Raw genomic sequence first — 56,155 nt, forward strand, 5'->3', positions numbered from 1 at the left:
TGATCGGCGAATCCGGTGCGGAGCCGGGTCGCCACGAACTCCCACGATTCCATGATCCCGGTGCGGATCTGCACCTCGACGCGCACCGCACGCACACCGTCCGACCGTGCCACCGGGACCTCCACGACGAGGCACAAACCCCGGTACCCGTCGGGACCCGCGCGTCTGATGTAGTCCCGGGCCTCCACCACCCGCACGTCCCGCCGGACGGCGAGCAGATCCCGCAGCCGGTACACGTCGGCGTTCACTCCACACGTGATGCGGATTCCGGCGAGCTCGGACGACGCGGCGCCGGCCGTCCACGACTCGACGTGTTCGACCGGGTCGTAGCCGTGACGATCGACGAACTCGTCCCGTACGATTCCGATCTTGGTCCGCAGGTCCTCCAGGGCGAATCCGCCGGCTCTGCCGCCACCGGCCGGGTCTCGCCGGGGGCTGTCAGTCCGCTCGGGTCCGATCCCCGTCATCGCCAGCCTCCTCGACGCGCGTCGGCGACTCCGCCGGCCCTGCGCGACGACCGTCGCGCAGCACCTGCCGCAACGTCCGCGGCGATACCCCCGCCTCGCGGCGAGCCTTGCCGCGGGTGACGAGCACCCCGACGATCGCCACGACCCACACGGGATACTGCGCCAGCCAAGCGACCCGGAACGCCTCGAAGGTGTAGCCGCCGAGACGCTGCAGGATCACCCCCATCGCCTGGATCACCAGCAGGGACGCCAGGAATCCGCCGATGTTGACCATGCCCTGGGCGGTGCCGAGCGCGGTGCTCGGGTTGAACGTCCGCGCATAGTCGAATCCGATCATAGACCCGGGCCCGCCCACCGAGATGGTCACGATCAGGAGGACGAGCAGCCACATCGGGGCCGGCGCCGGCAGCAGCAGCACGACCGTCCACATCACCGCGTTGCTCACCATGATCGACAGCACCAGCCACGAGCGGTGCAGCGGGAACCGGCCGCTGAGGATCCCGAGCACCGGGCCGGCCGCGATCGCCGAGACCACGGAGAGGGTGAGCAGCGACCCGGCCGCCGCCGCGGACAGTCCCTGCGCCGACTGGAGATACGGCACGCCCCACAGCAACGCGAACGTGGTGATCGAGAATTGGGTCCCCATGTGGGTGAAGAACCCCAGCCGCGTCCCCGGCCGGCGCCACACCGCCCCGATCTGCGCGAGCACCTGCCGCATCCCGGCAGCCTCGGTCCGCACCACCACGCCGGGCGGTGCATCGCGCACCACGGCCACGGCGAGCACGCACGCGAGCACACCGAGAGCCGCAGCACTCGCGAAGGCCGCGCTCCACCCCGCTCCGTTCAGAATCAGCACGAAGGGCAGCGCCGAGAGCACCTGCCCCAGCTGCCCGAGAATTCCCGTGAGCTGGGAGACCAGCGGCACCCGGCGCACGTCGAACCACACCGGAACCAGGCGCAGCACCGAGATGAACGTGAGTGCGTCGCCCGCGCCGACGAAGACCCGGGCCGCGTAGGCGGCGGGCAGGGATTCGGTGAACGCCAGCACCAGCTGCGCCGACGCCATGATCGCCGCACCCGAGGCGATCATCACCCGGGACCCGAACCGGTCGAGCAACACCCCGGCCGGGATCTGCATGCTCGCGTACACCACGATCTGCAGGACCACGAATCCGGAGAGCACGGCCGGAGTGATGTCGAAACGTTCGGTGGCCGCGAGACCGGACACGCCGAACGACGTGCGATGCATGACGGCCACGACATAGGCGAGGACACCGACACCCCAGACCCACCACACCCGTTTCATGATGAAACGACTTTACGCGGCGACGGGTCTACCGGCCGGTAGTCATTCGCGGCCCCACGACACCCAGGTCGGGTCCGCGGCCCGTCCACCGACGACGGTGTCGGCGAGGGCGTCGAGCCGGACGAGCTGCTCGTCGGTGAGCCGCACGTCGAGTGCGCCGGCGTTCTCGGTGACGCGTGCGGCGTAGCGGCTGCCCGGGATCGCGACCGACGGCAATCCGAACTGCCGTGCCTTGGCGTCGAGCCACGCCAGCGCCACCTGGGCGACGGTCGCCCCCGCCTCGTCGGCGACCGCGCGCACCGCGGCCCGCACCTGCAGGTTGGCGGGCAGCGCGTCGGCGTCGAACCGGGGGAAACGCCGGCGCAGATCCCGGTCGCCGATCTGTCCGGCGTCGAAGTCGTCGGTGAGCAGGCCCCGGCTGACCGGCGAGTACGGCACGAATCCGATGCCCAGCTCGGCGGCCGTGGGCACCACGTTCTTCTCGACGTCGCGGGAAACGATGCTCCATTCGGACTGGATCGCGGAGATCGGGTGCACGGCGTGCGCGCGCCGCAGCTCGTCGCCGGTGGCCTCGGACAGGCCGATGTGCCGGACCTTGCCGGCCTGCACCAGCTCGGCGAGGGCGCCGACGGTGTCCTCGACCGGCACGTTCGGGTCCACGCGATGCAGGTAGTACAGGTCCACGCTGTCCACCCCGAGCCGGCCCAGGGACTCGTCGATCGCCCGCTTCGCGTACTCGGGGCGGCCGTCGATACCGCGGTTGCCGGTCCCCAGCGCGCCGACCAGACCGAATTTGGTGGCCACCTGCACTTCGTCGCCGCGGTCCTTCAGCAGCTTCCCGACGACCCGCTCGCTGGTGCCGTCGCCGTAGACGTCGGCGGTGTCGACGAACGTGATGCCGAGATCGACCGCGTGGTGCAGCGTGGCGAGGGCCTCGTCGAGGTCGACCGGGCCGTAGGCGGGCGAGACGGACATCGCGCCGTAGCCCTGGGCACTGACGGTCAGACCGGGGGCGAGGGCGACGGTGGGGACGGGCATGAATTCTCCAGTGCATGTCGGACGAACGGGATGCGCGCCGGGTGCGCCCGCTCGATCCTTCCGAACATCGGCATCCGGCGCACGTCCGGGAAACCCGGTGCCGTCGCCACCACCCGCCTACGCTGAGTCCATGTCGTACGACTGGCTCGAATTGCAGCGCATCGCCCGGCAGGGTTTCGAGAACCGGCTCTCGGCGGTCACCGACTGGTCCGCCCCCACCCCCGACACCGAATGGGACGTCGCCACGCTGGTCCGGCACGTGGTGGACGAGCAACGGTGGGTGCCGCCCCTCCTCGCCGGGAAGACGATCGCCGAGGCGGAGGCCGATCTCCTCCCCCTCGGCGACGACCTGCCGGCCGAGTGGGACCGGCACGCGGTCGACGCGTCCGTCGCGTGGGCGTCCACCGATCCGGACAGACAGGTGCACCTGTCGTACGGAATGGTTCCCGCGCGGGACTATCTGCGACAGCAGGTGAGCGACATCGCGATCCACACCTGGGATCTGGCACGGGCCGTGGGCGCCGACGAGACCCTCGACCCCGATCTGGTGGCGGCGGTGTGGGAGGACCTGCAACCACAGCGCGACATGCTGGGCGCGACCGGGCTGTTCGCGCCGCCCGTCCCGATGCCGGACGACGCGCCCCTGCAGGACCGGTTGCTGGCGCTGACCGGACGCGACCCGCGGGGAGCAGCGCGATGACACCCGAGGCGAGCGGTGTGACCGAGCCGGACGTCAAGCCGCGCAGCCGCGACGTCACCGACGGACTGGAGAAGACCGCCGCGCGCGGCATGCTCCGCGCCGTCGGCATGGGCGACGACGACTGGGACAAGCCGCAGATCGGGGTGGCCTCGTCGTGGAACGAGATCACCCCGTGCAACCTGTCGCTGGATCGGCTGGCGCAGGCGGTCAAGGACGGCGTGCACGCCGCCGGCGGCTACCCGCTCGAGTTCGGCACGATCTCCGTCTCTGACGGCATCTCGATGGGCCACGAGGGGATGCACTTCTCGCTCGTCTCACGCGAGGTGATCGCCGACAGCGTGGAGACCGTCATGCAGGCGGAACGGCTCGACGGGTCGGTGCTGCTCGCCGGATGCGACAAGTCCCTGCCCGGGATGCTGATGGCCGCCGCGCGTCTCGACCTCGCGGCCGTCTTCCTCTATGCGGGATCGATCCTGCCGGGCGTCGCGAAGCTGTCCGACGGCTCCGAACGCGACGTGACGATCATCGACGCCTTCGAAGCGGTCGGCGCATGCGCCCGGGGACTGATGAGCCGGGAGGACGTCGACGCGATCGAGCGGGCCATCTGCCCCGGCGAGGGCGCGTGCGGCGGCATGTACACGGCGAACACGATGGCGAGCGCAGCCGAGGCGCTCGGTATGTCGCTGCCGGGCAGCGCGGCCCCGCCGGCGACGGACCGCCGCCGCGACGGATACGCCCGCCGCAGCGGCCAGGCCGTGGTGAACCTGCTGCGCCGCGGCATCACCGCCTCCGACATTCTCACCAAGGAGGCGTTCGAGAACGCGATCGCCGTCGTGATGGCGTTCGGTGGGTCGACCAACGCGGTGTTGCATCTGCTGGCGATCGCGCACGAGGCGCGGGTCGAGCTGACCCTGGACGACTTCTCCCGCATCGGTGCCCGGGTTCCGCACCTGGCCGACGTCAAGCCGTTCGGCCGGCACGTGATGAAGGATGTCGACCACATCGGCGGAGTCCCGGTGATCATGAAGGCCCTGCTCGACGCGGGCCTGCTGCACGGCGACTGCCTCACCGTCACGGGGCGGACCGTCGCCGAGAACCTGGCCGAGATCGCCCCACCCGATCCGGACGGCAAGGTGCTGCGCGCACTGGGCGAGCCCATCCATCCCACGGGTGGCATCACGATCTTGAAGGGCAGTCTCGCCCCGGGCGGGGCGGTGGTGAAGTCCGCCGGATTCGACGAGTCGGTATTCGAGGGCACCGCCCGGGTCTTCGAGCGCGAGCGGGCGGCGATGGATGCCCTCGAGGACGGCACGATCACGGCGGGCGACGTGGTGGTGATCCGGTACGAAGGCCCGAAGGGCGGGCCGGGAATGCGGGAGATGCTCGCCATCACCGGCGCGATCAAGGGCGCCGGGCTCGGGAAGGACGTGCTGCTGCTCACCGACGGCCGGTTCTCCGGCGGCACGACGGGACTGTGCGTCGGGCACGTGGCGCCGGAAGCCGTGGACGGCGGTCCGATCGCGTTCGTCCGCGACGGCGACCCGATCCGGCTGGACGTCGCGAACGGCACCCTGGACGTGCTGGTCGACGAGGACGAACTCGCGTCCCGCCGGCAGGGGTGGGAACCGCTGCCTCCCCGGTACACCCGCGGGGTGCTGGCCAAGTACACGAAGCTCGTCGGGTCGGCGTCGGGCGGGGCGGTCTGCGGCTGAGACACGGATGCGGGCCCCGGACAGGGGCCCGCATCCGTGTGCGTGTCAGATGGGGCGGTAACCCGCGCCGACCCCGCCGCGGGCGTCGACGTCCCCGAGGACAGTGACGAAGTTGGTGCCGACCTCCGGGCCGACGCACGGGGTGAGCAGGTACGCGTTGACCATGGCGACGAGGGTCGTGCCGACGACCAACGGCGCGCCGGAGTCGCCCTCGACGACGCACACCTGCGTCCAGGTCTCCTGGGAATTGAACACGTCACCCCAGACCACACCGCACGTGTTGCCGGTGGTGCGGCCCTCCTTGCAGGCCACGTTGGGGAACCCCACGGGGGTGCCGACGCCGGTGATGGTGACGTTGCCGACCCGGTTCACCGGTGCGACCCGGCTGCGGTCGAACTCGATGACCGAGTAGTCGAGCACCTCGTTGGTGCCGACGATCCGGCCGAGGACCCCGGCCCCGCGGTCCGTCTCGGACTTCACGGTCGTCCCGGGGCCGCCGCAGTGTCCGGCGGTGAAGCCGACGAGCCGGCCGGCCCGGTCGTTGCCGATCGTGGTGAGCGTGCAGTCGAACATGTCCTCGGAACCGTTGCCGAGCGTGATGCCCGAGCCACCCCCGAGCGGAACCGGCGGTGCCGCGACCGCGACCCCCGTTCCACCTGCCAGCAGTGCGACACCCGCGACGATCGCCATCGCAACGCGCTTGAACATGAGCCCTCCCGCCCGGCCGGTTCCGGCCGCATCAGCCGATCAGCCTACCCGGTCGAACCCGACCCCAGGCTCTCCAACGCCTTTCTGGCCGCCTCGAGTTCACGGCTGAGCTGCGCGACGCGTTCCTCCGCCGCCTGACGCGCCGCATCGATCACGGACCGGACCGCCTCGACGGCCGCCTCGTCGCCGAGTTCGAGCACCGCGCGCTCGACGGCGTCGGGACTGACGGGATTGGCCTTGCTCAGACGTCGGGTGCCCTGCGCGACACCGACGGTCCACTCCTGGTCCGGATCGATCGTGATGGTGACGGTCACCCCCGGCTGCTTCTTGGCCCGGCGCGGCGCCGCCTTGGGCTTCGCGGTTGCGCCGGTCTGCGGTTCGGGTGCGGTGGGCGGCACGGCGGGGGTCTCCTTCGGGGCGGGCGTGGGTGCCGGGGACGACGAGCTCTTCGGGGCGGGACCGCGGGAGGTCCCCGATGCCGCGGGCTGCGCGGAGGTGCGCGGGGTGGAGTGCGCAGTGGTGGAGCGCGCAGTGGTGGAGCGCGCAGTGGTGGAGCGCGGGGCGGGTCGATCCGCGGTCTTACGGGCCGGCTCCTTCGTCAGGCGCAGTTCCTCGGCCTCGAAGGGCAGTTCGTCGTCGACGCCCTTGGGCCGGACGGTGACGGTGCGGCCCGCCACCGACACCGCCCGGGCCGACGCGCCCGGCGCGATGCCCAGGCTCGGGATGCCCTCGATGAGATAGACGGTGGCACGGCGACCGTTCGCGATGGCGGCGGTCAGCTCGGCGAGCTGCTCGTCGGTGAGGTGATCCGGGCCGGTTGCGCCGGCTCGTCTGCGGGGCGGCATGCGCGTCCTTTCGTGCTGGGGGTGCAGGAGGCGCGACCACTGTCGCACACAGGTGCGACACTCTCGCGAATTCGTTGCGCACCCGAACCGTGGTGAGCAATGCTGGGTCGGCCGGTCACCTTCGGCGGCCGGGAAGGAGCGACGTGAGCGCGTCGGAGCAACCGGAGCTCGGGAACGAGCTCCTGCAGGCCGTGCAGGCCGAACTCGAGCGGACCCTGCTCGGTGGCGAACGCCGCTACACCCAGAAGGAGAGCGCCGCCCTGGCCGGGGTGGACTACGAACGCGCCCAACGACTCTGGCAGGCGCTGGGGTTCACCGTGGATCCGGACCCGGATGCGCGGACGTTCACGGACGGTGACGTCGCGGCTCTGCGCAACATCGACGCCATCGTGGGCAGCGGTGCGCTGCACCCCGACCTCGAGCTCGCGGCTGCGCGGTCGCTGGGACAGTCCATGTCCCGGCTGGCCGAGTGGGAGGTGACGTTGATGAACACCCACATCCTGGACCGGCTCGAGACCGAGTACACCGGAGCCTCCCCGTCCGAGGAGGAGATCCGGTCGTTCGTCGACGGACTGCTGAAACAGGTCCTGCCGCTCACCGAGAACCTGCAGCTGTATGTGTGGCGACGGCACCTGGTCGCGACGACCGGACGCAACGTGGTGCGGGCCGGGGGCGAGTCGGCGGGCCGGGTGCTGGTCGTCGGCTTCGCCGACATGGTGGGGTACACCCGCCTGACCCGCCGGATCGACGCCGACGAACTCAACGATCTGCTCGAGGACTTCGAGTCGACCGCGACGGGCATCGTGACCCAGGGTGGGGGCTGGGTGATCAAGACCGTGGGCGACGAGGTGATGTTCGCCGCAGAAGACCCGGTGGACGCGGCACGGATCGCGCTCGCGCTGCAGGAGTCGTCGAGCTCGCGGCCCGACGCCCCGGATCTGCGGGTGGGCATGGCGCAGGGCCCGGTCCTGGCCCGGTTCGGGGACATGTTCGGCTCGGCGGTCAACATCGCGGCACGACTGACCGGCGCCGCGCGACCGGGGACGGTGCTGATCGACTCGACCCTGGCCGGCGTGCTCGAGGGCGACGAGCACTTCCGGTTGCGCCCCCTGCGCGCGCTGCGGGTCAAGGATTTCCACCGGTTGCGCCCCTCGGTGCTGCGGCCGGCTCAGGACTGAGACGCCGGCACCGGGGCGGTCGGAGAACGTCGACTGTCCTGTCGCGCGCTCCGGCGGCGCCACGGGTGACACTCGATTGCGTACCAGTGGCGCGGCTGCCGATCAGCGGCGCCGGGACTTGCGTGCAGCGGTGCTGCGCCGGCCCGAAGTCCGGGGTCACCGTCCCGACCTACCCGCAACCCCTCCCCCTCGGGGTAGCGATTTGCACCCTGGGGTTCCTACTGCAGGTAGCGGCTCCGGCCGATCGTGGTAGGCGATCAGCTGCACACCGACGACGCGTGACGACGGAGGAATGTCGGGTAGGTCCCGAGACTCGGGGCCTGCCCTCCCGCCCACCCCGGGTCGCCCCGGCACACCCGCGGTGGTGACCGAGCCGACCAGCGATATCCGCAGGGAGCGGCAAGCACCCGAGGGACCGGAGTCCCGGAAAGAGCACACGATGGTAGCGAGCGATCGAAGTCATGGACGCGAACAGCGCCGAGTCGTCGACTATCTGGTCGAGGCCGTGGCCGCGCTGGGCGTGCGGAACATCTTCGGGGTGGACGGCGCCAACATCGAGGACCTCTACGATGCGGTCTTCGATGCCGACGTGGACGTCACCGGAGTGGTGGCCAAGCACGAGTTCTCCGCGGCCACCATGGCCGACGGGTACGCCCGTTCGACGAGCGGGCTCGGCGTCGTCGCCGCAACCTCGGGTGGTGGCGCGATGAACCTGGTCGCCGGGCTGGCCGAGTCCTACACCTCGCGGGTACCGGTGCTGGCCTTGGTCGGCCAGCCACCGACCGCGTCGGAGGGCGAAGGAGCATTCCAGGATTCCAGCGGCCGAGCGGGTTCGATCGACGCGGCGCGGTTGTTCTTCGAGATCTCCCGCTACTGCGCGCGGATCGACCAGCCCGAGGACATCGCCGAGCACCTGGAGCGAGCGGTGTCCTCGGCGCTGCAGGGCGGTCCGGCGGTGTTGCTGTTGCCCAAAGACATTCAGCAAGCATCCGTGACGGTGTCCCGGTTCACCCCGCCGACACCCCAGGTGGTTCACGATCACGTCGGGCTGGCCCGGATCGCCGAGATGGTCGCCGCGGCCCGACGAACGGGCAAGATCGTGCTCGTCGTCGGTGACCAGGTTGCGCGCAACGACGCCCGTGCGCAGGTGCGAGAATTGGCCGTCGCGTTGGATGCGGCGGTCGGAGTCGCACCGGATGCGAAGGACTGCTACGCCGCCGACGAGCACGGATTCTGCGGGGTCGCGGGCACGATGGGCCACGCCGAACTCGTCGACGCCGTGGAGCATTCGGCGTTGTGCCTGTTGGTGGGCACCCGGATGCCGATGACCGCGCGGGCCGGACTCGACGGTGCGCTGGCCGGGGTGCCGGTGGCCAGCATCGGTGCCGAACCACCCTATCCGCCCACAGTGCACGCGGTGAGCAGGGACCTCCGGTCGACACTGGCCGAGCTCGCGGCGATGTTCGAGGCCGACGGCGAACCGGAACCGGTAGGCCCGCAGGCCCTGACGACGCTGGAGGTGCCGGACTCCTCGGGGCCGGGGCTGCGCTACCGCGAGGCAGTGGAGGCGATCTCGGCGATGCTGCCGGCGGGATCGGACGTGTTCGCCGATGCCGGGAACACGGGCGCATCCGTGGTGCATCATCTGTCGGTGCCGCGGGGCGGGCGGTTCGTGGTCGCCCTCGGGATGGGTGGCATGGGCTACAGTTTCGGCGCGGGGATCGGTTCGGCGTTCGCGCGGAACAGAAGGACGTTCGTCATCGCCGGTGACGGCGCGTTCTTCATGCACGGCCTGGAGATGCACACCGCGATCGAGCACGACCTGCCGGTGACTTTCATCGTGTTCAACAACAACGCGCACGCCATGTGCGTGACCCGCGAGCAACTGTTCTACCGCGACCGATACAGCTTCAACCGCTTCCGGCCGACTCTGCTCGGCGAGGGCATCGCGGCGATGTTCCCGACGCTGCCGGCATTCGCCGCCCGAAGTGTCAGCGAACTGACCGACGCGCTGGCACACAGTGCACACGCCGAAGGCCCGTCCTTCATTGCGGTGGACTGCGATCCCGACGAGATACCACCGTTCCTGCCGTTCCTGACCCGACCTTGATTCCAGGAGACAAGTCATGACCATCAGCCTTCCCGCCCTGAGCGACATCGCCGAGGATTCGATCCCCGGTGTGCTGCGGATCGAGAATTCCGACAAGGATGCCACCACACCGATCATCATGGACATGCTGCGGTCGGTGTACCCCCACGAGCAGGTGTTCGGCCAGTTCTGTCCGATCAACGCCTACATCGCGGCACCGCCGCGTGAGGTGTACGAGTACCTGGCGGACACCCGATGCCTGGAGGAGTGGACCTACAGCCTGCGCGGGTTCACCGAGACCGACGAGCCCGGGCTGTGGCTCTCTTACGACCGGCTCGGCGACCAGACGAAATGCTTTGTCCGCACCGTCGCGAACCCCGACGCGATGACGGTGGATTACCACTGCGCCTGGGACCAGGGCCGACACCTGTGGATGATCTATCTGATGCGGGTGGTCGACGCGGAAGTGGTGCTGAACACCCCCGGATCGGTGGTGCTGTGGACCAACTGCCACCACCCGTTCTACGACGAGAACCCCTACCCGGAGACGGCGCCGGCGAACCGCCCGGTGTGGGTCGGCGACTTCTGGGACATGTTCTCCGCCGGACACCAGTTGGAAATGGACAACCTCAAGGCCATCTGCGAGTACCGCGCCGCACACGGTCTACCGATCAAGCCGGAGTGGATGAAATGAGCATGACAGCGCACGCGCCGACGACAGCGTCCCTGCCTGCGGTCAGCCTGATCGACGTTGCCGGCTATCTACCGGAGAACCGAGTTCCCACCGAGTATTTCACCCAGTTCTCACGTTCGGACCGGATGGCGAAGAACGTCATGTTCCGCGCACCGAGGTATCGGCACCACGTGGCCCGTGACGAGACCGCGGTGGACATGGTGGAGCGGGCGGTCGCGCCGCTGATCGACAGGCACGGCCCGGACACAATTTCCAACGTGGATGTGCTGCTCACCCACACCCAACTGCCCGACAACCCGGTGCTCGGCTGCGGCCCGGAGGTCGCCCGACGGTTGGGGCTGCGCCCGGACTGGGTGATCGACGTGCACAACGGCGGCTGCGCGTCGTTCGTGCACATGATGGCACTCGCGCGGACCATCCTGCGCAGCACCGACGCGACCACGGCATTGATCGCCACGGTTCAGAACAGTGCGGGACAGGTCTTCACCCAGACCGAGATCCGCGGGCTGGCGCACGCTTCGGTCCCCGGCGACGGCTGCGGGGTCGGCCTGCTGACCAAATCCGACGACGCGCCGATCCTGGGCATCGACTGCCGCACCTACCCGGAGTTCGGTGGGGACATGACCTTCGAAACAGTCCCGGTCTCCGACCGCAAGTACTGGGAATCGGGACCCGGCCAGGTGTGCGTGGGATTCACCGAGTCCAAGATCACCAAGGTGTTCGCCCGCGGCAACCGGCTGGTTCCGGAGGTGTCGCTGGCGGTGTGCGATCGGATCGGGGTGCAGTCCGGCGAGATCGACACCTTCGTCACCAACCAACCCAATCGGCTGTTCCTGCGGAACTGGCGCGAGGCCATGCAGCTGCCCCCGGAAAAGCACCCGGACACCTTCGACGAGTGCGGAAACCTGTTCGGCGCCGGGATCCCGGTGACGCTGGACACCGCCAATCGGGAGGGGCGCATCGGCAACGGATCGTTGGTGCTGCTGGCCGGATTCGCCCACGCCGGCGACTTCGCCGGTGCCGCCGCCGTCCGATGGGGAGCGGGGCCGACACCATGACCGGCAAGACCACAGAGATGACGACACCAGTGGCGGGTGGCGGGAGTCGACCGACACGCCACTTCGAGCTCGGGCTGAGCGAAAACCCGTTCCCCCCATTACCGTCCGTGCTGGCGGCGCTGCACGAACAGATGGCCCAGGCCAATCGGTATCCGGAGTTCCTGCCACAGCGGCTACCGCAGATCATCGCCGAACGACTCGGCGTGGATCCGCCGCAGGTGGTGGTCGGCGCGGGCGCCACCGGGGTCGCGATGCAGATCATGCAGGCCGTGCTGGGCGACGGCGAAACCATGGCGTTCGCGACGCCCACGTTCGACGGCTACCCGATCATGGCCGACATGATGGGAATCGAGGCGGTGACGGTGCCGCTGGACCGGGCGGGGCGGCAGGATCTGGGCGCCCTGAGCGAGATCGTCGACGACCGGACCGGGCTGGTAGTGGTGTGCCGCCCGCACAACCCGACCGGCACTCTGGTCTCCGCGGTCGACCTGGAGGTGTTCCTCGCCTCGATCCCACCGCGGGTGGTGGTGATCCTCGACGAGGCCTACGTCGAGTTCGTCGACGACGCCGATGCGGTCGACGTGCTCGGCCTCGTTCGTCGCTACCCCAATGTGCTCGTGTTACGGACGTTTTCGAAGGCGTTCGGACTGGCCGGGCTGCGCATCGGGTACGCCTTCGGGGGACGCGAGTTGGCGGCACGGGTGCGACGCTGGCAGCTACCGTTCGGAATGAGCTGTGCGGCGGTGGCGGCGGTCACCGCCTCCTACGCGGCAGAGGACGAACTGCGAGCCCGGGTCACGCGGATCACCGCCGAGCGCGAGCTGCTGCGGGACGCGTTGCGGCAGAACGGGGTGCAGGTGCCCCGCAGCCACGCCAATTTCCTCTTCCTGGGCGGGCCGCACACCGCACCGGCGCTGCAGCGCGCCGGCATCGTGGCCAAGTCCTACGCCGACGGCAGTGCCCGCATCGCGGTGGGCGACCGCGCTGCCGGCCGCGCGGTGCTGCGGACACTGCGAAAGCTGTGAGGTCTGCGTATGTCCACGATGCGGCCGCGCGCTGCGCGGATCCGTGCGGCCGGACGCGGAGCCGTTCGCACCGTCACCGCCGGCGCCGATCCCGATCGATACTTCCGGTGGCGGCGGGACCGTGACGGCGACCCGTTCGAGGTCCGGTTTCCCGGCTTTGCACCGATCCTGTTCACCGGCCATCCCGAGGGTGCCCGCGACATCTTCCGTGCGCCCGTCGATCTGGTCGAACCCCCGACACCGAATCCGATCGCGCCGATGGTCGGGGATTCGTCGCTGATTCTGATATCCGGAGAGCGGCACCGCCGGGAACGGAAATTGCTGACCCCGCCGTTGCACGGGGAACGGATGCGGGCGTACGGCGAGATCATCCGCAATTCGACGCTGGACGAGATCGCCGACTGGACTCCGGGACGCACCGTCGACTCGCGGGCTGCCCTGCGGGCCATCACCCTGCGCGTGATCCTGGAGGCAGTGTTCGGGCTCTCCGACGCCGACAGGTCGGCCGCATACACGCGGGTGGTCGCCGACTTCCTCGCCGCCTATACCGGTCCGCTGATGCTGGTTCCGCTGCTGCGCCACGGCATGTTCGGACGCGCCCCCTGGGACCGGTTCGTCCGCGCCCGCGACGAGTTCGATGCGCTGCTGACCGAAGACATCGCGCGCCGGCGCGCCGGACCCGAGGACGGCCGGCCGGACATCCTGAGCATGTTGCTCACCGCCACCTACGACGACGGGTCACGGATGGACGATGCCGAACTGCGCGAGGAACTGCGCACATTGCTGGTCGCCGGCCACGAGACCACCGCGACCTCGGTGTGCTGGGCGTTGTTCCACCTGCACCGCCACCCCGACGTCCGCGCGCGGGTGATGGCCGAGGTGCGGAACCTGGGCTCGACGGCCACACCCGAGCAACTCGCGCGATTGCCATACCTCACCGCGGTGTGCAACGAGACGCTGCGGTTGCATCCGCCGGTGCCGATCGTGCTGCGTCGGCTGACCGGGCCGCTGCACGTGCGTGGCGTCCCGGTAGCCCCGGGCGCGACGGTCGGTATCGCCTTGCCGCTTCTGCATTCGCATCCGGGCGTCTGGGAGCGGCCCGACCGGTTCGATCCCGGGCGCTTCGTCGGACGGCGCTACAGCCCGTTCGAGTTCGCACCGTTCGGCGGGGCGCATCGGCGGTGCATCGGGTCCGCTCTGGCGGACTACGAGATGCCGATCGTGCTGGCGACCATCCTGTCGCGGGTCCGGCTGGCCCTGCCGGAACGGGACCGACGCCGTCGACCGCCGGTGTCGGTCCCGCACAACATCGCCACCGGACCGCGCCGGCCGATCATGCTCGACGTGTTGGGCCCGCGGCATGCGCAGGACCGTTCGGTCCGACGACCGGTTCCCCGTGGTACGGCGCCATGCTGACACGGCTCGCTACCCGCATCGTCGACCATCCGCGCCGAGTTCTCGCCATCGCGCTGACGTTCATGGTGCTCGCCGGCGTACTCGGCACCGGGGTCTCCGCCGAACTGAAGGTCGGCGGTTTCAACGACCCCGATTCGGAGTCGTCCCTGGCCGAAAGCTTCCTCGACGAGCGCTTCGGCGGCTCGACACCGAACCTGATACTTCAGGTCACCGCCCGCTCCGGCGACGTGAACAATCCTGAGGTGATGGTGGCGGCGCAGCGGCTCGAGCGGCGGATCGCGGCGGAGCCGGAAGTGACCGTGGTCGGCTCCTACTGGACCACGCAGCTGCCGGATCTGCGCAGCGCCGACAGCCGGTCGGCGCTGGTGCTGTTGCACGTCGGCGGCAGCGCGGAACAGGCTGCACGGCACACCTCGGCGATCCTCGCGGCGCTGCCCGCCGAGGACCCGGCGGTGCGGGTGGCGGCCGGGGGCAGGCTGGGGCTGACCGACGCCCTCGAGACCCAGGTGGCACAGGACCTGAAGTTGGCCGAATCGATCGCGCTGCCTGCGACGCTGCTGTTGCTGATCGTCGCGTTCGGCAGCGTGGTGGCGGCGCTGCTGCCGCTGAGCCTGGGCGTGATCTCGATTCTGGCGACGATGCTGGTGCTGTTCGTGCTGGCCAAGATGACCGACGTGTCCGTCTACGCCCTGACTGTGGCCACGGCGTTCGGACTCGGCCTGGCTATCGACTTCGGGTTGCTGCTGGTGTCCCGGTTCCGTGAGGAGCGGGCCGCTGGAAAACTGCCGCGGGAAGCGGTGATCGAGTCGGTTGCGACGGCCGGCCGCACCATCTTGTTCAGCGCGGCCACCGTGACGGTGGCGATGGGTGGAATGCTCGTGTTCCCTCTCTACTTCCTGCGGTCGGTCGGGCTCGCGGCGATGGTGGTGGTGGGGACGGCGGCGGTGAGTGCGGTGGTGGTGCTGCCGGCGATCCTGGCATTGCTCGGTGGGCGAATCGACTCGTTGACGGTGCGGCGCCGCCGCGACCGTCTGGCGACGGATTCGCCGTTCTGGCGTCGCACCGCGGCGGCAGTGATGCGCCGACCGGTACGGGCCGCACTGCCGGTGCTGGTGCTGTTGCTGTTGCTGGGCACCCCAGCCCTGCATGCGCAGTTCGCAACCCCGGACGCGCGGGCCCTGCCGGCGGATTCGCCCGCGCGTGAGGTCACTACCGCGATCCGGGACGACTACGCCGCCGACAGCTCGGACGCGGCGACCGTGGTAGCGCGCGACGACGCGGCGGCGCTCGAGCGAGTGGCCCGCGAGGTGTCCGCGCTCGACGAGGTGGCTCGGGTGGACGGCGCGTTCGGCCGCTACCGACACGGGATGCCGGTGGCCGGTCCGGGCCCGCACAGCGCGCGCTTCACCGCCGGCGACGCGGGGTACATCCTGGTCGAACCGACGGCGGAGGCACACTCGGAATCGGCCCAGGACCTGGTGCGCCGGATCCGGACGCTGCCGACGGTGACCGAGAACCACTTCGCCGTCGGTGGTCCGACGGCGACGCTGATCGACAGCAATTCCGCAATCACCGCGCGGCTGCCGTTGGCGCTGACACTGCTGGCCGCGTCGACCTTCGTGCTGTTGTTCCTGTTCACCGGCAGCGTGATCGTGCCGATCAAGGCGCTGCTGCTCAACGTGTGCGTGCTCGTCGCGGTGACCGGGGTGATGGTGTTGTTGTTCCAGGACGGGCACCTGACCGCGATCACCGGCGTGACACCCGCACCACTGACCATCGGCATGGTGGTGCTGGTGTGCTGCATCGCATTCAGTCTGTCGGTGGACTACGAGATCTTCCTGCTGAGCCGGATCAAGGAGGCGCGCGACGGTGGGGCGAGCCTCACCGAGGCGACCATCGACGGCCTGGGTCGCGTCGGGCGGATCGTGAGCAGCGCCGCCGCCCTGCTCTCCGTGACCTTGCTGTCCTTCTCGACCGGGCTGTCGTTCCTGCAGATGTTCGGGATCGGCACCGCTCTCGCCGTGTTGATCGACGCCACCCTCGTGCGCGGTGTGCTGGTGCCGGCATTCATGCAAGTGGCCGGCGAATACAACTGGTGGGCACCGGGACCGCTGCGCCGGCTGCATGCGCGGATCGGGCTGGGCGAGTCCCTGCGGGAATCGGCTCTCGCTGGGCCGCGGTCAGTGCGCTGACCGTGCGCGTCGACGGCGGGCGTGGAAGAGCCACCGGCAGGGACCGCCCAGTCGCAGTGCCGAACAGCGTCGCCCCTTACTACCGTGACCGAGAAACGCGCCTCGCGCCGTGGTGGCCGCCCCGAGCCGATCCATCCCGCCGTGCTCGACCCGCCGGTGCCCACACCCGCGCCGGTGTGCCGCGTGTCGACAACGCCTTCTCCTTCCCCGACCTGGGGTCGGCGGTGTAGCCCGGCCCGGCGAGGCCGTCATGAGCGAGGGCGCCGCGATCGCCGATGCCACGGATGCCTCACCCGCCCCACCTCGACAGGTTCCACGCGGCAGCATGCACTCGCCCGGTCCGCGACCACCGGCACGGTTCGTCCCGACCCACCCGCAAGCACCCCCCGGGGGGGGGGGGGGGGAATTGGCACCCTGGGGTGCCTACCGCAGGTAGCGGCCCCGGCAGATTGTGGTAGGCGATCAGCTGCGCAGTCGACGGAGTTCGACGATGTAGAAGATTCCGGTGAGCCCGGCGCTTGCGTGGCTGACCCAGCCCCCACACAGGGTCTCGACTGCGCGGTGTACCACCGAAACCCCGGGCTCGATACCCGATTGTCGCCAGGAGCCGAAGATGAATCCGCTTGCATCCCTCGAATCGAACAACCGGTCGATCACGATCGAGTTCGGCGAGCTGCACCACGAAATCGACAACATCGACGCCGAAATCCTCGCGGCGATCGTGCGGCGCACGGAACTTGCTCGGAGGGTTGCCGCAGCCGAGCGAGTCTGCGGCAGCACCGGCACCCGGTACAAACGCGACCTCGCGGTGATCCACCGCTTCGGAGCGCTCGGGAAGCAAGGCCACTTGCTCGGCGGTCTGCTGATCCGGCTGGCACATTCCACAACCACTGCTGAACCTGCCCCCCAGATCCGACCAGAGGAGGGTTTCTCATGAGAAACCTCCGACTCGGAAACACCCGAGGTGCCGGGCCGGTAGCTGCGGCGGCAGCGCTCATGCTGCTGGCCGTCGGCCCGGCGTCCGCGACTCCGCCGGTTGCCACACCCGAGCCCGGCGGGATCATCCGCATGGACCTGGCCCCGGGAGAAACGTGGGAGTGCGAGGGGTGGAGTCTCGAGCCGCCGTACCTGCAGGTGATACCGGACTTCTACAAGTTCGAGACCGGACCGAACCCGATGTTCTTCCGATACACCCCCGGCACCCGAGTGTTCATCCAGTGCATCGGCACGGGTGCGCCGTACTACTACGTCGGCCCCGTAGTGACCGCCATCCCGTAGAGCGCGCCGGGCACTGTCGACCTCGCTGAAAGCGGCTCGTTCCGACCGGATCGTGCCGGTCACGAGCTGTCCCGGAACCGGCAAGCAGTGCGATCACCTCGGACCCGCTCGCTGCCGCGGTCGTCGCCGAGGCCGCCGGTCCACGCGGACCCGAGTTCGAGGCGGTTGCTCGCGGTGCATTCCTGCACGGAATGCAGCAGGTGAGCTGGGCGCGCGGGGTGGTGGTGCTGGCCGGAGCTGTGTGGTGGGCGCGCGGGAGGCCACGACCTGTTGTGCGTCGACGGCTGTCGCGGTAACCTCGGATTAACAGTTACCAGTCGTCACACTAAAAAGGTGGAGACATGACCGCATCGCTCACCCGCCCGTCGGAAGCCGAGAGCAAGGGCTTCGTCCCCGGCGTCCCGCTGTCCGAGCGCGAGGAGACGGCGCAGCGCCTGCTCGCCTCGTCGGCCCGCAAGTCCTACGACCCGACGGTGGAGGTCGACTGGGAGGCCCCCGTCCCCACGGACAAGTACGGCATGACCCCCGAGTGGAGCACGCTGTACGGCACCGCCCTGTGGGACGAGATGACCGAGGAACAGCACATCGAACTGACCAAGCACGAGGCCGCGAGCGTCTCGAGCGTGGGCTTGTGGTTCGAGATCCTGCTCATGCAGATGCTGCTGCGCGACGTCTACAACCGTGACAAGCACTCCCGCCACGTCCAGTTCGCCCTCACCGAGGTCGCCGACGAGTGCCGCCACTCCGTCATGTTCGGCCGCGCCGGGGAACGCCTCGGCATGCCGGACTACGGCCCGGCCCGCTACATCCACCGCCTCGGCCGGGTGTGGGGCGGGTTCTTCCGCGGGGCCAACGCCTACGCGAGCGTCATGGCCGCGGAGGAGATCCTGGACATGATGCAGCGCGACTTCATGCGCGACGAACGCGTCCAGCCGGTCACCCGCACAGTCAGCAAGATCCACGTCCTCGAAGAGGCCCGGCACATCCGGTTCGCCCGCGAGGAGGTCGCCCGCCGGCTGGCCGGGGCGAGCCGCGCCCGCCTGCAGTTCGAGCGGATCAACACCGCGGTGACCGTGTACTTCGTGGTCAAGAGCATGATCCATCCCGACGTGTACAGCAACGCGGGACTCGACCGCGACCGCGCACTCGCCGAGGCCGCGAACAACACCCACTACCACGACCGTGTGCGCAAGTCCGGCGCCAAGCTCATGACGTTCCTCGACAGCGTCGGCCTGATCGGTGGACCGTCGAAGATTCTCTACAAGAAAGTCCACCTGCTCTGAGTCGTCACGTCCGAGGTCGCGCGAGGTCGAGGGGTCTCGCGCGACCTGGTCGTTCGGGGTCCCCGGTACGCACCCTCATCCGGTCGGCCGCTCGAGATCGTCTCGCTCCCAGCGGCCGAGATCGGCGGCCGCCTCGTAGGTGCTGCGCAGGAACCGCAGTAGTTCCGCATCGGGGTCGGCCGCGGTGCGCACCGCCTCGTACGGCAGCAGGAACTCCCCCAGCTCGGCGGAGTAGTACGCGGCGTCCGGACGCACCGGATGCTCGGCGAAACCCTCCGGCGCCGGATAGGCATAGGAATAGAAGGCGCCTTCGTCCGCGCCCCCGGGCCAGAATCCGCAGCTGCTGAGTTCGTGCGAATAGGCCTCGGTCATCACCCAGTCGGCGCAGTTGGGGATGCCTCCGGGGTGGGGCGGCGCGGTTCGCCCGGAGAAGCGCGTGCAGGCGAGATCCATCGCGCCCCAGAAGAAGTGCACCGGACTGACCTTGCCGAGGAATTCCCCTCGGAATCTGTGCAGGACGCGATCGGCCGCGAGCAGTTGCCGCCAGAAGAGGTGGGCCGCATCGGGGTCGTACGTGTTGTGCTCGTTGTCCTGCGCGAACGGGATCGCCGGATCCACCTCGTTGGGGGTGCCCTGGATCCGGGTGGGGATGCCCAGCTCGTCGAGGGCGCCGAGAACGCGTCCGTGGAAGTCCGCCACCGACTGCGCAGCGAGCGGGACGGAGCGGCTGCCGCCGTCGCTAGAGCGGATGCGCAGGAGGTGCTCGCAGAAGTCGAACTCGAGGTCGAACGCGTTGTGCCGGTAGGGGATCGACGAGGTGCCCAGCCCGCGCGGGGTGACGTACAGCGTCGCCTGCCACCAGTGGTTGACCATCGGCGCGTGGGCCAGCCGGATCTTGCCGACGATCTGCAGCCACATGTGCAGGGTGTCCCGCGTCGCGGCCCAGTCGGCCGTGCGCAATCGCGGCCACGACCCTCCGGGAACCGATGTCGATTCGTTCACCACGCCTCCTCGGTTCGGGAATCGACCCTACTCGGCCGGACCGCCCGCCGGGCCTCGTCCACGGAATCCCGTCGCCGGCGCACCGATCCGGCAAGCCGGATTCGCGCAAGTGCTGCAGCACCGTCACTGGCGGCGCAGAATTCAGGTAGGAACCGCGAGCCCTGCCCGGGAGCACCATGACCACATCGTCCGACCTCCCCACGGTGGGGGTCGAAGAGGAATTCCTCCTCGTCGACGCGGAAACCGGAGAACCCGCCGTCAACAACTCCGAGGTCGTCGAGCAGGCCCGCGTCCTCGGGGTGGAACTGCAGTACGAACTCGACCGCTGCCAGGTCGAGACGGCGTCGGGGGTCTGCTACGACGCCCACGAGCTGTACACCGACCTGTCCACCCGGCGATCCCTCGTCGCCGAGGCGGCCCGCCACTGCGGGTCCCGGCTGGTGGCGGTGGGTGTCCCGGTCGTCGGATCCCGTGAGCTTCCGGTCACGGAGAAGCCGCGATACCTGCGGATGGAACGTCACTTCGGCATGCTGGCCCGCGAACAGGGCATCTGCGGCTGTCATGTGCACGTGGCCGTGCCGGACCGGGCGACCGCCGTGCAGGTGAGCAATCACCTCCGGCCGTGGCTGCCCATCCTGCTGTCGTTGTCGGCGAATTCCCCGATCCACCGGGGAGTGGACACCGGGTACGCGAGCTGGCGGTCCATCCTGTGGTCACGCTGGCCGAGCGCCGGTCCGCCACCGTACTTCTCGTCGATAGAGGAGTACGACAGCACCGTCGCGGCCATGCTGGAGTGCGGCAGCATCCTCGACAAGGCGATGGTCTACTGGGACGTCCGTCCGTCGGCCAACTTCCCCACCGTCGAGGTGCGGGTGTGCGACGTCCCTGTGACCGTCGCCGAGACGGTCCTCGTCGCCGTCCTCGTTCGCGCCCTGGTGCTCACCGCTCTGCGCGATCTCGATGCCGGCCGCACCGCCGTGGCCTTCTCCTCCGAAGTACTGCGGGCCGCGTACTGGCGCGCGGCGCGCGACGGCCTGCCCGGCGACGGCATCGACCTGCCCTCGACCGCCCGTCGCCCGGCCGCCCACCTGCTCCGGGCGATGATCGAACACGTCCGGCCCGCCCTCGAGGATCTCGGCAGCTACCAGCAGGCGCGCGAGGGCCTGCACGCCGTGCTCGGGTGTGGAAACGGGGCCGTCCGGCAGCGACGGGTGTTCTCGGCCGGCGGCACCGCCCGGGACGTGATCGCCCAGCTCGCCGAGCTCACGTCCGCAGGGTGCACACACTGAGCCGCGGAACACACGCACTTATCCCTAGCTTTACGGTCTGGAATTGGTTACCGTCTGCGCCGTGCTCCTGCTGACCCGTCGCCGACACATCGACTTCGCCCGCACGGCGACGTCCACATGTCCGTGCCCGTAGGCCGGTCCCTTCCCCCGAACCGACTGTCGAGGAATCACATTCATGAGCACTGCCCCATCCACCGACCTGCGCGCGGTCGTCGACACGAACCGTGACGCCATCGCCGAGGACCACACCAGGGCCCACGCCGTCTTCCGAGCCGAAGCGCACGGGCACGACGCCGTCGCCAGCACCGTCGCCCTCGGCAGGTTCAGCGTGGAGGTCGACGAACCGCCGGCTCTCGGCGGGGAGAACACCGCGCCGAACCCCGTCGAGTACTACTTGGCCTCGCTGCTGTCCTGCCAGGTCGTGACCTACCGCGTCTGGGCGGACAAACTCGGGATCAGCGTCGACGACATCTCTGCGCGCGCCGAGGGCGACCTGGACGTGCGCGGGTTCTTCGGCTTCGACGACGTCCGCCCCGGATTCGGAGAGGTGCGGGTCGCCGTCACTCTGTCCGGACCGGAGCCGCGCGAACGCTACCTCGAACTGCAGGAAGCGGTGGACGCCCACTGCCCCGTCCTCGATCTGACCCGCAATCCCACCCCGGTGCGGACCGTCGTCGAGATCGCATGAATTCCGGGGAGCGCTGGTCGGCACCTCGCACAGCAGATAGTGTCGGGCGCGTGAGCCGGACACTGATGCAGGCAATGCCGGGGCCTTCCGCCCACTGCCGGGCCGTGCGCATGTGTATGTGCGGGTGTCCGGCCGTCTGATCGGCCGCACCCGATCCTCGCCCGTACCGGGCATCCCGATCGCGCACCGACGTGACTTCCCCGTGTCTCGTCCCGTGCGGGAACCGTCACGTCACCCCGAGACGATTGTCGAACGAACAACGGAGCAGCAATCCCATGAGCGAAACCCCCATCGATCCCGCAGCTTCCTGGAGCTTCGAGACCAAGCAGATCCACGCGGGACAGCCCGCCGGCGGCGACACCCGCGCCCGCGCCCTGCCGATCTACCAGACCACCAGCTACACCTTCGACAACACCGACCACGCCGCCGCCCTGTTCGGCCTGACCGAACCCGGCAACATCTACACCCGCATCATGAACCCCACCCAGGACGCGGTCGAACAACGCATCGCCGCCCTCGAAGGCGGGGTCGCCGCCCTGCTCCTCGCCTCCGGCCAGGCCGCCGAAACCTACGCCCTGCTCAACCTCGCCGCCGCCGGCGACCACATCGTCGCCAGCCCCTACCTCTACGGCGGCACCTACAACCTGCTGCACTACACCCTGCCCCGCCTCGGCATCGAGGTCACCTTCGTCGACGACCCCGACGACCTCGACCAGTGGCGCGCCGCGATCCGCCCCACCACCCGCGCCCTCTACGGCGAAACCATCGCCAACCCCAAGAACCACCTGCTCGACATCCCCGGCATCGCCGCCGTCGCCCACGCCCACCACCTGCCGCTGATCGTCGACAACACCGTCGCCACCCCCTACCTGATCCGCCCCCTCGAACACGGCGCCGACATCGTCGTGCACTCGGCCACCAAATACCTCGGCGGCCACGGCACCGCCATCGCCGGGGTCCTCGTCGACGGCGGCACCTTCGACTGGACCGGCACCGGCCCCGACGGCGTCCCCCGCCACCCCCAGTTCACCACCCCCGACCCCAGCTACCACGGCGTGGTCTACGCCGACCTCGGCGCCCCCGCCTACGCCCTCAAGGCCCGCGTGCAACTGCTGCGCGACCTCGGTGCCGCGGTCTCCCCGTTCAACGCCTTCCTCATCGCCCAGGGCCTCGAGACCCTGAGCCTGCGCATGGAACGCCACGTCGCCAACGCCGAGCGCGTCGCCGAATTCCTCGACCGCCGCCCCGAGGTCACCGCCGTCGCCTACGCCGGCCTGCCCTCCTCGCCCTGGCACGCCCGCGCCCGGCACCTCGCCCCCCGCGGCGCCGGGGCGATCGTCACCTTCGAACTCGCCGGCGGCATCGACGCCGGCAAGCAGTTCGTCAACGCGCTGACCCTGCACAGCCACGTCGCCAACATCGGCGACGTGCGCTCGCTGGTCATCCACCCCGCCTCCACCACCCACTCCCAGCTCACCGCCGCCGAACAACTCGCCGCCGGCGTCACCCCCGGCCAGGTCCGCCTCGCCGTCGGCATCGAACACATCGACGACATCCTCACCGACCTCACCACCGGCCTCGAGGCCGCCGGCGCCTGATCCGGACTCACGCATCGGTCCCGCCCCGGATACCGGGGCGGGACCGTGCATTTCGGGACCGCGTCCTACCGGACGGGGACCGGGGCGGACGCTCGGCCGAGCGCGCGGAGTGCCGGCACTCCGACCGGTTCGGTTGCGAGCAGCGGCACGACCGCGTAGCGCTCGGCGAGTTCGGTGCGGACCTTGTCGATCTGCTCGAGTTCGGCGGCTGCGCGGCGGCGCAGCAGCGGTGCGGTGGGCGCGGCGGCGGCCACGGAGTTGTCGATCACCCACGCCCATGGGTGAATGCCGGCACGTTCGAGGTCGGCCTGGAGCCCCGCAGCCTCGAGCACGGGAGTGGTCTCGGCGAGGGTGATCAACAGGACCTTGGTCGAAGCCGGGTCCTGCAGGCGCATCATCGGGGTGACGGCGTGCAGACCCGGGCCCAGTTGCCGGGTGACGTCGCGGTGGTAGGACCCGGTGGCGTCGAGCAGCAGCAGGGTGTGGCCGGTAGGCGCGGTGTCGACGACGACGAACTTGCGCCGGGACTCCTGGATCACTCGCGAGAATGCTTGGAAAACCGCCACCTCCTCGGTGCACGGGGAGCGCAGGTCCTCGGCGAGGGTCGCCCGGCCCTGCTCGTCGAGGTGCGCACCCTTGGTGGCCATCACCCGCTCTCGGTAGGCGCGGGTGGCCTCGGCGGGATCGATGCGCGAGACGTGGAGGTGTTCGACGTCGCCGCGGAGGGTCTCGGTCAGGTGCGCGGCAGGGTCGGTGGTGGTCAGGTGGACCTCGTGCCCCCGTTCGGCCAGGGCCATGGCGACGGCCGCGGCGATCGTAGTCTTCCCGACTCCGCCCTTGCCCATGCACATCACGAGACCGTGCCCGTCCCGCTCGATGTCGTCGATCAGTGCACGCAGCGATGCGTCCGCGACGCCCGGCACCGCGCCGGTCTCCGGGGGGAGGGCCGTGCCGACGTCGCCCGTCTCGAACAGCGTCCCGAGGACCTCGAGACCGATCATGTTCGTGGCCTTCAGTTCGATCAGGTCCAGCGGCAAGGGTTTCAGCGCCGCCGGCATGCCCGCCAAGGCGGCCTGTTCGCGGCGGTGGATCGCGAGGGCGAGGGGGTCCGTGTCGCCGGACGGCGCCGGCAGGACACCGTTGACGACGACGTGCTGCCGGCTCAGCCCGAGCGCAGCGAGTTCGCCGTGGGTGCGGTCTATCTCGGCGAGGGCGGAGCGGGTAGCGCGGGCGACGAGCACGAGTCGGGTGCGCTGCGGGTCCGCCAGGGCGTCGACCGCGGCGGCGTACATGGTCTTCTGCTTGTCGAGCCCGGCGAGCGGTCCGAGGCACGACGCGTCGCCCTTGCCCGCCGCGAGGAACTCGGTCCAGGTCCCCGGCAGCTGCAGCAGCCGGATGGTGTGTCCGGTGGGGGCGGTGTCGAACAGCACGTGATCGAACGAGGCGATCTCGCCGTCGGTCTCGGTCAGCAGGGAGGTGAACTCGTCGAACGACGCGACCTCGGTGGTGCACGAACCGGAGAGCTGCTCGGTAATCGAGGCGATCTCCGCGTCGGGCAGCAATCCCCGCACCGGCCCGACGATGCGTTCACGGTAGGCGTCGGCGGCCTGCTCGGGATCGATCTCGAGCGCCGACAGGCCCGGCACCGCGGGAATCGCGGTGAGGGCGTTGCCGATCGTGAGGCCGAAGGCCTGGCCGACGTTCGAGGCGGGGTCCGTCGAGACCAGCAGCACCTTCTTCCCGGCGCGGGCGAGGCTCAGTGCGCTCGCACAGGCGATGGAGGTCTTGCCGACGCCGCCCTTGCCGGTGAAGAACACGAACCTCGGCGGGTCGGTCAGGAACGTGGGGGTGGTCATCCGGTGCTCTCCTCGTCCTCGACAGCTCAGCAGCAGGTGGCGTCGCCGGGCGTGCAGCAGGCATCGAGATTCAGCATCGTCGCGCCGATGGGCAGCTGCGCGGTGTCGAGTCCCGCCCATGCGGCGAGCTGGGTCCGATCGGGATAGCGACCGGTGAGCACGGTGACGTCGTCGACGAGCACGAGCGGCAGACCGGCGGAGCCGGCGACCTCGAGGAAGCGCTTGACGCCGGGATTGTGCGCGAAGGCCAGCGGATCGTTGGCGAGGTTGTGGCGGGTGATGGTGGCACCCTGATCCTTCAGCCACTGCATGTCGGCCGTGAAGGTGACGAGGTTCCGGTCCACGTCGTCGCCGCACACGCCGGTGTTGCAGCACAGGGCCGGTTCGAAGACTGCGATGGTGCTCATGGTTTCTCCTGGTCGGATCAGCGGGTGGGGGATGCGGGGTCGAGCAGGCGGGCGGCGAGCGCGTCGACACGGGCGGCGATGTCGTCCCGCACGAGGCGCATCCGTTCGATGCCGTCGATGCCGCGCTCGGACGGCTCGTCGGTGTCCCAGTTCTCCACGTACTCCGCGTCGACGCGGGCGTCGCGGCCGAGGGTGACGACGAGGTCGACCGCACGCAGCAGCTGCGGATCGATCGGCTTGGGGTATTCGCCGTCCACCGGTGCGCCGACCTCCTCGAGCACCTGCACCGAGAGGGCGTTGAGCGCCGAACCCGGTGCCGTTCCGGCGGAGTGCACGGCGATGCGGCCGCCGGCGGCCTTGCGCATCAGCGCGGTGGCCATCTGGGACTTGCCGCCGTTCTTCACGCAGACGAACAGCACCGAGGGTGTGTGCACGTGAGGGTTTCCTTTCGACCGGGCCGGCTGTCCGTTTGACGCCGTGTTTCGACAACCGTCAATATAGACGCATGCCGAATCAACCGCCGCGCGGGGACGAGCCCTGCTGCCCGCCGCTCAGCCGCGAGCCGCTCACCTCCGATTGGGCCGGTGACCTGGCCCGCATGTTCAAGGCCCTGGGCGATCCGGTGCGCCTGCGGATGCTGAGCCTGATCGCCAGCCACGAGGGCGGCGAGTGCTGCGTGTGCGACATCTCACCGTCCTTCGACCTGTCGCAACCGACCATCTCGCACCATCTGAAGGTGCTGCGGGAGGCCGGCCTCCTCGACTGCGAACGTCGCGGCACCTGGGTGCACTACCGGGTCGTCCCCTCGGCCCTCGCCCAGCTGTCCGCGGTGTTGTCCGTCGAAGCCGGAATCGTCGCGAACTCGTCCTGCACGCCCGCCGCCGCCCTCGAGGAGGTCGTCTCGTGACCACCACCACCGACCACCCGGCAGTCGTCGGCAAGCTGTCCACCCTCGACCGGTTCCTGCCGGTGTGGATCGGCGTCGCCATGGTCGCCGGCCTGCTGCTCGGCCGCCTGATTCCCGGCCTCGGCGACATCATCTCCACCGTGGAGATCGACGGCATCTCGCTGCCGATCGCCCTCGGTCTGCTGATCATGATGTATCCGGTGCTGGCCAAGGTCCGCTACGACCGGCTCGACACCGTCACCGGCGACCGGCGGATGCTGATCGGCTCGCTGGTCCTCAACTGGATCGTCGGGCCCGCGCTGATGTTCGCCCTGGCCTGGCTGATGCTGCCCGATCTGCCCGAGTACCGCACCGGGCTGATCATCGTCGGTCTGGCCCGCTGCATCGCCATGGTCATCATCTGGAACGACCTTGCCTGCGGCGACCGCGAGGCCGCCGCCGTGCTGGTCGCACTCAACTCCGTCTTCCAGGTGATCATGTTCGCCGGCCTCGGCTGGTTCTACCTCTCGGTGCTGCCGGGCTGGCTCGGACTCGAACAGACCACCCTCGACGTCTCGCCCTGGCAGATCGCCAAGTCGGTGCTCATCTTCCTCGGCATCCCGCTGCTCGCCGGCTTCCTCACCCGGCACTTCGGCGAGAAGGCCAAGGGCCGGACCTGGTACGAGCAGAAGTTCCTGCCCAGGATCGGGCCGTGGGCCCTGTACGGCCTGCTGTTCACCATCGTGATGCTCTTCGCGCTGCAGGGCGAGCAGATCACCTCCCACCCGTGGGACGTCGCCCGCATCGCCCTGCCGCTGCTGGCGTACTTCGCGATCATGTGGGGCGGCGGCTACCTCCTGGGCGCCACGATGGGCCTGGGCTACGAGCGCACCACCACCCTCGCGTTCACCGCGGCCGGAAACAACTTCGAACTCGCCATTGCCGTCGCCATCGCCACCTTCGGCGTCACCTCCGGGCAGGCCCTCGCGGGCGTGGTCGGGCCGCTCATCGAGGTGCCCGTGCTCGTCGGCCTCGTCTACGTCTCGCTCGCCCTGCGCAAGCGCTTCACCCCCTCCGCCACCCCCGCCGCTTCGTGAAGCCCGAGAGCCAGGGAGCCGACATGTCCGACCACTCGAACCGCCACCAGCCCGAACTGCTGATGCCGCAGGCGGTGCTCCAGCGTGCCGCCGAGCACCTCGCCGACAAGTACGACGGGATCTTCTCCCCGCAGACCGTCGAACGGGTGGTGTTCGAGTCCTATGCGGCACTGCGCCGCACCGCCACCGTCTACACCCATCTGACGGCACTCGCCCCGCGCTTCGCCGCCGAACGCCTGACCGCGCTGGCCCAGGCCGAAGGCGCCGTCGCAAAGGACGTTCCGGAGGTGCTGTTCGTCTGTGTGCACAACGCCGGTCGCTCCCAGATGGCCGCTGCCCTGCTCGATCGCCACGCCGGTGGCCGCGTCCACGTCCGCTCCGCGGGCTCCGCACCGATCGCCGCGATCAACCCGGTGGTGGTCGAGGCCATGGCCGAGCTCGGCCTCGATCTCGGCGCCGAGTTCCCCAAGCCGCTCACCGACGACGTCGTCGCCGCCGCGGACGTGGTCGTGACCATGGGCTGCGGCGACGCGTGCGCCGTCTACCCCGGCAAGCGCTACCTCGACTGGTCCGTCCCCGACCCGGACGGGCAATCCCTCGAGGTCGTCCGCATCATCCGCGACGACGTCGACGCCCGGGTCCGCGCTCTGCTCGCCGACCTCACCGCCGTTCCCACCGCCTGACACCCGAAAGGTTCCCTCGATGACCACCAAGCCGTCCGTGCTGTTCGTGTGCGTGCACAACGCCGGCCGCTCCCAGATGGCCGCCGGATTCCTCACCGCCCTCGCCGGCGACGCCGTCGAGGTCCGTTCCGCCGGCAGCGCCCCCGCCGATCAGGTCAACCCCGCCGCCGTCGAGGCCATGGCCGAGCTCGGCATCGACATCTCCACCCAATCCCCGAAGATCCTCACCACCGACGCCGTCGAAGCCTCCGACGTGGTGATCACCATGGGCTGCGGCGACACCTGCCCGGTCTTCCCCGGCAAGAGCTACCGCGACTGGGTGCTCGAGGACCCGGCCGGCAAGGGCGTCGAGTCGGTCCGCCCCATCCGCGACGAGATCAGGGCGCGGGTCGAGGCGCTGATCGCCGAACTCGTCCCCGGCGCCGTCCGCAGCTGACCGAACGCAGGGCGTGCCCCGGCCGGATCCGCCGGGACACACCTGCGGCCCAGCCGGGTCGGCCACACTGGAGACCGGGTCGACTCCACCTTCCCCGCGAACCGAGAAGGGGTCTGTGATGACGGTACTGCCCATCGTCTGGCAACGCCTGGTCAGCCAGGGACAGACGTGCCGCCGCTGCGCCGGCACCGGTGAGCAGATCCAGCACGCGGTCGGCACGCTCGATCAGGCCCTGCGCCCGCTGGGCATCGCACCGCACCTCGAGGTCCGCGAACTCGACGACGCCGCCTTTGCCGCGAACCCGACCGAATCCAACCGCATCTGGATCGCCGGCCGCCCGCTCGAGGACTGGCTCGACGCCGACGTCGGCAGCAGCCGCTGCTGCTCGGTGTGCGGCGACTCCCCTTGCCGGACAGTGGCACTCGGACCAGTCACATTCGAAGAGATCCCCGAACGACTGATCGTCAAAGCCGCCCTGATCGCCGCGGCGAGCCTGCTCGACACCCCCGGCCAACCCTGACGGCCGAAACCGACGATCTGCGCACGCGATGACGAGGGAGACGATGAGCACGAGCGAGGTGGACGTCGTGGTGATCGGGGGCGGGCAGGCCGGCCTGGCCGCCGGGTACTACCTGCGCCGGGCCGGGCTCGAGTTCGTCGTCCTCGATGACCAGCCCACACCGGGCGGCGCGTGGCCGCACACCTGGCCCTCGCTGCGGTTGTTCTCCCCCGCGGAGTACGCGTCGCTGCCGGGATGGCCGATGCCGTCGTGGCGGGACGGGTTCCCACCTGCCCGGCACGTGATCGACTATCTGACCGCATACGAGCGCCGCTACAGTCTGCCGGTGCGGCGGCCGGTGCGGGTTCGGGCGGTCACCCGCGACGAGGACGGGGAGCGGCTGCGGGTGGACACCGCGGAGCGGGTGTGGCGGGCACGGCGGGTGATCAGCGCCACCGGCACCTGGCAGCAACCGTTCTGGCCCGCTTGCCCCGGAGCCCGCACCTTCGCGGGCAGACAGTTGCACACCGTGCAGTACCGCATCCCGGGTGAATTCGCCGGTAGAGCGGTCGTGGTGGTCGGCGGCGGCAACTCCGGTGCCCAGCTGGTCGCCGAGATCTCGGAGGTCACCGGCACCACCTGGGTGACCACCCGCCCGCCGCGGTTCCTACCGGACGACGTCGACGGACGTGTGCTGTTCGAGATGGCGTCGCGGCGCGCGCTGGCGCTGGCGGCCGGGCGCCCCGATCCGGGCGGTATCGCCGACCTCGGTGACATCGTCATGGTCCCGGAGGTCCTCGCGGTCCGGGACCGCGGCGCGCTGGATCCGCTGCCGATGTTCGACCGGCTGACCCGGGACGGCATCTCGTGGGACGACACCGGGGAGAGCCGGCGCGCGGACGTGATCGTCTGGGCCACCGGATTCCGCCCCGCCCTGACGCCGTTGCGGCCGCTGCACCTGCGCGGGTCCGACGGTTCCATCGCCGTGACAGGAACCCAGGCGTTGAAGGAACCCAAGCTGCATCTGCTCGGCTACGGGGACTGGACCGGCCCCGGGTCGGCCACGCTGATCGGGGTCGGGCGCACCGCCAAGGCCGCCGTCGCCGGGCTGGCGCTGGACCTCTGAGCCGGCACCGCGGCCACGGCGGCCGACCGGAAAGCCCGATGAGCACCCCCGGAGTCCGGCTGGCGTGCGGGGCCGGAAGCCTCACGGGACGCCGTAGGCGCGGTGGTCGGCCTCGCGCAGCGCGCTCACGTAGTCGCCACGTCCGCGGCCGGTCCCGTCCGCGCCGGGCGGTCCGGCGAGCATCCCCCGGAACTCGCCGACGCTGCGGTATCCCTTGCGGCGCATCCACTCGCGCACGCCGTCGAGCAGGACGGCGGCGTACTCGGGACCGTGACGCAACAACGCCGAGGCGGACTGCACGACGTCCGCGCCGGCGAGCAGGTACTTGATCACATCGGTGGCGTCCTCGACGCCGGTCGTCGCGGCCAGGTCGGCACGCACCCGTCCCCGCAGCAACGCGATCCAGGTCTGCGGCAACCGGGTCTCGACGGACGTCGAGAGGCTCACGCCAGGAACCACGGTGAGGGTTTCGGGATCGATGTCGGGTTGCAGGAACCGGTTGAACAGCACCAGCCCGTCGGCCCCGGCCTCGTCGAGGCGCAGCGCCATCTCACCGATCGAACTGAACTGGGGGCTCACCTTGACCGCCACCGGCACGGTGACGGCGTCCTCGACCCGGCCAAGGACGTCCAAGTGGCGTTGTTCGACGTCCCGGCCGCTGATGTGCGGATCACCGGGCAGGTAGTAGATGTTCAGCTCGATCGCGGCCGCGCCGGCATCCTGCATCGACCGGGCATAACCCGCCCACCCGCCCGGGGTGACGCCGTTCAGGCTGCCGATCACCGGGACAGCGACCGCCTGCGCGGCGCGTTCGAGCAGACTCAGATAGCGGCGCGGTCCGTGGTCCTCGACGGTTTCCTCCGGAAAGTACGACAAGGATTCGGCGTAGCTCTGCGAACCGTGCTCGGTCAGTGCCGCATTGCGCTCCGCTTCGCGCAGCAGCTGCTCTTCGAACAGTGAATAGAGCACCACCGCCCCGACGCCTGCCTCGGCGAGCCGGCGGACACCGTCGACCGTCCGGGACAGTGGAGATGCCGCCGCCACCAGAGGATTCGGTAGGGACAGGCCCAGATAGCGCGTCGACAGGTCCATCAACGGTCCTTGCGGGCGTCGGCGGTGAAGTGGTGCGATCCTCGCGATGCCATGTCCTCGTACCGGTCCCAGCGCTGAGCGATCGCCTCCTCGGCGAGACCGAGAAGTCGGTCGTATTCCTCCGGATCGGTGTTGGCGAGTGCGCGGTACCGCAGTTCACGACTGCGGTAGTCCTCGAGCGGAATCCTCGGCCGGTGGGAATCGAGCAGGAACGGATTCTCCCCGGCCGCCCGCAACATCGGGTCGTAGCGGATCAGCGGCCAGTGCCCGCTGGCTACCGCGCGATACTGCTGGTCCATCCCGTGACGCATGTCGATGCCGTGCGCGATGCACTGACTGTAGGCGATCACGAGCGAAGGGCCTTCGTAGGCTTCGGCTTCCCGCATCGCCTGCAACGTGTGCTGCGGATCCGCTCCCATCGCGACCCGGGCCACGTAGACATTGCCGTAGGCGATGGCCTGCAACGCGAGGTCCTTCATCGGGACCGTCTTGCCGCCGGCGGCGAACTTCGCGATCGCCCCGAGCGGGGTGGCCTTGGACATCTGCCCCCCGGTGTTGGAATACACCTCGGTGTCGAGGACCAGGACGTTGACGTTACGGCCGCTGGCCAGGACGTGGTCGAGACCCCCGGCACCGATGTCGTAGGCCCAGCCGTCGCCGCCGACGATCCACACGCTACGCCGCACCAGATGGTCGAGCACACTGCGCAGGTCCGCCGTCGTAGCGGAATCCAGCTCTGCGATACGGGTTTCGAGTTCGGCCACCCGCTCCCGCTGGGCGCGCAGCTCGGACTCGCGCAGCTGCGGCGCCGTCAGGATGCCGTCGACGAGGTCGGCACCGATCGCCTCCCGCAGTTCGGTCAGGCGCCGCCGGGCGAGCCGGGTGTGCTCGTCGGCGGCCAGCCGGAACCCGAGCCCGAATTCGGCGTTGTCCTCGAACAGGGAATTGGACCAGGCGGGACCGCGTCCGTCCGCGTTGGTCGTCCAGGGGGTGGTGGGCAGATTGCCGCCGTAGATCGACGAGCAGCCCGTGGCGTTCGCGATCGTCAACCGGTCGCCGAACAGTTGGGAGAGCAGCTTGAGGTACGGGGTCTCCCCGCAGCCCGCACAGGCGCCGGGAAATTCGAACAGCGGCTCCAGGAACTGGGTTCCGCGGACGGTGCCGAAGTCCACCCGGGCCCGGTCGGCCGTCGGCAGCTTCTCGAAGAAGACGATGTTCTCGCGTTCGGGGGCCACCCGCGGTTCGCGGGGTGCGAGATTGATGGCCTTGGTGGTCGTCGCGCCGGGGGCCACGGCAGGACAGGCCTCGACGCACAACCCGCATCCGGTGCAGTCCTCGGCGTAGACCTGCAGGGTGTACCGGGCATCCGGCAGGCCCACAGCACCCAGGGCCGCCGAGCCGAACTGCTCCGGGGCACCGTCCAAGTGGGACTTGTCGTAGAACTTGGTGCGGATCACGCTGTGCGGACAGACAAGACTGCAGTTTCCGCACTGGATACAGGTGTCCGGGTCCCACACTGCGACCAGTTCCGAAATGTTGCGCTTCTCGTACGCGGTGGTGCCGCTCGGATAGGTACCGTCCACGGGAAACGCGCTGACCGGCAGGGAATCCCCGCGCCCGGCCATCATCTCCGCGGTGACGGTGCGGACGAACTCGGGCGCGCGCTCGGGCACGATCGGCGCCGGCACCCGTGTGGTGGTCACCCGATCGGGCACATCGATCCGGTGCAACTCTTCCAATGCCCGGTCCACCGCGGCCAGTTCGCGCCGCAGCACGTCGGCTCCACGGTTGCCGTAGGTCTTCTCCACCGACTTCTTGATCCGGGCGACGGCCTGCTCACGCGGCAGCACATCCGAGATCGCGAAGAAGCAGGTCTGCAACACGACATTGATCCGCCCGGCGAGCCCGACCTCACGAGCGATCCGGCCCGCGTCGACCGCATACAGCGTGATCCCCTTGTCGAGGATCTGTTCCTGGGCCCGGCGAGGGAGCGCGTCCCAGACCTTGTCGGGCCGGTGTCTGCAGTTCAGCAGCAGGGTCGATCCCGGCGCAGCCGGTCCCAAGACGTCGATCTTGTCGAGGAATCGGAACTGATGGCATCCGACGAGGTCCGCGCGGCTCACCAGATACGGTGCGCGGATGGGCCGCGGCCCGAAGCGAAGATGCGAAAACGTCTGCGAACCGGACTTTTTCGAGTCGTAGACGAAGTAGCCCTGTGCGTGCAGGTGTTCCTCGTCGCCGAGAATCTTGATGGTGTTCTTGTTGGCCCCGACCGTGCCGTCCGAGCCCAGGCCGTAGAAGATCGCCCGCACGGTGTCGGAGGATTCGATGTCGAAGGACGGGTCGTAGGTGATGCTGGTGCCGGTCACGTCGTCGTCGATGCCCACGGTGAACCGGCGGCGGGGCCGCTCACGGGCGAGCTCGGCGAAGACGCCGGCGACCATGCCGGGTGTGAACTCCTTCGACGACAGACCGTAGCGTCCGCCGCAGACCCTGGGCATGACGGCCCGCTCACCATCGGCATGCGCCTCCGCGAGGGCCGCGACGACGTCGAGATACAGCGGCTCGCCGTGCGAACCGGGCTCCTTGGTGCGGTCCAGCACGCCGAGCGTGCGCACCGTCGCCGGCAGTGCCGCCAGCAGCGCCTCGGCGGGGAAGGGCCGATACAGCCGCACCTGCACCACCCCGACCCGCTCACCGCGGGCGGTGAGCGCGGCAGCGGTTTCGGCTGCGGTGTGCGCACCGGATCCCATCAGCACCAGCACGCGGTCCGCCTCGGGATGCCCGGTGTACTCGACGATGCGCATGTCGCGTCCGGTGCGCTCCCCCAACTGCGTCATCAGCTCGTCCACCACCCCCGGAACCCGGGCATAGAACGGATTGACCGTCTCACGCGCCTGGAAGTAGGTGTCCGGGTTCTGCGCGGTGCCCCGGATGAAGGGCCGCTCCGGCGACAACGCGCGTTCGCGATGCTCTCGGATCAGCTCCTCGGGCACCAGGGCACGCAGGTCGTCGTCGGCCAGCGTCTCGATGGTGTTGAGTTCGTGGGAGGTGCGGAAGCCGTCGAAGAAGTGCACGAACGGCACCCGCGTCCGCAGGGTGGCGGCCTGCGCCACCAGCGCCAGATCGTGTGCCTCCTGCACCGACGCCGAGGCGAGCAACGCGAATCCGGTCTGGCGCACCGCCATCACGTCCGAATGGTCGCCGAATATCGACAGCCCCTGTGCGGCCAGGGACCGGGCAGCGACGTGCATGACCGCCGAGGTCAGCTCGCCGGCGATCTTGTACATGTTCGGGATCATCAGCAGCAGTCCCTGTGACGCGGTGAACGTCGTCGCCAGTGCCCCGCCCTGCAGTGCGCCGTGCAGCGCCCCCGCCGCGCCGGCCTCGCTCTGCATCTCCACCACACTCGGCACGGTGCCCCACAGATTCGGCCGGTGCCGGCTGGACCATTCGTCGGCCAGCTCGGCCATCGCCGACGACGGAGTGATCGGATAGATGCAGCACACTTCGTTGAGCCGGTAGGCAACCGACACGGCCGCCTCGTTACCGTCCACCGTGGCACGCGTCATGTCGGCTCCGGAAACATTTCGATCGCGTGGACCGGGCACTGCTCGAAGCACTCCGCGCAGCCGGTGCACTTGTCGTAGTCGTACCGGTAGCCGTGGCCGGCACCCAACTTGACGATCGCGTCCTCCGGGCACGCGCCGAGACAGCCGTCGCACTCGAAGCAGTTGCCGCACGACAGGCACCGGCCCGCCTCGAATGTCGCCGCCTCGGCCGACACCCCGCCGACCACCTCGTCGAACCCGGAAAGTCGTTGCTCAACAGCCAATTCCGGCTGCACCCGCCGATCCGCGTCGGCGAAATACCACAGGTGCAGCTGGTCGAACGTCGCGATCGGATGCTTGGCGGGCCGCTCGGCAGACGCCCGACGCAACCAGGCGTCGATGTGGTGCGCCGCCTTCTTCCCGTGCCCCACCCCGACCGTCACGGTGCGCTCGCCGGGCACCATGTCGCCGCCTGCGAACACCCCGGGGCAGCCGGTCATCAGCGACCCGTCCACCCGCACGCTGCCGTCGCGCTCGAACTCGACGCCGGGCAGCGTGCGCATGAACGCCGACTCCGTCTCCTGGCCGATCGCCATGATCAGGGTGTCCGCGGCCAGGGTCTCGAAACGCCCGGTCGGCCGTGGACGACCGGACTCGTCGAGTTCCATGACCTCGACCTGCAGTTCGGGACCGTCGAAGGCGGTGACCGTGCGCAGCCAATTGATCCGCACACCTTCGCGTTCGGCGTCCTCGGCTTCCTCCTCGTGGGCGGGCATCTGCTCGCGGGTGCGCCGATAGACGATGACCGCGTCCTCGGCCCCGAGCCGACGGGCCACCCGGGCCGCGTCCATTGCCGTGTTGCCGGCGCCGTAGACGGCACGTGCCGCCCGACGGCCGGGTTCTCCCCGGAGGCGACACTGCGCAGGAACGAGACCGCGTCGATCATCGTGCCCGCGTCGCAGGCCGGGATGTCGACCCGTTTGGCCAGATGCGCCCCGACCGCGACGAACACCGCGTCGAAACCACCCTCCGCGCGTTCCGCCGCGAGATCCTCGACCCGGTGGTTACAGGTCAACTGCACGCCCAGTGCTGCGACCCGCTCCAGCTCAGCTTCGAGCACGTCGCGCGGAAGACGGTAGTTCGGAATGCCGTAGCGCATCATCCCGCCGGCCTCGGCGCCGGCGTCACGGATCTCGACGTCGTGGCCGCGGCGGGCGAGGTGACAGGCGGCGGACAGCCCGCTCGGCCCGGCACCGATCACCAGTACCCGCTTGCCGCTGCGGGCGGGCGGCGGCTCGAACATCCAGCCCTGCTCCCGCGCCCGGTCACCGAGAAACCGCTCCACCGAATGGATGGACACGGCGCTGTCGAGAGTGGCGCGATTGCAGACGGATTCGCAGGGGTGGTAGCACACCCGGCCGTGGATGGCGGCGAACGGATTGTCGGCGACCAGTTGCCGCCAGGCCTGCTCGTACCGGCCGGCCTTCGCGTGCGCCAGCCACGCCTGGATGTTCTCCCCCGCGGGGCACCGGGCGTTGCACGGCGGCAACAGGTCCACATACACGGGCCGACGCCGGCGCACCGGGCCGGCGCGGGGACGGCCGTGCACCAGATCCGGCAGCGGCGTGAGTTCCTCCGACGGCCGGGCCGGACGCCCGCCCGTCGCCCCGCCACTGCGCTCGTCGGCAGTCATCCCCTCACGATAGGGCTCCGGCCGGGTGTCCGGCACCGGATTGCGGCGGTACGGAGGTGCCGACGACGCGTCTCCGACGGATCGGGCCCGCTACGGACGTGCGTCCGTAGCGGGCCGTGGACGTCGCTCAGCAGCAGGTCCCCGCGGCCGGCGCCTGCTGCTCGGCGGCGGCCGCTTCCCGCTCGACGACGGAGCCACAGCACACTCCCTCCGAGTTCTCGCCCTGGTCGAGCAGCTTCGGGCTCGTACCGAAGGTCTCGCTGTCGGCGAGGACGGTGTAGACCTCCCACTTCTCCCCCGCCGGGCCGGTGACCCACACCTTGTCCTGGGTGGCGAAGCAGCAGGTGGTGCCGATCTCCTCGTCCGTGAACAGGCCTTCGTCCGTGAGGCGGGCGATCTCGGAGTGCACCTTCTCGCTCGAGTCGACCTCGACGCCGAGATGGTTGATCGAGCCGCCCTTGCCCGCGTTCTCGATCAGGACGAGCTTCAGCGGTGGCTCGGCGATCGCGAAGTTCGCGTAGCCGGGCTTCAGCTTGGCCGGCTCGGTGCCGAACAACTTCGTGTAGAACGTCACGGCCTCCTGCAGGTCGTCGACGTTGAGGGCGAGCTGGACGCGGGACATGATGACCTCCACCTGTGAGACATACATCGAATTCGTAGGTCAACTGTCACCACCTTTTTGACATATGTCAAGAGGGATGGATGATGGGGATATGCCCAAGGCGCTCCCGGTTGTCGACGTCTCCGCCCCCATCTGCTGCGCGCCGGTCTCGGCCGCACCGATGAACGAGCAGGCCGCCCTCGAGGTGGCGCTGCGACTCAAGGCACTCGCCGACCCGACCCGGATCCAGCTGATGTCGATCCTGCTCACCACACGGGAGGACGACGTGTGCACGTGCGACCTGGCGTCGGCCGTGGGGTTGACGGAGTCGACCGTCAGCCATCACCTGGGCCAGCTGCGCAAGGCGGGGATGGTGCAATCGACACGCCGCGGCATGAACGTCCACCACCGTGCCTGCAGCGACGCATTGCAGGCGCTACGTCTCGTCCTCGACCCCCACTGCTGCACCTGACCGACCGAATGTCACACCGGTTCGATCACATCGAACCGGTGTGACATTCGGCCACCCAGCTCCCGGCTCATACCGAGCCGAACAAAGCCTCCGCGTTGTCCCAGCACACCGCGCGGACCCATTCGCTGCCGAGGCCGAGCCGTTCGACCGCCTCGAGCTGATGGATGTACGGGTACGGGATGTTCGGGAAGTCGCTGCCGAACAGCACCTTCGATCCCAGCGCCCGCAGCCGCGGCAGCTCGTCGTCCGGGAACGGCATCGACTCCTGGGTGAAATCGGTGAACGCCATGGTCGTGTCCAGATGTACCCGCGGATACTTCTCGGCCAGATCGAGGAACTCGCGGTACTCGGGCATGCCCATGTGCGCGACGATCAGCGTGAGCCGCGGGAATCGTTCCAGCAGTGCGGCGACCGGCCGGGGCCCGGTGTGCGTCCCCGGCGCCGGCCCCGAGCCGCAGTGGATGACGATCGGCACGCCGGCGTCCTCGAGCAGTCCCCACACCGGATCGAGCAGCGGATCGTTGGGGTCGTAGTCGCCGACCTGGATGTGCGACTTGAACACCCGCGCGCCGTGCTCGAGCGCCGCGGCGACGTAGTCGCCCGCCTCGGGCTCGGGATAGAACGTCGCGGTGTGCAGGCAGTCGGGGGTGCGGGCGGCGAAGTCCACTGCCCAGGAGTTCAGCCATGCGGCCATCACGGGCTTGTGCGGGTAGAGCATCGCCGTGAACCGGCGAACCTCGAAACGCCGCAGCCGCTCGACGCGTTCCTCCTCGGCGTGCCGGTAGGTGATGGGCCATTCGCGGCCCACGAGCGGTCCGGCGGAATCGAAGTATCCCCACACCTTGTCCATGACGCTCTTGGGCATGAAGTGGGTGTGCACGTCGATCAGGCCGTCGAGGCCGTGCCGGTCCCGGAAGTCGGCTACCTGCTGCGCTTCGTCCATCCCCCGAAGGTAGCGGCCCCGCCGGCGGTGCGTCTTTCGGGCTGCCTCAGAGAGTGTTGTGGAACCCTGTGCGGACGCGGCGTGTCGGCCGTGGTATCCGAACGTGATCGATGATCGTCTCGGTACGTGTGTCCGTGTGTGTGCAAGCCCGCCTACGACTCGTCGCTGACCGATGCGCAGTGGGCGGTGATCGAACCGCTGCTGCCTCGACCGAGTCCGCGGCTCGGGGGCCGGCCGCCGGTGCACCCGCGCCGACTGGTCGTCGACACGATCTTGTACGTGCTGGCCACCGGCTGCGCCTGGCGGCTGGTCCCGCACGATCTGGCCCCGTGGAGCACCGCCTACCGGATCTTCGCCGCCTGGAGCGCGGACGGCACCTGGGCGCGCATCCACGACACCCTGCGAGATCGGTTGCGTGCCAACGACGGACGTGATCCGCAGCCATCGGCGGCGGTGCTGGACTCGCAGTCGGTGCGCAGCAGCGAGGGCGGCGAGCAGATCGGCTACGACGCCGGCAAACGCGTCCGGGGCCGCAAGCGTCATCTGCTGGTCGACACCCTCGGGTTGATGTTGGTCGGGCTGGTGCACTCGGCGTCGGTGCAGGACCGGGCCGGGGCCCGGCTGGTGCTGGCCGGGGCCCGGACCCGGTTCCCCGGCTTGGGGCTGGTGTGGGTCGACGGCGGGTACGTCAACTCGGTCGATGCGGGCCTGGTCGACTGGGCGGCCCGCACCGAGAATCTCGAGGTCGTGGTGGTACCTCGCAACGCGGACGTGAAAGGCTTCCAGGTGCTGCCCCGGCGGTGGGTGGTCGAGAGGACCTTCGGATGGTTGACGAGGTGTAGACGGTTGGCACGGGACTACGAACGCAAGACGGCACATGCCGAGGCCATGATCCAGGTCGCGATGATCAGGCTCATGGCGGCCCGCCTGGCCGGCGAAGACATCGAGCCCCGCGGTCCGATCGAAGCCGAAGCGGCACGCCGGCTAGCAGAGGACCTCACCGACTGACAGCGCGGGTTCCACAACACTCTCTCAGCCACCCGAAGGACGCACCGGCGCCGACGGCGCCTCAGAAGTACACGGCGATGCGACGGCCGTCGATCTCGTGCACGGCGATGTCCATGTCGTAGACCTTGCGCAGCACCTCGGGCCGGAGGATCTCGTCGACGTCCCCGTCGGCGACGACGGCGCCGTCGCGCATCGCGACGATGCGATCGGAGTGGCACGACGCGAAGTTGATGTCGTGGATCACCAGGATCACGGTCTTGCCCATCTCGTGGGCCATCCGTCGCAGCAGCTGCATCATGTGCTGCGAGTGCTTCATGTCCAGGTTGTTGAGCGGTTCGTCGAGCAGCACGTAGTCGGTGTCCTGGGCGAGCACCATCGCGACGAACGCGCGCTGCCGCTGCCCGCCGGAGAGCTGGTCGAGGAAGCGGTGCTCGAACCCGCCCAGGCCGGTGTACTCGATGGCGCGGTCGACCGCGTCGCGGCAGGACGCCGACAGCCGGCCCTTCGAATGCGGGAAGCGACCGAACTCGACGAGTTCACGCACCGACAACCGCACCGCGGTGGTGTTGTCCTGGCGCAGCACCGACAGTTTCCTGGCCAGCCCGTCCGAGGGGGTGGCCCGCAGGTCGAGCCCGTCGATGCTGACCGACCCGGCGTCGGAGTCGAGCAGCCGCGCGACGATGGTCAGCAGGGTCGACTTGCCGGCGCCGTTGGCACCGATGATCGACGTGAGGCCCCCGCGCGGGACGTCGAGATCGACGGGCCCGAGCACGGTGGTGCCGGCGTAGTTCTTGGCGAGATCCCGAACGGTAATCACAGACGTGCACCCCTCACGAGCAGGGAGATGAAGTAGATGCCGCCGACGAAGTTGACGACGACGATGAGGCTCGAGTTGTAGTCGAGCAGCCGGCCGAGGACGAACTGCCCGCCGACCAGGGCGACGATCGCGACGAGCGTTGCGGCGGGCACCGTCCAGCGGTGCCGGAAGGTGCCGACGAGTTCCCGCCCCAGGTTGGCCACCAGCAGTCCGAGGAACGTGATGGGCCCGACGAGCGCGGTGGACACCGAGACCAGCACCGCGACGACGATCAGCGTGCGGGTGACGACGCGCCGGTGGTCGACGCCGAGACCGATCGCGTGCTCGCGGCCCAGCGCGACGACGTCGAGCTGACGCAACATCGGCACCGAGAACGCCGTTGCTGCGACGACGAGCAGGGCCGACACGGCGAGCAGGTCGACCTGCACGTTGTTGAAGCTGGCGAACAGCACGTCCTGCAGCGTCATGAAGTCGTTGGGGTCGATCAGCCGCGACACCAGCGACGACAGCCCACCGAACAGGGCACCGAGCACGATGCCCACGAGCACCAGCACGTACAGGTCGCGCGATCCGCGGTCGAAGAGCCATCGGAACAGCACGAGCGCGAAGCCGACCATGGCGAGCACCTCGACCACGAACTTCAGGCGCGGATCCAGTGTCGCGAGGGCGCTCGCGCCGAACAGGAACACCACCAGGGTCTGCAGCAGCATGAACAGGCTGTCGAACCCCATCACACCCGGGGTGAGGATGCGGTTGGCGGTGACGGTCTGGAAGATCACCGCGGCGAAGGCGGTGGCGTAGCCGACGAGCACCATCGACAGCACCTGCCGGCTGCGGATCTTCATGGCGAAGTCCCACGAGCCGGTGACGAAGAGGAACAGGTACGCGCACACTGCCAGTGCGGCGACGACGCCGAGCACGACGAGCACGCGGGCAGGGTCCCGGCGACGGGTTGCGGAGGGTGCGGCGACGGCCGGGCTCATCGCGCACCTCGCCGGGTGCGCAGGATCAGTGCGATGAATACGACGGCGCCGACGACGCTCGCGACGGTACCGACCGGGATCTCGTACGGGTAGCGGATGACGCGGCCGAAGACGTCGCAGACGAGCACGAATCCGGCGCCGGCGAGCGCGGTGATCGGCAGGACGCGGCGCAGGTTGTCGCCGAGCGCCATGGTGACGAGGTTGGGCACGACGAGGCCGAGGAACGGGATGGCGCCGACGACGACGGTGACGACGGCGGTGGTGACGGCGACGACGACCATGCCGATGTTGATCACCAGCTGGTACGGGACGCCGAGGTTCTTCGCGAAGCCCTCGCCGAGACCGGCCACGGTGAAGCGGTCGGCATACAGATAGGCGACGGTCATGACGGCGACGACGACCCAGATGATCTCGTAGCGTCCGCGCAGGATGCCGGAGAAGTCACCACTGGTCCAGGTGTTCAGGGCCTGCATCAGTTCGAGCCGGTAGGCGAAGAACGTGGTGACGGCCATGACGACGCCGCCGAACATGAGGCCGACGAGCGGCACGACGATCATATCGGTGAACCGGACGCGGCGCAGCAACCGCAGGAACAGGAAGGTGCCGACGAGGGAGAAGGCGACGGCGACGAGCATCTTGCCGAGCACGGACTGTCCACCGAGGAACAGGGTCGCGACGAGGATGCCGAGCAGGGCCCATTCGACGGTGCCGGCGGTGTCCGGTGCGACGAACCGGTTGCGGGTCAGATGCTGCATGATCAGGCCGGACACGCTCAGGGCGGCGCCGGCGAGCAGGATCGCGATCAGACGGGGCACGCGCGAGACGAAGAAGACCTCGAGGGTCGCCGTATCGCCGCGCAGCAGGTCGGCGGGGGTGACGTCGGCGACCCCGACGAACAGGGATGCGAAGGCGGCGGCGGCGAGCATCGCGGCGCCGATCAGGACGGGACGCAGACGCACGGCGGGGCCGGCGGCCGCACGCGCGGTGCGGTCGCCGGCCCTGCCGGTCGTTGTCGGGGAACTCACGAGCGGGCGGAGGTCATGCCGCCGCGGCCTTGCCGACGGCCTGCCCGACGACGTCGATCTGCGACTGGACGGAACTCAGCGCGCTCGGCGCCATGTACCAGGTGTACAGGTCGAGGTAGGTGATCCGGCCTTCCTCGGCGGCGGTGGTGCCGCCGACGAGCGGGTTGTCGAGCACGCGGGACGCGTTCGGGCCGGTGGTGTCGCCGAGGGGCGCCTCTCGGTCCTGGACGAACATCAGATCGGGGTCGGCCTGGGCGATGTACTCGAAGGAGACGGCATCGCCGTGGGCGACGTCGTCGGCGAAGGTCTCCGAGACGGGCGCGACGCCGAGGTCGTGGATGATCCCGTACCGGGATCCGGGTCCGTACGCGGTGACCTCGGCGGCCTCGACGCGCAGGATCAGCCCGCGCAGGTTCGCCTGTTCGGCGCTCGCGGACACGGCATCGAACGATTCCCGGATTCCGCCGAACTTCGCCTCGAAGGCGTCCTCGGCTCCGAAGATGCCGGCGAGGTTGCGGTTCTGCTTCTCGACGCTGTTCAGGAAGTCCTTGGAGTCGACGGACAGGTCGACGGTGGGGGCGATCTCGCTGAGCGCGTCGTAGCTGGTGGCCGACCGGGCGGCGACGATGATGAGGTCGGGATCGAGGGCGTTGACGGCCTCGAAGTCGGGTTCGAACAGCGAGCCGACCTTGGCGACGTCGTCACCTCGGTAACGCGCGAACGATTCGGGCCAATTGGTGAGTGCGGGGACGCCGACGGCATCGGGCAGGTCGAGGTCGATCATGGACTGCAGCACGCTCTGGTCGAAGACCACGACCCGTTCGGGATCGACGGGCACCTCGGTCTCGCCCTGGGCATGACTGACGACGATGGTCGCGCCGGTATCTGCCGTGTCGGAGGGGGTGTCGGAGGAGCAGGCCGAGAGCCCGAGCGAGGCGGCCGCGACTAGGGCGACGGCGGCGGACAACCGGATACGCATGGGCAATCTCCTTGAAAATTGAACTTCCGGGGTAGTCGGATCCGCTCTCGAAGCCCGGCCCCACCCCGAACTGAGCGAAGCGTTGCCTAACTTAGCATGCCTTTACTTACCGTTGGCAAGATGTCGTGTCTCCACACGGACGAGCGCGCCACCACTACGGTCGGATCATGACCTCCACCACGTTCTCCGCCTGGGTCGCGCGCGAGCACGACGACGCGATCGACTTCGCCCCCGAGACCGTCGACGAGACGATGCTGCCCGACGACGGCATCACCGTCCGTGTCCTGCATTCGAGCGTCAACTACAAGGACGCCCTCGCCGTCGTCCCGCGCGGCGGCGTGGTCCGCACCTACCCGATCATTCCTGGCATCGACCTCGCCGGTGAGGTCGTCACCTCGGATCACCCCGACTTCGCGCCGGGCGACCGGGTCTTCGCGCACGGCTACGAGATCGGCACCGGCCGGCACGGCGGCTACGCCGAGTACGCCCGCGTGCCCGCCGATCAGCTGGTCCGGCTCGGCGAGCTCTCCACGGCCGACGCCGCCGCCATCGGCACCGCCGGCTTCACCGCGGCGCTCAGCGTGCAGGCGCTGCTGCGGCACGGACTCACCCCGGACGACGGGCCCGTCGTCGTCACCGGCGCCTCCGGCGGCGTGGGCACCGTCAGCGTCGATCTCCTCGCCGCCGCCGGATTCGAGGTGGTGGCCTCGACCGGCAAGCCGGAAGCTCACGACCTGCTCCGCGAGCTGGGCGCCGCGTCGGTGATCGGACGGCTCCCCGAGGACCCGGACGCGAAACCGCGCCCGCTCGGCAAGGCGACCTGGGCAGGGGCCGTGGACTGCGTGGGCGGCGCGACCCTCGCCCACGTCCTCAGCACCGTGCAGTGGGGCGGCGCGGTCGCCGCGAGCGGGCTCACCGGCGGCGCCGCCTTGCAGACCACGGTGATGCCGTTCATCCTGCGCAGCGTCGCGCTACTGGGAATCGACTCGGTGCAACTGCCCATCGGCCCGCGGCGCGAGCTGTGGGAGCGTCTCGCGGGCGACCTGCGCGCCCGGCACCTGACCGACATCATGCGCCGAATCCCTGCGCGCGAGCTGGTGTCCGTACTCGACCTGGTGCGCGCCGGCAAGTTCACCGGCCGCGCGGTGATCGAGGTCGCCGGCGGCTTCTGACGCCTCGTCAGAAGAGCGTGAGCTCGACCTCCTCGACCACCTTCACCGTCCGGCGCACCGCCTTCTTCGCGGCGCGCGCAGGCGCGGCGGTCGGCTCGGGCCGCGCAGGCGCGGTGGTCGGCTCGGGCCCGGCCGGTTCGATTGCGGATGCGATCGGGGCGGCCGCCTGGGCGCGTGCCGCCTCGCCTGCCAGTTTGTCGGCGAGTTCGTTGAAGTGGTTGCCGACGTGCCCGCGCACCCAGCGGAACCGCACCGGCCCGGACCGCTCGGCGAGGACGCGGTCGATGGCCTGGACCAGGTCGAGGTTCTTCACCGGCGCGCCCGTCGCCGTCTTCCAGCCCTTGCGCTTCCATCCGGGCAGCCACTCCGAGGCGCACTTGATGGCGTACTGCGAGTCGGATTCGATGATCATCGGCTCCGGGCCGGGGTGGGCCTTCAGCGCCTCGAGCAGCGCCCGCAGCTCGGCGATCTGATTGGTGCCGGAGCGCTCCCCGCCCGCCCGGCTCGGCCCTTCGTGATTGACCCACGCCCACCCGATGGCGCCGCCCGGGTTTCGAAGGCACGAACCGTCGGTGCTCACGATGATCATGTGCCAGACCATATCCCGTGGCAGGGGCGACGTCGCGCCCGAGGCACCGACGCGCCGCGACCGTGCACGAATCGCGGCCTTCGTCGGGGTGTCGGCACGAGACGTGCACACTCGTGGCCGGCGCCGCCGGTCCACCCCTCGTCGCCCGGTACGGCGGCACAGTACGGTGGACCGGTGCCCGTCCCCGCTCCACCCAGCACCGGCGCGCTCGTCGTCCGCGCCGAGCTGCCCCGGCCGGTGGACGTCGCGCTGACGTTGCAGCCGCTCCAGCGCGGCCCCTACGACCCCTGCCACCGCCGCGACGGGCACGCGGTGTGGCGCACGTCCCGGTTGGCATCGGGGCCGGTCACCTACCGGCTCGTGCAGGACGGTCCGCGTGGCGCGCGCTGCCAGGCGTGGGGCCCCGGAGCCGGGGAGCTGGCGGACCGTCTTCCCTCCCTGCTCGGCGCCGAGGACGATCCGGCCGGGTTCCGGCCCGAACATCCGCGCCTGGCGGAGGCCCATCGACGTCTCCCTGCCCTGCGGATCCCGCGCACCGGCCGCGTGCTCGAGGCGCTGATCCCGGCGATCCTCGAACAGCGGGTGCACGCCGTCGCAGCGTTCGCGTCGTGGCGGCGGCTCGTCACGTGGTTCGGCGACGACCCGCCCGGCCCGGCACCGGAGGGTATGCGGGTGCCGCCGGCGGCCGAGACGTGGCGCCGCATTCCGTCGTGGGAGTTCCACCGCGCCAACGTCGACCCCGGCCGGGCCCGCACCGTCGTACGCTGCGCCCAGCTGGACGACCGGCTCGAGCGGCTCGTCGACCTCGATCCCGCCGAGGCGCAGCGCAAACTGCACTCGATCCCGGGCGTGGGAATCTGGACCGCCGCCGAGGTAGCACAGCGCGCCTTCGGAGACGCGGACGCGCTGTCGGTGGGCGACTACCACCTCGCGAAGATCGTCGGCTGGTCGTTGCTCGGCGCGCCGCTCGACGACGCCGGCATGGTGGAGTATCTGGAACCGCTTCGGCCGCACCGTTACCGGGCCGTGCGGCTGATCATGGCGACCGGCGGGGCGGGGCGGGTCCCCCGGCGGGGGCCGCGGACCCCGATCACCGATCACCGTAGGCGGTGAGCACGTCGGCCGTCGGACCGTACCCTGGTGGCATGTCCGACCCAGACATTTCGACCGCGCCCACGAGACTCGCGCGGCTCCCGAGCTGGCTGCTGACCCAGTCCGCGCGCCACGTACACCGAGTGGTGTCCGGCCGGCTCGGCCTGGCCGACGCCCGCGGCTACCACTACCGCGCGCTGGCGGCGCTCGAGGAGTACGGCTCGCTGTGTCAGGCGGATCTGGGCCGCCGGGCGGGGATGGACCGCAGCGACATCGTCGCCACCGTCAACGAGCTGGCCGATCGGCGGTTCGTCGACCGCAGTCCCGATCCTACCGATCGGCGCCGCAACATCATCAGCGTCACGCGCCGCGGGCGGCAGCACCTGCGCGCCCTCGACGACGTCCTCGTCGCGGCTCAGGACGAGGCGTTCGCGTCGCTGGACCCGGCCGAGCGGGACCAACTCGCCGCCCTGCTCACGAAGCTGCTCGCGCACCACACCCGGCAGGCGAAGGGTCCCGTGCGGGACCCCTCCACCTCGGACGGGCTCAGAGGGAGCGGGCGATGATCTGCTTCATCACCTCGTTCGCGCCGGCGTAGATCCGCTGCACGCGGGCGTCCTCATACATCCGGGCGATGAGGTACTCGCGCATGTAGCCGTAGCCGCCGTGCAGCTGCACGCAGCGGTCGATGACCTCGCACTGCTTGTCGGTCAGCCAGTACTTGACCATCGCGGCGTCCGCGGCGTCGAGTTCGCCCTTCAGGTGCTGCTCGATGCAGTGATCGAGGAATACCTGGCAGGTGCGGGCGATGGTTCGGCACTCGGCCAGCTCGAACGCGGTGTTCTGGAACTCGAACAGGCTGTGCCCGAACGCCTGCCGCTCCTTGGTGTAGCGCACCGTCTCCTCGACCGCACGGTCCATCGCCCCGGCCGCCTGGGCACCGATGATCAACCGCTCCTGCACCAGCTGCGCCATCAGCTGCGCGAAGCCCTGGCCTTCGGTCTCGCCGAGCAGGTTCGACACCGGTACCCGCACGTCGGTGAACGACAGCTCGGAGGTGTCGGCGCCGTGCTGGCCGACCTTGTCCAGCACGCGCCCGACCGCGAAGCCGGGGCAGTCGCGCAGGTCGACGATCAGCAGGGAGACACCCTTGGCGCCGGCCTTCGGGTCGGTCTTGACGGCGAGCACGATGACGTCGGCCGACGAACCGTTGGTGATGAACGTCTTCGAGCCGTTGACCACGTACTCGTTGCCGTCGCGGACCGCGGTGGTCTTGATGGCCTTCAGGTCCGACCCGGCGCCGGGCTCGGTCATGCCGATCGCGCCGAGGATCTCGCCGGTGGCCATGCCGGGCAACCAGGTTCGCTTCTGCTCCTCGCTGCCGTACTCGAGGATGTAGTGGGCGACGATGCCGCTGTGCACCGAGATGCCGAGGGCGAGATCACCCGAGTAGCCCTGTGCCTCGAAGACCGCGAGATCGTGCGCGAAGGTCCCACCCCCGCCGCCGAACTCCTCCGGGATCGAGCACAGCAGCAGACCGAGCTTGCCGGCCGCGAGCCACACCTCGCGGTCGATGCGCCGCTGGGTGTCCCACTTATCGGCGCGGGCCATCACCTCGCGCTCGAAGAAGTCGCGGGCCAGTTCCGAAACCGCCTGGACCTCGTCGTCGTGCCAGGACGGCACGTGCTTCTTCACCATCGGTGTCCTTCAACCTTCCCTCCGGTGTGACCGAATGTCACACCGCGTCGATTCGATCGAACTGATGTGACATTCGGTCGATGCCGGTCGCCGCAGGTCGATGCCGGTCACTGGGTGCGCAACTCGCGCTTGAGGAGCTTGCCGCTCTGGTTGCGCGGCAGGGTGTCCACGAAGCGGACGAGCTTCGGAACCTTGAACGGCGCCAGGCGCTGCTTGACGTGGTCGATCAGCTCGTTCTCGTCGGTGTCCGCACCGTCGCGCAGCACGACGACGGCGGTGACGGCCTCGATCCACTTCTCGTCGGGGGTGCCGATGACCGCGACTTCGGCGACGGCCTCGTGGGTGTAGAGGGCGTCCTCCACCTCCCGGGACGCGACGAGGATGCCGCCCGTGTTGATGACGTCCTTGATCCGGTCGACGACGGTGATGTAACCCTCGGCGTCACGGGTGACGAGATCGCCGGAGTGAAACCACCCGTCGCGGAACGCCTCCGCGGTGGCGTCCGGGTTGTCCCAGTAGCCCAGGCACAGCTGCGGCGACCGGTACAGCACCTCGCCGGGCTCACCGTCCGGCACGTCGTTGCCGTCGGCGTCGACGACGCGGGTCTCGACGAACAGCACCGCCTTCCCGCACGACGACGGCCGGTCCGCGTGCTCCTCCGGACGCAGAACCGTTGCCAGCGGCCCGATCTCGGACTGACCGAAGCAGTTGTAGAACCCGAGGTCCGGGTAGCGCTCGCGGAGCCGGTTCAGCACGGTGACGGGCATGATCGACGCGCCGTACTGCGCCTTCCGCAGCGACGACAGGTCGCGGGTCTCGAGATCGGGGTGGTTCGCCAGCGGCACCCACACCGTCGGGGCGAGGAAGAGCGAGCCGATCCGCTCGGACTCGACGAGCCGCAGGATCTCCGGGATGTCGGGGGCGGGCAGCAGCGTGACCGTGGCGCCGACGGCCAGGTACGGCAGCATGAACACGTGCATGCCGGCGGAGTGGTACAGCGGCATGCAGATCAGCGGATTGTCGTCCGCCGCCAGGTCCAGCGCGACGATCGACGAGGTGTACTCGTGCACCAGCGCCCGGTGGGACATCATGGCGCCCTTGGGCTTCGAGGTGGTGCCGGAGGTGTAGAGCAGCTGCACGAGGTCGGCGTCGGAGACAGTCACGTCGAGTTCGGGCACCTCGCCCGTGCCCGCGACGGCGAGAAGCGAGTCGTCGGCGTCGCGCAGCGGCACCACATGCTCGGCCGGGACGTCGCCGAGGACGGCGTCGAGGTTCTCGCGCAACGCGGGGTCGACGAGGACGGCGCGCGCCCCGGACTGGCCGAGAAGGTAGCTGAGTTCCTCGCCGCGCAGCGCGTAGTTGATCGGCACGTGCACCAGGCCGGCGCGGGCGGCCGCGAGGTACCCGACGACGTAGGCGTCGGAGTTGGTGCCGTACGCGGCGACGCGATCGCCCTGCACCAGGCCCAGCGCACGCAACCGTCCGGCCGCCCGGGTGACCGCGTCGTCGAGCTCGCGGTAGCTGAGGGTTCGGTCGCCGAATCGCAGGGCGGTGCGGTCGGGGAAGCGGGCGGCGCTGCGGTGCAGCACGCCGTCGACGGTGTTCGCGCGCGGGTCGAGGCTCATGGCCGACAGGTTATAGGACGTCCAACCAATTGACCAGACCGATCGATCGATAACGTCAGCGACCCTGCCACACCGGCCGGCGCTTCTCCACGAACGCCGTCATACCCTCCTGGGCGTCGCAGATCATCGCGTTGGTCGCCATCGTCTCGGCCATCGCCTCGTAGGCCTGCTCCTGCGACAGCTCGATCTGCCGGTAGAAGGCTTCCTTCCCGATCCGCACCGTCGCCGGGGACGCCGAGACGATCTTCGCGGCCAGGGCCGCCGTCTCGGACTCCAGGACCGCGGGATCGACGACGAAGTTGATCAATCCCCAGTCCGCCGCCGTCGCCGCGTCGATCGTCTCGCCCGTGAGCAGCATCTGCATGGCCCGCTTGCGCCCCACGGCCCGGCTGAGCGCGACCATCGGCGTGGAACAGAAGAGGCCGATCTTGACCCCCGGGGTACCGAACACCGCGTCCGACGACGCGACCGCCAGGTCGCACGACGCCACCAGCTGGCAGCCGGCCGCGACGGCCGTGCCCTGCACCGACGCGATCACCGGCTGCGGCACCGACTGCACGGTCTGCATCATCTCGGTGCAGGTGTCGAAGATGATCCGCTCGTCCTCGAGGGTGCGGCCGATCATCTCGCGCAGGTCGTGCCCCGCCGAGAACACCGGGCCCTCGGCGCGGATCACGATCACCCGGGTCGCGGGCTCCGCGGACAGCGCGCGCAGCCCCATCGTGACCTCGCGCATCGCCGCCGCGGACAACGGGTTTCGCTGATCGGGACGGTTGAGGGTGAGCAGGCCGATGCCGGACGCCTCGTCGACGGCGATGAGAACGGCGGCGGGCTGGTCGGTGCGCGTATCGGTCATGCGCTCCTGCCTACACCACCGCGACGGGGGCGGCCACCCCCCGAACGTGGGTGAGCAGCCGCAGCAGCGCGGCCGCCACCTCGTCGGCGTGCTGGACGATCACCGAGTGCCCCGCGCCCTCGACCCGCACCAGTTCGGCGGCCGGCAGCCGCGCGGCGATGGCCCGCGAGTGCGCGAACGGCGTCAGCTCGTCGGCCGAACCGCCGAGCACCAGGACCGGGATCGCCGCCAGCACGGCCAGGGCCGCCGACTCGTCCAGCACCGCGAACGCCGCCAGGAAGCGCGAGAGCGTCACGATCGACGCCTCGGTGGCCAGGGTCGTCGCCAGCGACCGTGCCCACGAGTCCGCGCCGCCGCGACGGATCACCGGAGCGCACATCCGCCCGCCGACCCGCATCGATCCCTGCATCACCCGCGGCGCGCGGCGCACCGCGCGGTGGAGCACGGACACCGCCGGGTGCCGCAGATAGCGGCCGAGTCCCAGCTCGGCCAGGCCGCTCGCCGCGGTCGCCACGAGGGCGGCGCCCACGACGCGGCTCCCGATCCGCTCCGGGTACAGCCGCGCGTAGGCCATCGCCACCATCCCGCCCATCGAATGCCCCGCCAGCACGACCGGACCGTGGGGCACGACGGTGCGCAGCACGACGTCGAGGTCGTGGGCGAGCTGGTCGATCGTGTACGTCTCCGGCGCACCGACCCCCGACCGGCCGTGCCCGCGCTGGTCGTAGGCGACGATGCGGATCCCCGCCCCGGCCTGCCCGGCAAGGCGCTCGCGGACCGCCGACCAGCTGCCGGTGTGCAGGCAGTGCCCGTGCACCAGCACGACGGTGACGAGCGCGTCGACGGGTCCGTGCACCCGCACCGACAGAGGCACACCGTCGTCGGCGACGACGGTCACCCGACGCAGATCCGGTCCAGGCATCGCGGCCTCCCAGCGGTCGATCTGCCGGGAATGTCGCCGATGCCCGAGCGGGACGTTACCGCCGCGACCGAATCGTGACCGGTGGTCAGCGTGGGGCGAGGGCCCGGACCATCTCCGTGGGGTCGCCCGCGGTGGTCATCGCGATCACGGGGGTGGTCACGCCCGCCTCGACGTACCGTTCGATGTGCTCCCGGCAGGCCTCGGGCGGCCCGTGCACGACCAGCTGGTCCACCACGTGGTCCGGGATCGCGGCGAGGGCCGCCGACCGCTCCCCCTCCGCCCACAACCGCCACATGCCCTCGAAATCGTCGCTGCGTCCGAGAAATTCGTGGAAGGCCCGGTAGACGGGGACGTTCATGTAGGCGGCGATCATGCGACGACCGATGCTGCGGGCGGTTTCGGCGTCGAAGCCGGACAGGACGAAGATGCGGGCGACGATCTCCTTGCCCGCTCCGCCCTCGTGCACGTACGGCGCGACGGTGCGCACGTCGTCGGCCGACAGCCAGTTGACGATCGCGCCGTCGGCCTCGCGCCCGGCGAGGCGCAGCATGCCCGGCCGCAGGGCGGCGAGCAGCAGCGGCGGGGCGGGATCGGGGACGAGTCCGGCGCGGAACCCGCTGACCTCGAACGTGTCGTATCTGTGCGTGACCTTCTCGCCGGCGAGCGCGGCCCGCAGGAACTGCAGGGTGTCGCGGGCTCTCTTGAACGGCTCCTCGAAGGGGGTGCTGTTCCACTTCTCGACGATCACGTTGGACGAGGTGCCCACGCCGAGGACGAATCGCCCCGGGGCGGCGGCGGCGAGAGTGGCCGCGGAGATCGCCAGGGTGGCCGGACCGCGCGTGAAGACCGGCACGATCGCGGTACCCAGGCGCAAGGTCGGCGCCCACACGCTCGCCAGCGCCAGGGGCGTGAAGGCGTCGGCCACGCTGCTCTCGGACGACCACACGTCGGTGTAGCCGAGGTCGGGCAGTTCGGCGATCAGATCTCGCTGGCCGGGCAGGGGAATGCCGTCGAGGGGGATCGTCAGGCCCCAACGGCGAGGCGTCGCATCATCGCTCATACGCCACACCTTAGGCCGCGCCGGTGTGTCCTTCGGGCTGCCAGGACCACCCGAAGGACACACCGGTCCGTATGCTGGCCCGTTGTGCAGGTCTCTCAGCTGTGGCGTTACCCGGTCAAGTCGTTCGGCGGCGAACAACTGCAGTCGGCGACGATCGAGCCGGACGGCCTGCGCGGCGACCACCTGTGGGCGGTGATCGACGCCGAGACCGGCGCCGTCGCGACGGCCAAGAAGGTGCGCGCCTGGTCGCGGCTGCTCGAATGCCGCGCCCGACTGCTCGACGACACCGACCCGTCGGATCCGGCCGTCCTCGAGATCACTCTGCCCGACGGCCGGTGCACCCGCGGCGACGACCCACGCACCCCGGGCCTGCTGGCGGAACTGACCGGGCGGGCACTGACGCTGGAAGCCCGCCCGCGCACCTACGACGACGCGCCGGTGCACCTGCTCACGACGGCAGCCGTGGACGCGCTCGGCACGGGCGACGCCGCCGACGTCGCGCTGCGCCGCTTCCGGCCCAACGTGGTGGTCTCGGCGGACGGCACCGGCTTCGTCGAGGACGGCTGGCTGGGCCGGCGGCTCGAGGCGGGGACGGCCGCGCTCGTGCCGACGCAGCGCACGGCCCGGTGCGTGATGGTGACGTTGCCGCACCAGGAGGTGCCGGCCCGGCGCGACATGCTCCGCACCGTCACCGAACGCAACCGCGTGCCGAATCGTCCCGAGGCCACGCCGGCACCGTGCATCGGTGTGTACGCCGATGTCGCGACGGAAGGCGTTCTCGCGGTGGGTGACTCACTGACCGTTCGCTGAGGCGGATCCGCGCGCCGACCGGACGTGGGCGCGCCCGGTTCGGCGCGCCGTTGTCGAGCCCGAGCGCGGATCCGCGCCGGTCAGCGGCCTGCGTCCTTCGCGGGCAGGATGCGGGTGCGGACCTCACCGAAACCGATCCGGGTGCCGTCCGGGCCGGGCGCGGTCGCAGAGATCGAGATCTCGTCGCCGTCCTCGAGGAAGGTGCGGGTCTCGTCGCCGACCTGGACGGGTTCCTTGCCGCCCCAGGTGAGTTCGATGAACGCGCCGCGCTGGTCCTTCTCGGGCCCGGAGATGGTGCCGGAGCCGAACAGGTCGCCGGTGCGGGTGGCGGCACCGTTGACGGACGTGTGCGCGAGCATCTGCGCCGGCGACCAGTACATCTGGGCGTACGGCGGACGCGAGACGACGTGACCGTTCCACTCGACCTCGAGATCGATGTCCAGGCCCCACTTCTCGGTGCCCTTCAGGTACGGCAGCGGCTCCGGGTCCTGCACCGGGGTGTCGATGCGGGCCGCCTCGAGCGCAGCCAGCGGCACGACCCACGGGGAGATGGACGTCGCGAACGACTTGCCGAGGTTCGGGCCGAGCGGCACGTACTCCCAGGCCTGGATGTCGCGGGCCGACCAGTCGTTGAGGATCACCGCGCCGAAGCAGTGGTCGGCGAACTCGTCGGGGGTGACGGTCGAACCCATCTCGGAGCCCACGCCCACGATGAAGCCCATCTCGGCCTCGATGTCGAGGCGGGTCGACGGACCGAACACCGGCGCCGGATCGTTCGGGCCCTTGCGCTGTCCGCACGGACGCACGATGTCCACTCCCGACACGACCACGGTGCTCGACCGGCCGTGGTAGCCGACCGGCAGGTGCTTCCAGTTCGGCATCAGCGGCGACGGGTTGTCGGGTCGGAACAGGCGCCCGAGGTTCGACGCGTGGTTCTCGGACGCGTAGAAGTCGACATAGTCGGCGACGTCGATCGGCAGATGCAGAGTCACGTCCGCGACGGCGTGCACGGCCTCGGCGGGCACGTCCCCGGCGACGAGGTCCTGCAGCGCGGCCCGCACCTCGTCCCAGCGGGCGCGGCCCTGTGCCATGAACGCGTTGAGAGTCGCCTCGGCGAACGCGGGATCGTCGAACACGACGGACAGGTCGAGAACGGAGTCACCGACGCGCACACCGACGCGCGGCTGCGTTCCGGCCGTGGAGAACACGCCGTAGGGCAGGTTGTTCGCGCCGAAGAGCGAACCTTCCGGAATGTCGATGACGGTCATGCGAGAGATCCTTCGGTGATCGGGGACATCGTCGACGGAACCAGGCCGACCTCGACGAGATCGGCGAGCGGCTCCATGATGCTGCAGGTGCCGAACGAGCGGAAGCTGTTGCGCAGCTCTTCTATTCGAGCAGGCGGCAAATCGTTCAGTCGCGCAGCGAGACCGGCGCCGTCCCGGTCGGCGAGCACCGCCGCGACGGCAGCGGTGTCCGCACCGTCGAGTACGGCGTCGACGGCGGCGAGTACGTTGAGGAATCCGTGTTGTTCGAATCCGGTGTGCGGGTCGGTGTTGCGGACCGCGTGGTGCAGGCCCGCCGTGGCCTTGAACGCGACCTTCGTGCGGACCACGGTCGAGAGGGCTTCGGCGAGTTCCCGCTCGTCGGGGTACGCCTCGGCGACCACCCCTCCGGTGCGGAACTTCGCCGCGTAACGCGACCCCACGAGTCCCTGGAGGATCTCGGCGCGACGCTCGTCGCGCGGCACCTCCACGAACAGTGCGACTCCGGGGTACTCGGCGGCGATCACATCGAGGGCGACGAGCACACCGGCGGGACTCTCCCCGGCGGGCACCGCGATCTCGAGGGCGGCCACGGTGACGCCGTCGACGTCGCGCAGGCTCTCCATCGCGGGAACGACCGCGGACGGCCCGCCCGGAACGGTCAGGCTCAGGGTGAGGTCGCCGCCGAACGGACGCTCGCCGAGCGCCTCGAGCAACTCCGGGATCCGCGGCGCCGGGAACACGAACGTGCCCACCAGCCCGGCATGGTCGGCGATGCGGTGCGCGGCGTGAGCGGGGAGGGCGCGATCGAGCGGGGCATTACCGGGCGGGAACAGCGCGGCGTCGTCGCACAGCTCCGTCAGCAGGGGTCCGAGAGTGCTCACTTCTGCAACCCCCGGTTCCAGCTGCCGGCATAGGCCGCGTCCTCGCACGCCAGCGCACCCTCGCCGAGTTCGAGCGGCCGGAACGTGTCCACCATGACGGCGAGCTCGTCGAAGAAGTCGACGCCGATGCTGCGTTCGTAGGCGCCGGGCTGCGGGCCGTGGGCGTGGCCACCGGGGTGGACCGAGATGGATCCCTGGCCGATGCCGGAGCCCTTGCGGGCCTCGTAGTCCCCGCCGCAGTAGAACATGACCTCGTCGGAGTCGACGTTGGAGTGGTAGTAGGGCACCGGGATCGCCAGCGGGTGGTAGTCCACCTTGCGGGGCACGAAGTTGCAGATGACGAAGTTGTTGCCCTCGAACGCCTGGTGCGCCGGCGGCGGCTGGTGGACCCGGCCGGTGATGGGCTCGTAGTCGTGGATGCTGAAAGTGTACGGGTACAGGCAGCCGTCCCAGCCGACGACG

53 protein-coding genes and 1 pseudogene (2 of these 54 only partly in view) are annotated in these 56,155 nt (G+C 69.9%); 27 read left to right on the forward strand and 27 right to left on the reverse strand.

Features of this window, described 5'->3' with window-relative positions; translation table 11 throughout:
- The 3 genes in view from ACM26Y_RS22405 to ACM26Y_RS22415 are tightly spaced (at most 42 nt apart) and all read right to left on the reverse strand, a layout consistent with a single transcriptional unit that may run on beyond the window.
- Positions 1-467 carry the 5' portion of a GTP pyrophosphokinase gene (locus tag ACM26Y_RS22405; RefSeq protein WP_416061999.1) on the reverse strand. The gene continues 136 nt to the left of window position 1, outside the view, so the window shows 467 of its 603 coding nt (coding positions 1-467); it begins with the start codon at positions 465-467; the stop codon falls past the left edge of the window.
- Entirely contained in the window at positions 439-1,773 is a 1,335-nt protein-coding gene (locus ACM26Y_RS22410; RefSeq protein WP_416062000.1) for an MFS transporter, read from the reverse strand. The genes ACM26Y_RS22405 and ACM26Y_RS22410 overlap by 29 nt, the downstream gene beginning before the upstream one ends.
- 42 nt (positions 1,774-1,815) lie before the next feature.
- The gene (locus tag ACM26Y_RS22415; protein ID WP_416062001.1) at positions 1,816-2,811 is read right to left on the reverse strand and encodes an aldo/keto reductase; all 996 of its coding nucleotides are present in this window, start codon (positions 2,809-2,811) and stop codon (positions 1,816-1,818) included.
- 130 nt (positions 2,812-2,941) lie between these two features.
- Here ACM26Y_RS22415 and ACM26Y_RS22420 point away from each other — a divergent pair, with 130 nt between their 5' ends.
- Together ACM26Y_RS22420 and ilvD are read left to right on the forward strand one after the other, a co-directional pair.
- Positions 2,942-3,511, forward strand: coding sequence for a TIGR03086 family metal-binding protein (locus tag ACM26Y_RS22420; RefSeq protein ID WP_416062002.1), 570 nt, complete (start codon positions 2,942-2,944; stop codon positions 3,509-3,511).
- Positions 3,508-5,223, forward strand: a complete 1,716-nt coding sequence (gene ilvD, locus ACM26Y_RS22425; protein WP_371382069.1) for a dihydroxy-acid dehydratase — start codon at positions 3,508-3,510, stop codon at positions 5,221-5,223. The genes ACM26Y_RS22420 and ilvD overlap by 4 nt, the downstream gene beginning before the upstream one ends.
- A gap of 45 nt (positions 5,224-5,268) precedes the next feature.
- Here the strand turns inward: ilvD and ACM26Y_RS22430 are convergent, their stop codons facing one another.
- Positions 5,269-5,931, reverse strand: a complete 663-nt coding sequence (locus ACM26Y_RS22430; protein WP_416062003.1) for a serine protease — start codon at positions 5,929-5,931, stop codon at positions 5,269-5,271.
- A 44-nt stretch (positions 5,932-5,975) separates the two neighbouring features.
- Positions 5,976-6,776 carry a DUF6319 family protein gene (locus ACM26Y_RS22435; RefSeq protein WP_416062004.1) on the reverse strand — a complete coding sequence of 267 codons (801 nt, stop codon included), beginning with the start codon at positions 6,774-6,776 and terminating at the stop codon, positions 5,976-5,978.
- Positions 6,777-6,919: 143 nt separating this feature from the next.
- Here ACM26Y_RS22435 and ACM26Y_RS22440 point away from each other — a divergent pair, with 143 nt between their 5' ends.
- The 10 genes from ACM26Y_RS22440 (at position 6,920) to ACM26Y_RS22485 (ending at position 18,989) form a co-directional block, all read left to right on the forward strand.
- On the forward strand, positions 6,920-7,954 hold the full coding sequence (locus tag ACM26Y_RS22440; RefSeq protein WP_416062005.1) for an adenylate/guanylate cyclase domain-containing protein: 1,035 nt from the start codon (positions 6,920-6,922) through the stop codon (positions 7,952-7,954).
- 439 nt (positions 7,955-8,393) lie between these two features.
- Positions 8,394-10,064 (forward strand): thiamine pyrophosphate-binding protein, encoded by a 1,671-nt coding sequence (locus tag ACM26Y_RS22445; protein WP_416062006.1) that lies wholly within the window; start codon positions 8,394-8,396, stop codon positions 10,062-10,064.
- A 16-nt stretch (positions 10,065-10,080) separates the two neighbouring features.
- Positions 10,081-10,737, forward strand: a complete 657-nt coding sequence (locus tag ACM26Y_RS22450) for a hypothetical protein (protein ID WP_003934873.1) — start codon at positions 10,081-10,083, stop codon at positions 10,735-10,737.
- On the forward strand, positions 10,734-11,795 hold the full coding sequence (locus ACM26Y_RS22455) for a 3-oxoacyl-ACP synthase III family protein (protein ID WP_193788792.1): 1,062 nt from the start codon (positions 10,734-10,736) through the stop codon (positions 11,793-11,795). Before ACM26Y_RS22450 ends, ACM26Y_RS22455 begins: the two co-directional genes overlap by 4 nt.
- Before the next feature lie 17 nt (positions 11,796-11,812).
- Positions 11,813-12,820, forward strand: coding sequence for a pyridoxal phosphate-dependent aminotransferase (locus tag ACM26Y_RS22460; protein ID WP_416063734.1), 1,008 nt, complete (start codon positions 11,813-11,815; stop codon positions 12,818-12,820).
- Positions 12,821-12,829: 9 nt separating this feature from the next.
- Positions 12,830-14,236, forward strand: coding sequence for a cytochrome P450 (locus ACM26Y_RS22465; RefSeq protein ID WP_416062007.1), 1,407 nt, complete (start codon positions 12,830-12,832; stop codon positions 14,234-14,236).
- Positions 14,230-16,428, forward strand: a complete 2,199-nt coding sequence (locus ACM26Y_RS22470; protein ID WP_416062008.1) for an MMPL family transporter — start codon at positions 14,230-14,232, stop codon at positions 16,426-16,428. The genes ACM26Y_RS22465 and ACM26Y_RS22470 overlap by 7 nt, the downstream gene beginning before the upstream one ends.
- A gap of 613 nt (positions 16,429-17,041) precedes the next feature.
- Positions 17,042-17,365: a chorismate mutase gene (locus ACM26Y_RS22475; protein ID WP_416062009.1), complete on the forward strand. Its 324-nt coding sequence runs from the start codon at positions 17,042-17,044 to the stop codon at positions 17,363-17,365.
- Entirely contained in the window at positions 17,362-17,706 is a 345-nt protein-coding gene (locus tag ACM26Y_RS22480; protein ID WP_152975411.1) for a hypothetical protein, read from the forward strand. Before ACM26Y_RS22475 ends, ACM26Y_RS22480 begins: the two co-directional genes overlap by 4 nt.
- A gap of 341 nt (positions 17,707-18,047) precedes the next feature.
- Positions 18,048-18,989 carry an AurF N-oxygenase family protein gene (locus ACM26Y_RS22485; RefSeq protein ID WP_416062010.1) on the forward strand — a complete coding sequence of 314 codons (942 nt, stop codon included), beginning with the start codon at positions 18,048-18,050 and terminating at the stop codon, positions 18,987-18,989.
- A 75-nt stretch (positions 18,990-19,064) separates the two neighbouring features.
- Here the strand turns inward: ACM26Y_RS22485 and ACM26Y_RS22490 are convergent, their stop codons facing one another.
- On the reverse strand, positions 19,065-19,991 hold the full coding sequence (locus ACM26Y_RS22490; RefSeq protein WP_416062011.1) for a DUF5996 family protein: 927 nt from the start codon (positions 19,989-19,991) through the stop codon (positions 19,065-19,067).
- 176 nt (positions 19,992-20,167) lie between these two features.
- Between ACM26Y_RS22490 and ACM26Y_RS22495 the strand changes: the two genes are divergently transcribed.
- The 3 genes from ACM26Y_RS22495 to ACM26Y_RS22505 all read left to right on the forward strand — a co-directional run bounded on the left by ACM26Y_RS22495 (position 20,168) and on the right by ACM26Y_RS22505 (position 23,566).
- A complete protein-coding gene (locus ACM26Y_RS22495; protein WP_416062012.1) occupies positions 20,168-21,280 on the forward strand; it encodes a carboxylate-amine ligase in 1,113 nt (370 codons plus the stop codon).
- Positions 21,281-21,455: 175 nt separating this feature from the next.
- On the forward strand, positions 21,456-21,968 hold the full coding sequence (locus ACM26Y_RS22500) for an OsmC family protein (RefSeq protein WP_054373745.1): 513 nt from the start codon (positions 21,456-21,458) through the stop codon (positions 21,966-21,968).
- A 275-nt stretch (positions 21,969-22,243) separates the two neighbouring features.
- Positions 22,244-23,566: a bifunctional o-acetylhomoserine/o-acetylserine sulfhydrylase gene (locus ACM26Y_RS22505; RefSeq protein WP_416062013.1), complete on the forward strand. Its 1,323-nt coding sequence runs from the start codon at positions 22,244-22,246 to the stop codon at positions 23,564-23,566.
- A 65-nt stretch (positions 23,567-23,631) separates the two neighbouring features.
- Here ACM26Y_RS22505 and arsA read toward each other — a convergent pair whose 3' ends face one another.
- From arsA to ACM26Y_RS22520, 3 genes are read right to left on the reverse strand one after another with little or no spacing between them, the layout of a single operon-like run.
- The gene (arsA, locus tag ACM26Y_RS22510; RefSeq protein ID WP_416062014.1) at positions 23,632-25,422 is read right to left on the reverse strand and encodes an arsenical pump-driving ATPase; all 1,791 of its coding nucleotides are present in this window, start codon (positions 25,420-25,422) and stop codon (positions 23,632-23,634) included.
- 26 nt (positions 25,423-25,448) lie between these two features.
- Positions 25,449-25,829: an arsenite efflux transporter metallochaperone ArsD gene (arsD, locus tag ACM26Y_RS22515; protein WP_416062015.1), complete on the reverse strand. Its 381-nt coding sequence runs from the start codon at positions 25,827-25,829 to the stop codon at positions 25,449-25,451.
- Positions 25,830-25,846: 17 nt separating this feature from the next.
- Positions 25,847-26,263 (reverse strand): low molecular weight phosphatase family protein, encoded by a 417-nt coding sequence (locus tag ACM26Y_RS22520; RefSeq protein WP_416062016.1) that lies wholly within the window; start codon positions 26,261-26,263, stop codon positions 25,847-25,849.
- A 71-nt stretch (positions 26,264-26,334) separates the two neighbouring features.
- Here ACM26Y_RS22520 and ACM26Y_RS22525 point away from each other — a divergent pair, with 71 nt between their 5' ends.
- From ACM26Y_RS22525 to ACM26Y_RS22550, 6 genes are all read left to right on the forward strand, one after another.
- Positions 26,335-26,736 carry an ArsR/SmtB family transcription factor gene (locus ACM26Y_RS22525; protein ID WP_003934341.1) on the forward strand — a complete coding sequence of 134 codons (402 nt, stop codon included), beginning with the start codon at positions 26,335-26,337 and terminating at the stop codon, positions 26,734-26,736.
- The gene (gene arsB, locus ACM26Y_RS22530) at positions 26,733-27,812 is read left to right on the forward strand and encodes an ACR3 family arsenite efflux transporter (protein ID WP_003934342.1); all 1,080 of its coding nucleotides are present in this window, start codon (positions 26,733-26,735) and stop codon (positions 27,810-27,812) included. The genes ACM26Y_RS22525 and arsB overlap by 4 nt, the downstream gene beginning before the upstream one ends.
- Before the next feature lie 23 nt (positions 27,813-27,835).
- A complete protein-coding gene (locus ACM26Y_RS22535; protein WP_416062017.1) occupies positions 27,836-28,495 on the forward strand; it encodes an arsenate reductase ArsC in 660 nt (219 codons plus the stop codon).
- Positions 28,496-28,514: 19 nt separating this feature from the next.
- Entirely contained in the window at positions 28,515-28,931 is a 417-nt protein-coding gene (locus ACM26Y_RS22540) for an arsenate reductase ArsC (protein ID WP_003934344.1), read from the forward strand.
- A gap of 118 nt (positions 28,932-29,049) precedes the next feature.
- Positions 29,050-29,451 carry a DUF2703 domain-containing protein gene (locus ACM26Y_RS22545; RefSeq protein WP_416062018.1) on the forward strand — a complete coding sequence of 134 codons (402 nt, stop codon included), beginning with the start codon at positions 29,050-29,052 and terminating at the stop codon, positions 29,449-29,451.
- Positions 29,452-29,494: 43 nt separating this feature from the next.
- Positions 29,495-30,556 (forward strand): ArsO family NAD(P)H-dependent flavin-containing monooxygenase, encoded by a 1,062-nt coding sequence (locus ACM26Y_RS22550; protein ID WP_416062019.1) that lies wholly within the window; start codon positions 29,495-29,497, stop codon positions 30,554-30,556.
- An 81-nt stretch (positions 30,557-30,637) separates the two neighbouring features.
- Here the strand turns inward: ACM26Y_RS22550 and ACM26Y_RS22555 are convergent, their stop codons facing one another.
- The 4 genes and pseudogenes from ACM26Y_RS22555 to ACM26Y_RS22570 all read right to left on the reverse strand — a co-directional run bounded on the left by ACM26Y_RS22555 (position 30,638) and on the right by ACM26Y_RS22570 (position 37,514).
- Positions 30,638-31,648 (reverse strand): dihydroorotate dehydrogenase-like protein, encoded by a 1,011-nt coding sequence (locus ACM26Y_RS22555; protein ID WP_416062020.1) that lies wholly within the window; start codon positions 31,646-31,648, stop codon positions 30,638-30,640.
- Positions 31,648-35,220: a pyruvate:ferredoxin (flavodoxin) oxidoreductase gene (gene nifJ, locus ACM26Y_RS22560; RefSeq protein WP_416062021.1), complete on the reverse strand. Its 3,573-nt coding sequence runs from the start codon at positions 35,218-35,220 to the stop codon at positions 31,648-31,650. Before nifJ ends, ACM26Y_RS22555 begins: the two co-directional genes overlap by 1 nt.
- Positions 35,217-36,892 (reverse strand): annotated as a pseudogene (locus ACM26Y_RS22565) (NAD(P)-binding protein). Before ACM26Y_RS22565 ends, nifJ begins: the two are co-directional and overlap by 4 nt.
- Before the next feature lie 127 nt (positions 36,893-37,019).
- Positions 37,020-37,514: an ArsI/CadI family heavy metal resistance metalloenzyme gene (locus ACM26Y_RS22570; protein WP_416062022.1), complete on the reverse strand. Its 495-nt coding sequence runs from the start codon at positions 37,512-37,514 to the stop codon at positions 37,020-37,022.
- Between the two features lie 91 nt (positions 37,515-37,605).
- Between ACM26Y_RS22570 and ACM26Y_RS22575 the strand changes: the two genes are divergently transcribed.
- Entirely contained in the window at positions 37,606-37,965 is a 360-nt protein-coding gene (locus ACM26Y_RS22575; RefSeq protein WP_003934355.1) for an Rv2640c family ArsR-like transcriptional regulator, read from the forward strand.
- Positions 37,966-38,032: 67 nt separating this feature from the next.
- Here ACM26Y_RS22575 and ACM26Y_RS22580 read toward each other — a convergent pair whose 3' ends face one another.
- Positions 38,033-38,908, reverse strand: coding sequence for an amidohydrolase family protein (locus ACM26Y_RS22580; protein WP_416062023.1), 876 nt, complete (start codon positions 38,906-38,908; stop codon positions 38,033-38,035).
- A gap of 138 nt (positions 38,909-39,046) precedes the next feature.
- Here ACM26Y_RS22580 and ACM26Y_RS22585 point away from each other — a divergent pair, with 138 nt between their 5' ends.
- Positions 39,047-39,916 (forward strand): IS5 family transposase, encoded by an 870-nt coding sequence (locus ACM26Y_RS22585; RefSeq protein WP_235431173.1) that lies wholly within the window; start codon positions 39,047-39,049, stop codon positions 39,914-39,916.
- A 61-nt stretch (positions 39,917-39,977) separates the two neighbouring features.
- On the opposite strand, the gene ACM26Y_RS22590 is transcribed toward ACM26Y_RS22585, so the two are convergent.
- Genes ACM26Y_RS22590 through ACM26Y_RS22605 form a run of 4 tightly spaced genes read right to left on the reverse strand, consistent with a single transcriptional unit; the run spans position 39,978 to position 43,720 of the window.
- Positions 39,978-40,733: an ABC transporter ATP-binding protein gene (locus ACM26Y_RS22590; protein WP_054373030.1), complete on the reverse strand. Its 756-nt coding sequence runs from the start codon at positions 40,731-40,733 to the stop codon at positions 39,978-39,980.
- A complete protein-coding gene (locus ACM26Y_RS22595) occupies positions 40,730-41,716 on the reverse strand; it encodes an iron chelate uptake ABC transporter family permease subunit (protein WP_416062024.1) in 987 nt (328 codons plus the stop codon). Before ACM26Y_RS22595 ends, ACM26Y_RS22590 begins: the two co-directional genes overlap by 4 nt.
- Positions 41,713-42,741, reverse strand: a complete 1,029-nt coding sequence (locus tag ACM26Y_RS22600; RefSeq protein ID WP_416062025.1) for an ABC transporter permease — start codon at positions 42,739-42,741, stop codon at positions 41,713-41,715. The genes ACM26Y_RS22595 and ACM26Y_RS22600 overlap by 4 nt, the downstream gene beginning before the upstream one ends.
- A 13-nt stretch (positions 42,742-42,754) precedes the next feature.
- Positions 42,755-43,720, reverse strand: coding sequence for a siderophore ABC transporter substrate-binding protein (locus ACM26Y_RS22605; protein WP_416062026.1), 966 nt, complete (start codon positions 43,718-43,720; stop codon positions 42,755-42,757).
- A gap of 167 nt (positions 43,721-43,887) precedes the next feature.
- On the opposite strand from ACM26Y_RS22605, the gene ACM26Y_RS22610 reads away from it, so the two are divergent.
- Positions 43,888-44,892: an acryloyl-CoA reductase gene (locus tag ACM26Y_RS22610; protein WP_416062027.1), complete on the forward strand. Its 1,005-nt coding sequence runs from the start codon at positions 43,888-43,890 to the stop codon at positions 44,890-44,892.
- A 7-nt stretch (positions 44,893-44,899) separates the two neighbouring features.
- Here ACM26Y_RS22610 and ACM26Y_RS22615 read toward each other — a convergent pair whose 3' ends face one another.
- A complete protein-coding gene (locus ACM26Y_RS22615) occupies positions 44,900-45,481 on the reverse strand; it encodes a ribonuclease H family protein (RefSeq protein WP_416062028.1) in 582 nt (193 codons plus the stop codon).
- Positions 45,482-45,655: 174 nt separating this feature from the next.
- Between ACM26Y_RS22615 and ACM26Y_RS22620 the strand changes: the two genes are divergently transcribed.
- Positions 45,656-46,594, forward strand: a complete 939-nt coding sequence (locus ACM26Y_RS22620) for a DNA-3-methyladenine glycosylase family protein (protein ID WP_416062029.1) — start codon at positions 45,656-45,658, stop codon at positions 46,592-46,594.
- A 32-nt stretch (positions 46,595-46,626) separates the two neighbouring features.
- Positions 46,627-47,139 carry a MarR family winged helix-turn-helix transcriptional regulator gene (locus ACM26Y_RS22625; protein ID WP_054373041.1) on the forward strand — a complete coding sequence of 171 codons (513 nt, stop codon included), beginning with the start codon at positions 46,627-46,629 and terminating at the stop codon, positions 47,137-47,139.
- Here the strand turns inward: ACM26Y_RS22625 and ACM26Y_RS22630 are convergent.
- The 5 genes from ACM26Y_RS22630 to ACM26Y_RS22650 all read right to left on the reverse strand — a co-directional run bounded on the left by ACM26Y_RS22630 (position 47,120) and on the right by ACM26Y_RS22650 (position 52,734).
- Complete coding sequence (locus ACM26Y_RS22630; RefSeq protein ID WP_416062030.1) at positions 47,120-48,271, reverse strand: acyl-CoA dehydrogenase family protein; 1,152 nt, start codon at positions 48,269-48,271, stop codon at positions 47,120-47,122. The two genes, ACM26Y_RS22625 and ACM26Y_RS22630, sit on opposite strands and share 20 nt — an antisense overlap.
- Positions 48,272-48,378: 107 nt before the next feature.
- Complete coding sequence (locus tag ACM26Y_RS22635; RefSeq protein WP_416062031.1) at positions 48,379-49,896, reverse strand: acyl-CoA synthetase; 1,518 nt, start codon at positions 49,894-49,896, stop codon at positions 48,379-48,381.
- Positions 49,897-49,951: 55 nt separating this feature from the next.
- Positions 49,952-50,752 carry an enoyl-CoA hydratase gene (locus tag ACM26Y_RS22640; protein WP_003934367.1) on the reverse strand — a complete coding sequence of 267 codons (801 nt, stop codon included), beginning with the start codon at positions 50,750-50,752 and terminating at the stop codon, positions 49,952-49,954.
- A 10-nt stretch (positions 50,753-50,762) separates the two neighbouring features.
- Complete coding sequence (locus ACM26Y_RS22645) at positions 50,763-51,650, reverse strand: alpha/beta fold hydrolase (RefSeq protein ID WP_416063735.1); 888 nt, start codon at positions 51,648-51,650, stop codon at positions 50,763-50,765.
- Between the two features lie 109 nt (positions 51,651-51,759).
- Entirely contained in the window at positions 51,760-52,734 is a 975-nt protein-coding gene (locus ACM26Y_RS22650) for an LLM class F420-dependent oxidoreductase (protein WP_416062032.1), read from the reverse strand.
- An 84-nt stretch (positions 52,735-52,818) separates the two neighbouring features.
- On the opposite strand from ACM26Y_RS22650, the gene ACM26Y_RS22655 reads away from it, so the two are divergent.
- Positions 52,819-53,544: an MOSC domain-containing protein gene (locus tag ACM26Y_RS22655; protein ID WP_416062033.1), complete on the forward strand. Its 726-nt coding sequence runs from the start codon at positions 52,819-52,821 to the stop codon at positions 53,542-53,544.
- Between the two features lie 80 nt (positions 53,545-53,624).
- Here the strand turns inward: ACM26Y_RS22655 and fahA are convergent, their stop codons facing one another.
- The 3 genes in view from fahA to ACM26Y_RS22670 are tightly spaced (each overlapping or abutting the next) and all read right to left on the reverse strand, a layout consistent with a single transcriptional unit that may run on beyond the window.
- Positions 53,625-54,812 (reverse strand): fumarylacetoacetase, encoded by a 1,188-nt coding sequence (fahA, locus tag ACM26Y_RS22660; RefSeq protein ID WP_416062034.1) that lies wholly within the window; start codon positions 54,810-54,812, stop codon positions 53,625-53,627.
- Entirely contained in the window at positions 54,809-55,693 is an 885-nt protein-coding gene (locus tag ACM26Y_RS22665) for a hypothetical protein (protein ID WP_416062035.1), read from the reverse strand. The genes fahA and ACM26Y_RS22665 overlap by 4 nt, the downstream gene beginning before the upstream one ends.
- Positions 55,690-56,155 carry the final stretch of a homogentisate 1,2-dioxygenase gene (locus ACM26Y_RS22670; RefSeq protein WP_054373019.1) on the reverse strand. 731 nt of this gene lie beyond the right edge of the window, so only the last 466 of its 1,197 coding nucleotides appear in the window; its start codon lies beyond the right edge, outside the window; its stop codon occupies positions 55,690-55,692. Before ACM26Y_RS22670 ends, ACM26Y_RS22665 begins: the two co-directional genes overlap by 4 nt.

It is taken from the genome of Rhodococcus indonesiensis (assembly GCF_047782815.1).
In the GTDB taxonomy this organism is placed as follows: Bacteria; Actinomycetota; Actinomycetes; order Mycobacteriales; family Mycobacteriaceae; genus Rhodococcus; species Rhodococcus indonesiensis.

Bases quoted from the DNA above. Each gene is read 5' to 3' on its own strand.
- ACM26Y_RS22410 (WP_416062000.1), bottom strand. From the start codon at position 1,773: ATGAAACGGGTGTGGTGGGTCTGGGGTGTCGGTGTCCTCGCCTATGTC.
- ACM26Y_RS22415 (WP_416062001.1), bottom strand. From the start codon at position 2,811: ATGCCCGTCCCCACCGTCGCCCTCGCCCCCGGTCTGACCGTCAGTGCC.
- ACM26Y_RS22420 (WP_416062002.1), top strand. From the start codon at position 2,942: ATGTCGTACGACTGGCTCGAATTGCAGCGCATCGCCCGGCAGGGTTTC.
- ilvD (WP_371382069.1), top strand. From the start codon at position 3,508: ATGACACCCGAGGCGAGCGGTGTGACCGAGCCGGACGTCAAGCCGCGC.
- ACM26Y_RS22430 (WP_416062003.1), bottom strand. From the start codon at position 5,931: ATGTTCAAGCGCGTTGCGATGGCGATCGTCGCGGGTGTCGCACTGCTG.
- ACM26Y_RS22435 (WP_416062004.1), bottom strand. From the start codon at position 6,776: ATGCCGCCCCGCAGACGAGCCGGCGCAACCGGCCCGGATCACCTCACC.
- ACM26Y_RS22445 (WP_416062006.1), top strand. From the start codon at position 8,394: ATGGTAGCGAGCGATCGAAGTCATGGACGCGAACAGCGCCGAGTCGTC.
- ACM26Y_RS22450 (WP_003934873.1), top strand. From the start codon at position 10,081: ATGACCATCAGCCTTCCCGCCCTGAGCGACATCGCCGAGGATTCGATC.
- ACM26Y_RS22455 (WP_193788792.1), top strand. From the start codon at position 10,734: ATGAGCATGACAGCGCACGCGCCGACGACAGCGTCCCTGCCTGCGGTC.
- ACM26Y_RS22460 (WP_416063734.1), top strand. From the start codon at position 11,813: ATGACGACACCAGTGGCGGGTGGCGGGAGTCGACCGACACGCCACTTC.
- ACM26Y_RS22465 (WP_416062007.1), top strand. From the start codon at position 12,830: ATGTCCACGATGCGGCCGCGCGCTGCGCGGATCCGTGCGGCCGGACGC.
- ACM26Y_RS22470 (WP_416062008.1), top strand. From the start codon at position 14,230: ATGCTGACACGGCTCGCTACCCGCATCGTCGACCATCCGCGCCGAGTT.
- ACM26Y_RS22475 (WP_416062009.1), top strand. From the start codon at position 17,042: ATGAATCCGCTTGCATCCCTCGAATCGAACAACCGGTCGATCACGATC.
- ACM26Y_RS22480 (WP_152975411.1), top strand. From the start codon at position 17,362: ATGAGAAACCTCCGACTCGGAAACACCCGAGGTGCCGGGCCGGTAGCT.
- ACM26Y_RS22485 (WP_416062010.1), top strand. From the start codon at position 18,048: ATGACCGCATCGCTCACCCGCCCGTCGGAAGCCGAGAGCAAGGGCTTC.
- ACM26Y_RS22495 (WP_416062012.1), top strand. From the start codon at position 20,168: ATGACCACATCGTCCGACCTCCCCACGGTGGGGGTCGAAGAGGAATTC.
- ACM26Y_RS22500 (WP_054373745.1), top strand. From the start codon at position 21,456: ATGAGCACTGCCCCATCCACCGACCTGCGCGCGGTCGTCGACACGAAC.
- ACM26Y_RS22505 (WP_416062013.1), top strand. From the start codon at position 22,244: ATGAGCGAAACCCCCATCGATCCCGCAGCTTCCTGGAGCTTCGAGACC.
- arsA (WP_416062014.1), bottom strand. From the start codon at position 25,422: ATGACCACCCCCACGTTCCTGACCGACCCGCCGAGGTTCGTGTTCTTC.
- arsD (WP_416062015.1), bottom strand. From the start codon at position 25,829: ATGAGCACCATCGCAGTCTTCGAACCGGCCCTGTGCTGCAACACCGGC.
- ACM26Y_RS22525 (WP_003934341.1), top strand. From the start codon at position 26,335: ATGCCGAATCAACCGCCGCGCGGGGACGAGCCCTGCTGCCCGCCGCTC.
- ACM26Y_RS22535 (WP_416062017.1), top strand. From the start codon at position 27,836: ATGTCCGACCACTCGAACCGCCACCAGCCCGAACTGCTGATGCCGCAG.
- ACM26Y_RS22540 (WP_003934344.1), top strand. From the start codon at position 28,515: ATGACCACCAAGCCGTCCGTGCTGTTCGTGTGCGTGCACAACGCCGGC.
- ACM26Y_RS22545 (WP_416062018.1), top strand. From the start codon at position 29,050: ATGACGGTACTGCCCATCGTCTGGCAACGCCTGGTCAGCCAGGGACAG.
- ACM26Y_RS22550 (WP_416062019.1), top strand. From the start codon at position 29,495: ATGAGCACGAGCGAGGTGGACGTCGTGGTGATCGGGGGCGGGCAGGCC.
- ACM26Y_RS22555 (WP_416062020.1), bottom strand. From the start codon at position 31,648: ATGGACCTGTCGACGCGCTATCTGGGCCTGTCCCTACCGAATCCTCTG.
- nifJ (WP_416062021.1), bottom strand. From the start codon at position 35,220: ATGACGCGTGCCACGGTGGACGGTAACGAGGCGGCCGTGTCGGTTGCC.
- ACM26Y_RS22570 (WP_416062022.1), bottom strand. From the start codon at position 37,514: ATGTCCCGCGTCCAGCTCGCCCTCAACGTCGACGACCTGCAGGAGGCC.
- ACM26Y_RS22575 (WP_003934355.1), top strand. From the start codon at position 37,606: ATGCCCAAGGCGCTCCCGGTTGTCGACGTCTCCGCCCCCATCTGCTGC.
- ACM26Y_RS22580 (WP_416062023.1), bottom strand. From the start codon at position 38,908: ATGGACGAAGCGCAGCAGGTAGCCGACTTCCGGGACCGGCACGGCCTC.
- ACM26Y_RS22595 (WP_416062024.1), bottom strand. From the start codon at position 41,716: ATGAGCCCGGCCGTCGCCGCACCCTCCGCAACCCGTCGCCGGGACCCT.
- ACM26Y_RS22605 (WP_416062026.1), bottom strand. From the start codon at position 43,720: ATGCGTATCCGGTTGTCCGCCGCCGTCGCCCTAGTCGCGGCCGCCTCG.
- ACM26Y_RS22610 (WP_416062027.1), top strand. From the start codon at position 43,888: ATGACCTCCACCACGTTCTCCGCCTGGGTCGCGCGCGAGCACGACGAC.
- ACM26Y_RS22615 (WP_416062028.1), bottom strand. From the start codon at position 45,481: ATGATCATCGTGAGCACCGACGGTTCGTGCCTTCGAAACCCGGGCGGC.
- ACM26Y_RS22625 (WP_054373041.1), top strand. From the start codon at position 46,627: ATGTCCGACCCAGACATTTCGACCGCGCCCACGAGACTCGCGCGGCTC.
- ACM26Y_RS22630 (WP_416062030.1), bottom strand. From the start codon at position 48,271: ATGGTGAAGAAGCACGTGCCGTCCTGGCACGACGACGAGGTCCAGGCG.
- ACM26Y_RS22635 (WP_416062031.1), bottom strand. From the start codon at position 49,896: ATGAGCCTCGACCCGCGCGCGAACACCGTCGACGGCGTGCTGCACCGC.
- ACM26Y_RS22640 (WP_003934367.1), bottom strand. From the start codon at position 50,752: ATGACCGATACGCGCACCGACCAGCCCGCCGCCGTTCTCATCGCCGTC.
- ACM26Y_RS22650 (WP_416062032.1), bottom strand. From the start codon at position 52,734: ATGAGCGATGATGCGACGCCTCGCCGTTGGGGCCTGACGATCCCCCTC.
- fahA (WP_416062034.1), bottom strand. From the start codon at position 54,812: ATGACCGTCATCGACATTCCGGAAGGTTCGCTCTTCGGCGCGAACAAC.